Below are 53970 nucleotides of genomic sequence, written 5' to 3' on the forward strand. Positions count from 1 at the left end.
CGGCAGGTTGTCGTCCATGACCAGATCAAAGCCCAGGTAGTCCGATGTCTGGCCCGGCGTGATGTCCGACCTCATTGGCAGCCCGGCAGCATTGACGCGCAGGTGGACCTTGGTCGTGAAACCACCTCTTGAACGGCCAAAACCCTGTCTTGGAGTCCCCCTTTTGCGCCCGCTGCCTGATGATGGGCGCGGATCACGGTGCTGTCGATCATCTGGAGCGCATCCGGCACGATCCGACTTTCGTTCAGCGCTTCGAGGATCTGCTCCCACAACCCCGCCAGGGTCCAGCGCCGGAACTGGCGGTAGACACTGGACCACTTCCCGAACTCTTCTGGGAGGTCGCGCCAAGGAGAGCCGGTCCGCGCGATCCAGAAAATCCCATCAAGAACAAGGCGGTGATTTGCGGGCTTGCGCCCGTTCGGGGCGCGCACGGCCAGAATGAAGCGCTCATGAAACGCCCATTCCTCGTCCGACATCAGGTCTCGTGCCAAGCTGGTCTCCATTGCAGGTACCAGCTTGAATCACGATCAGGCCACCCTGTGAATCCCTTTTGTCAACACCACCTAGGGAAGGAAAGTGGCGAACGGTGATGGGACTTGTGACTTTTCAAATCAATGAAATCACTTCTTGGCTGCAGTGCCGTGGTCGAACGGCATTCTTTGTCGTTACAGCAAGAAAGGCGCCGCAGACCGGCGCTTCTCGTTTCTTACGCCTTGCGCAGCGCGATCACCGCGTTCAGGCCGCCAAAGGCGAAGGCGTTCGAGAGCACCGCCTCGACCCGCGCCTCGCGCGCGGTGTTCGGCACCACGTCCAGCGCGCATTCCGGGTCCGGCTCCTCATAGCCGATGGTCGGCGCGATCACGCCGTCGCGCAGCGCCATGATGCAGGCCAAGAGCTCGACCGCGCCGGTGCCGCCGATCAGGTGGCCGTGCATCGACTTGGTGGATGAGATCATCAGCCGGTCGGCGTGATGGCCGAAGGCATGGGCCACCGCGGCGCATTCGGTCTTGTCATTCGCCGCCGTGCCGGTGCCATGGGCATTGATATAGCCCACTTCCTCGGGGCGCATATGCGCGTCCAGCATGGCATTGGTGATGGTGCGCTCGGCGCCGATGGCCGAGGGCATGACGATGTCCTGCGCGTCCGCCGACATGGAAAAGCCCACCACCTCGGCCAGGATGTCGGCGCCGCGCGCGACCGCGTGCTCCCAGTCCTCGAAGACGAAAACCCCTGCCCCTTCGCCCTGCACCATGCCGTTGCGGGTGGCCGAGAACGGGCGGCAGGCGTCCTTGGACATGACGCGCAGGCCTTCCCAGGCCTTGACGCCGCCGAAGCACAGCATCGCCTCGGACCCGCCGGTCAACATCACCGTCGCCGCGCCCGAGCGCACCATGTTGAAGGCCATGCCCATGGCGTGGTTGGAACTGGCGCAGGCCGTCGCCACGGTGAAGCTGGGGCCCAGAAGCCCGTATTCCAGCGAGACATGCGAACAGGCCGCGTTGTTCATCAGCTTGGGCACGACGAACGGGTGGACGCGGTTCTTGCCCTCTTCATAGACGGTGCGGTAATTCTCGTCCCAGGTGTTCATGCCGCCGGCGGCGGTGCCCAGCACCACGCCCGAGCGCAGGCCCAGTTCGCCCTCGAACACGAGGCCGGATTGCTCGACCGCCTCGCGTGCGGCGAGCAGCGTGAATTGGGTGAACTTGTCGTAGAGGACGATCTGCTGGCGGTTGAAATAGGTCTCCGCCTCCCAGTCGCGAACCTGGCCGCCGATGCGGATCGCCAGCCGCTCGACATCGCGGAATTCCAGCGGGCCGATGCCGCAGCGCCCCTCGCGCATGGCTTCGAAGGTCGCAGGCACGTCGCGCCCCAGCGCGTTGACCGTGCCCATGCCGGTGATCGCCACGCGGCGCATCCCGTTGGCGTGACGGCCCATGATCACGCGGCCCAGCAGGGTGCGCGCCGCCTTGGTCGCGCTTTTCATCTTGCCCTTGACCTTGGCGGTCTTGCGTTCGGCCTTTGGCGGCTTCTCGCCCTTCAGCTTCTTGGCGCTCATGCCTTTTCAGCGACCAGCTTTTCCACCGCCGAGACGATGGCGCCCAGCGTCGAGATGTCGAACTCGGACTTTTCCGGCTCGTTGGCGTTGAAGGGCACCGAGATGTCGAAGGCTTCCTCGATGGCGAAGATCGACTCGACCAGGCCCAGGCTGTCGATGCCGATGTCCTGCGGCGACATGTCGAGCTTCAGCTCCGAAGGGTCCAGCATCGCCTGTTCGGCGACGATGCGGATGATGCGGTCGCGGACTTCTGTCATATCGGTCTCCATTCAGGCCTTGTCGGCGTCGGGGCGCTTGTCCAACAAGTTCTTAACAGTTTCACGAAGCTCTGCCACCTGCGCGTAAAGCCGCGGCAGGCGGCGGATGTTCTTCTGCGCCTCGACATGGGTTTCCATCTTAACCGCCGGGCTGCCCAGCAGCACCCGGCCGGCGGGCGCGTTGGTGAAGATCTTGGTGGCGCCACCGGCGATCACGTCGTCGCCGACGAAGATATTGTCCGAGACGCCGACCTGCCCGCCCAGCACCACCCGGTTGCCGATCCGGGCCGAGCCGGCGACCCCGACCAGGCCGCAAAGCAGGCTGTCCTCGCCCACGACGCAATTGTGGCCGATCTGCACGAGGTTGTCGATCTTGGTGCCCCGGCCGATGCGGGTGGCGCGGATGGTGCCGCGGTCGATGGTCGAATTGGCGCCGACCTCGACATCGTCGCCGATCTCGACTCCGCCCAGCGAATGGATGCGGGTCCAGTGCTGCTGGCGGATCTCGGCGCGCTCGCCCAGGGTGTGGCGGATCTCCTCGACGCCGGATTTCTCGGGCGTGACGAAAGAGAAGCCGTCGCCGCCGATCGAGACGCCGGGGTTCAGGATCACCCGGTCGCCGATGCTGACGCCATGGGCGATGCGCACGCCCGGATGGAGCAGCGCATCCACCCCGATCACCGTATCCGGCCCGATCGAGACATGGGCGGCGATGCGCGCCCCTGCCCCGATGCGCACCCGCGCGCCGATCACCACGAAGGGACCGATGGCGGCGCCCTCGGCGATCTCGGCGCTGGGGTCGATCACGGCGGTCGGATGGATGCCCGGGGCGATGCCCGGGCCGGGATCGAAGGCGCGCGTCAGCCCCGCCATGGCCAGGCGCGGCCGTGCGACCAGGATCGCGGCCTTCAGCCCTAGAGCCTCGGGGTCGCTGCCGTCGGCGAGCAGCGCCATGCCGCCCGGCGCCAGTTTCTCGGCATAGGCGGGCGTGGTCGCCAGGGCGATCTGGCCGGGGCCCGCCTGCCCCGCCTCGGCTGCACCAGTAACGGTCAGACTGCCGTCGCCCCACAGGCGGGCGTCAAGGGCTCGGGCCAGGTCGGCGATGGTGACGGTCATGCGGGCTCCCCTGTCGTTGGGGCAGTATCTATTCACCCGCGGCGGCAGAATCCAGCCCGGCCTTGACCAGCGCGGCGTGAACCAGCGCGTCGCGGCCATAGATGTCGGGGAAACGCCGGATCTGCCCGGTCTCGTCCGGGAAGGCGGTGAAATAGACCAGATGCACCGGCACCGGCGGGCGCAGGTTCAGATAGGTCTCGCGCCCCGAGGCCAGCGCCTTGGAGAACACCGCATCGGGGTCCGCGACCTGCGGCCGCAAGAGCTCATGCGCCAGGTCCACCGGCCGGCCGATGCGGATGCAGCCATGCGAATAGGCCCGACTCGACTGGTTGAACAGGTGCTTGGTCGGGGTGTCGTGCAGGTAGATGTTCCAGGGGTTCGGGAACATGAACTTGACCTGCCCCAAGGCATTGTCGTCGCTGGGCTTCTGTCGCATCCGGTAAGGGAAGGTCTTGGCAGAATACTTGCGGAAGTCGATGCGGTCGCGCGCGATCACTTTGCCGGCGCCGTCCACCACGTCCAGGTGGCTGACCGCGTTGCGATTGGCCTGCAGCCGCGGCAGGTATTCCTTGACGGTGATCGAGCGCGGCACGTTCCAGCGCGGGTTCACGACCAGGTATTTCATCGTCTCGCTGAACTCGGGCGTCTCGAATTCCTGGTTGGCCTTGCCGATGACCACGCGGGTCTCGAAGATCTCGCGGCCGCCGTCATAGATGCGGGCGTTGAACTCGGGCAGGTTTACCCAGACATGGCGGGCGTTCAGGTCGTGGCCGTTCATCCAGCGCATGCGCTCCAGCGCCACCAGGATGGCGTCGGCCTCGGGGCCGGTGCCGCGGTTCAGCCGGGCGACGGTGCGCGGCCCGGCGACGCCGTCAGCCGGCAGGCCCACCACCTGCTGGAACCCGGCGACCGCCTGGGCCAGGGGCGCGTCGAAGGTCACCGGGCTCGCGGTCGGCGCGGCGGCAAAGCCGATGGCAGCCAGCCGTAGCCGTAGCGCGGCGACGGCCGGATCGCTGGTCCCTTCGCGCCACAGCCCCTCGGGCACCGCCGGCATGCCCTGCGGCACGACGAAACGCGCCTGTTTGGCCAAGGCATCGCGCAGCGCCTGATAGCGGGCATCCTGCGAGGGCAGCCCGGCCAGCACCGAGGCCGGGTCGGTCGCGCCGGCATAGGCCCGCAGCAGGTCGCCGGTGCGCGGCCGCGTCACCTCGCGCCGGATGCCGGATTCGACCTTGCGCGGATCCAGGATGCCGCCGGTGATGTCGTGGCTCCAATCGGCGAAGGCCCGGGCGAATTCCAGTTCCTCGTCGATGGAGTCCGGATCGAAGCCGTCCAGCCGGCGCAAGGCCGCCTGGCGATAGCGCGCGGCCGGCAGGCCATGCGATTCCGCCTGCCCCACCGCGTCGATCAGCGCCGCGCGCCGGGCGGCGCCCTCCTGCCCCAGGAAGATCGGCTTCAGCCCGTTGGTGCCATAGAAATCCGCCAGCGCCGGAAAGCGCGCAACCTGCCGCGCCAGCTGCATTTCCTGTTCGGAAAAGGCCAGCCGCGGGGCCGGAAGGGTGGCTACCGGCGCCGTTTCCAGCGCCTGCGCCAGCATCGGGCGCGGCACGACGGCCAGCAGCCCGACAACAACCATGGCGCGAATCAATCTTGCGGTAGACACCTTTTACATTTCCTTTCCCGGTGGCGGAAATCTTCGCATCGGCGGGATTTGCGGTCCAGCGCCGGCAGATTTTTCTTGCACCGGTGATGCGGCCCGAGCACGCCCCCGCAAAATTCTGCTGCCGGGTTCCGAATCGGTTGGGCGATCGGCGGAAACCCGCCGAGAATGGCGGAACTTCGCCGCGCCCGGAATCAAATGCTTCCCTCCGCTCGCGCGGCGGTGACATATTCTTAATCAGTTCCGGCTAAACCGGGACGGGTCGCTCCACCATGGGCGGCGACACAAACGAAGCAGGACAGGCGATCTGACATGACGTTTGAAACCATCTCGCGACGGGGCATTCTTGGTGCCTTCGCAGCGACGACTGTGGCAGCCGCGCCGGTTATGGCCAATGCCTTCGGGCTGCTGCGGGGCGCCGGCGACATCCGCCGCATCCGCATGTATTCCGGGCGCACGGGGGAAAGCATCGACACCGTCTATTGGGTCGATGGCAAATATATCCGCGACGCCCTGAATGAAATCAACGTGTTCATGCGCGACTGGCGCACGGGCCAGGTGATCGGGATCGACCCGCGCACCGTCGATATCGCCGCAGCCTCGCACCGGCTGCTGCAAACCAACGAACCCTACATGATGCTGTCGGGCTATCGCTCGCCCAAGACCAACGCCATGCTGCGTTCGCGGTCCTCGGGCGTGGCCAGGAACTCGCTGCACATGGTGGGCAAGGCTGCCGACCTGCGCCTGAAATCGCGCTCGGTCTCGCAGATGTACAAGGCCGCTTCCGCCTGCCAGGCGGGGGGCGTCGGCAAATATTCGCGCTCGAACTTCGTCCATATGGACTGCGGCCCGGTCCGCCATTGGGGCGCCTGACTCGCGAAAGATCACAATCCGATGATCACGCAAAGACCCGCCCCTTGGGGCGGGTTTTCGTTTGCGCCTAGCGCAGCCGCGGCGGCGCCTTGGGATCGCGGCGCACCGGCTCGGGCGCAGGTTCCGGCGGCGGCGCCAGGATCAGGGCGCCTGCGGGCGGCGCGCCCGCCACGAAGCCGATGTCGACGCCCCCCGGCAGTTCGGGCAGGAAGGCCAGCAACTCGGCCAGCGCCTTGGCGACGGCGGGCTGGTGTTCGGCCGCGACGCCTTCGGGCATCAGCAGATGGCTGAGGCGCCCATCCGGCCACTCGGCCAGCACCAGCGCCAGGCTTTCCACCAACCCGCGCATGTCCGCCAGCCGCTGCGCCAGCGGCCCGGCCAAGGCCGCCGCCACCTCGGGCAGAGGCGCGCCAAGCCGCCGCGCCGCCGACTCGGGCGCCATGCTGGGGCGGGCCTCAAGCGCCTCGACCAGCCAGGCCAGCATCGGCGCATCCAGCATCAGCTGCGAGGCATGGCCGGGGTTGACCAGCAGTCCCTGCCCCTCGGATGCCAGCGCCTGCGCCAGCACCCGGCCCGGCAGGCCGACATAGGCGACCGGCCCGCCGATGAAACCCGCCAGCCGCTCTTCGAGGTCGCAGGCCAGCGCGAAGCGACCCTCGGGCAGGTCGAACATGCGCAGCTCGGCCGCGTCGGCGACGGGTTCCGCCACCAGCGCGGCGAAAAGCGCGCTATCGGCCAGGCGCGACAGGATCAGGGCGCGGGCCGGGGCGGCGGCCTCGTGAAAGGGAACTTGGCAAAGCTCATCCAGCGGGGTCATCGGGCTCTCTCAGCAAATCGGCGACGGCGGCGCGCAACTCGGGCAGAAGCTCGGCCTGAAACCAGGGATTGCGCCGCAGCCAGGCGGTATTGCGCCAGGACGGATGAGGCAAGGGAAAGATGTGCGGCGCATGATCGCGCCAGCACGCCACCGTGGCGGTGACGCCGGCCTTCGCGCCCAGGTGCCAGCGCTGCGCATGGCCACCGACCAGCAGCGTCAGCCGGGGCCGCAGCCGCGCCATGACCCTGTCGCGCCAGGTCAGCGCGCAAAGCGGCGGCGGCGGCAGGTCCGAGCCCTTGGCGTCATAGCCCGGGAAGCAGAAGGCCATCGGCACGATGGCGACGCGGCGCCGGTCGTAGAATTCCTCGGCCGAAACCGCCATCCAGTCGCGCAGCCGGTCGCCCGAGCGGTCGGCAAAGGGCCGCCCCGCTTCATGCACGCGCAGGCCGGGCGCCTGGCCCGCGATCAGGATGCGCGCGCCGGGCCGGAACCAGACCACCGGCCGCGGCGCGTGGCGGGTCGCGGTCGCGGCGAAGCGCGGCGCGCAAAGCCGGCAGGCCGAGATCTCATGCGCAAGCTGGGAGGAGCGGGTCATCCCCGGCAGATATGCGCGCAATGCCCGATAAAAAAGAGTTGGGCCTTCACGATATTTCAAGCATTGATCGGCCAAGGTGGACAGCGCAGGCCCCTGCGCATAATGTCCGCGAAATCCGCCGGGCAGCACGTGCGGCGGGTTCAACATGGTGGCCGCAGCAAAAGCGCGGCTCGGGACGGGCTGATGATCGAATTCGACGATGTCTCCAAGTCGTTCTGGACCGGGACGCAGCGCAAGGTGATCCTCGAACGGGCCTCGTTCCGCATCGAGTTGGGCCGCTCGATGGGTATCCTGGCGCCGAACGGCACCGGCAAGACCACGATCATCAACATGATGTGCGGGTTGGAAAAGCCCGACGAGGGCACGATCCGCACCGATTGCCGGGTCTCGTTCCCGCTGGGCTTCATGGGCGGCATCACCGGCACCATGAGCGCGAATGAAAACGCCCGCTTCATCGCCCGCATCTATGGGCTCGACCCGGATTATGTCGAGGCATTCTGCCGCTGGCTGACAGACATCGACGAATATTTCGACATGCCCGTCGGCACCTACAGCGCCGGCATGCGCTCGCGCTTCACCTTCTCGCTGATGCTGGCGCTGGAATTCGACGTCTACCTGATCGACGAGGGCATGCCGACCACCACCGATGCGGAGTTCAACCGCAAGGCCGGCTCGGTGCTCTATGACCGGCTGAAATCGGCGACGGTGGTGGTGGTCTCGCACCAGGCGCAGACCATCGAGAAATTCTGCAGCTCCGCCGCGGTGCTGCGCAACGGCAAGCTTTATCAGTTCGAAACCCTCGAAGAGGCCAAGCAATATTATGACTACACCGCCTAAGGCCCGCGCCTATCGCATCACCCGCGAGGAATCGGTCCTGGCGGTCAGTCGCGGCTCGAATGCGGTCGAGACGGCGCGCAAGGTGCAGATCTCGGTGCAGAAGCGCGACCCGGCGCAGCGCCCGCAGGCCGCGCCAGAGGAGCTGTTCGCGGCGGCGGCCGGCGACGACGGCTTCGGCGACATGCGCTTTCCCGGCGCCGCGCCGCGGGCGCCGGCCGCATCGGCGCCCACCCCGATGGCCGAGCGCATCGCCGCCGTCCGGGCCGAGAATCTGACCGACCGCCAGCTGCGTATGGCCCGCCGCATCGCCGCCATGCACGAGATCGACGTCGAATCGGACCATGAGGCGGTGGTGATGCTGCGTGATCGCGGCATTGACCCGTTCCACCGCGCCGCCGTCGGCAAGATCCTGTCCGAGGAGGGCGCGCGGGCCCAGGCCGAGGCCGCGCCGAACACCATGCCGGTGCCGACCCGCAAGAACAGCCCCGCCCGCCGCGGTCGCGGCAGCGAGATCGTGCCGCTGCCGCCCGGCCAGACCAACCTGCCCTCGCGCGAGGCCCTGACCGAGGATCGCCGCGCCGCCGAGATCATCCGCATCCAGCAGGACATCGCCCGCCGCCGGCGCCGCAAGCTGATGATGCTGGCGGCACGGCTGATCGCGCTGGTGGGCCTGCCGACCGTGATCGCGGCCTGGTATTACTTCACCGTCGCGACGCCGCTTTACGCCACCATCTCGCAGTTCCAGATCCAGCAGGCCGAGAAATCCAGCTCGGGCAGCCTGGGCGGGCTGTTCAGCGGCACGCAGCTGGCGACCAACACCGACTCGGTATCGGTGCAAAGCTACCTGACCTCGCGCGACGCCATGCTGCGGCTCGACAAGGACCTAGGCTTCAAGCAGGCGTTCCAGAACCCCGCCATCGACCCGGTGCTGCGCCTGGCCCCCGATGCGACCAACGAACAGGCCTACAAGCTGTACCAGAATTCGGTGAAGATCGGCTATGACCCGACCGAGGGCGTGGTCAATATGGAGGTGATCGCGCCGGATCCGAAGCTCAGCCAGGAATTCTCGCTGGCCCTGATCAAATATGCCGAGGGCCAGGTCGACCAGATGACCGCGCGCCTGCGCGAGGACCAGATGAAGGGCTCGGTCGAAAGCTATCAGGACGCCGAGGAAAAGGTGCTGCAAGCCCAGCGGCGGGTGCAGGAACTGCAGCAGAAGCTGGGCGTGCTCGACCCGGTGGCCGAGGGTTCGGTCATCATGGGCCATATCGCCGAGCTCGAGCGCCAGCTGGCCGAGAAGAAGCTGGAACTGGGCCAGCTGCAATCCAACGCCCGCCCGAACCAGAGCCGCGTCGCCGGCGTCCAGGGCGATATCGGCCGGCTTGAGCAGATGCTGGCCGACACCCGCGGCCAGCTGACCGAGGACAGCAATGCGCGCGGCTCGCTGGCCTCGATCTCGGGCGAGATCCGCATCGCCGAATCCGACCTGATGACCCGGCAGGAGCTGCTGGCCGCCGCCGCCGCGCAGATGGAAAATGCGCGGATCGAGGCCAACAAGCAGGTCCGCTATCTCTCGCTCTCGGTCGCACCCGTCCCCCCGGACGAGGCGACCTATCCCAAGGCTTTCCAGAACACGATCGTCGCCTTCCTGATCTTCTCGGGCATCTATCTGATGCTCTCGCTGACGGCCTCGATCCTGCGCGAACAGGTGTCCTCATGAACCATGTCCAGATCGGCAACGTGACCTTCGGCAACGACCTGCCGCTGGCGGTGATCGCCGGCCCCTGCCAGCTGGAAACGCTGGACCACGCCCTGATGATCGCCGAGACCATGGCCGAGGCCTGCCGCCGCGCCGGCGCCGGCTATGTTTTCAAGGCCAGCTACGACAAGGCCAACCGCACCTCGCTGAAGGGGCGACGCGGCATCGGCATTGAAGAGGGCTTGCGCATGCTGGAAGAGGTGCGCGCCCGTATCGGCTGCCCGGTGCTGACCGACGTCCATGACATCGCGCAGGCCCGCATGGCCGGCGCCGTGGTGGACGTGATCCAGATCCCCGCCTTTCTGTCGCGCCAGACCGACCTGCTGCTGGCGGCAGGCGAGACCGGCGCGGTGGTCAATATCAAGAAAGGCCAGTTCCTGGCGCCCTGGGACATGCCGAACGTCGCCGACAAGGTCGCCTCGACCGGCAACCGGCGCATCATGCTGACCGAACGCGGCGTCAGCTTCGGCTACAACACCCTGGTCGCGGACATGCGCAGCCTGCCGATCATGGCCAGCACCGGCTGGCCGGTGATCATGGACGCCACGCATTCCGTGCAGCAGCCCGGCGGCCAGGGCGGCTCCTCGGGCGGGCAGCGCGAATTCGCGCCGGTGATGGCGCGGGCCGCGGTTTCGCTGGGCGTCGCCGGCGTCTTCATCGAGACGCATCAGGATCCAGACAACGCGCCCTCGGACGGGCCGAACATGATCCAGCTGGACCGCATGCCGGACCTGGTTGCCTCGCTGATGCGGTTCGATGCGCTGGCGAAATCCGATCCGGTGATGGGCTGATCAGCCGGCCGCGATGGCCTTGGCGGCGGCATGGGCCGAGGCCCAGGCCCATTGGAAGTTGTAGCCGCCAAGCCAGCCGGTCACGTCCACGACCTCGCCGATGAAATAGAGCCCGGGCACGGCCTTGGCCTGCATGCTGCGGGAATCGAGCCCGCGCGTGTCGACGCCCCCCACCGTGACCTCGGCCGTGCGCCAGCCTTCCGAGCCGACGGGGCGCAGCTGCCAGCGATTGACCCGGTTCGCGAGGCGTTCCAGCGCCGCATTGCCCTGGTCGGCCAGCCGCGCACCGGCCAGGCCAAGCTCGTCGCAGACCGCCTCGGCCAAGCGCGCGGGCAGCCAGCGCGACAGAGCCGTGCCAAGGGCGAGCCGGCCGCCCTGCCCGCGCAGCTCGCGCAACGCCGCCGACAGGTCAAGCTCGGGCGCCAGATCGACCATGATCGGCTCGCCCGGCCGCCAGAAGCTCGAGACCTGCAGGATGGCCGGTCCCGACAGCCCGCGATGGGTAAAGAGCAGCCCGTCGCGAAACCGCGTCCGGCCGCGCCCGCTGCCATGCACGACCTCGGCGGTCAGCGACAGACCTGCCAGCGGCCGGCACAGGTCCAGATCCTGCGCGGCAAAGGTCAGCGGCACCAGCCCGGCCCGAGGCTCGACCAGGTCAAGCCCGAAGCGCGTGGCGATGTCGTAGCCGATACCGGTCGCCCCCATCTTCGGGATCGACTTGCCGCCGCTGGCCACCACCAGCCGCCGCGTCCTGAGCGCGCCCTGCGGCCCGCGCAGCACGAAGCCTTCCGGTTCGGGGTCGACAGCATCGACCCTCGTCTCCAGCCGCAACTCGCAGCCGCGCATGCGATGCAGCAGCAAGTCGACGATCTGCCGCGCGCTGCCGTCGCAGAAAAGCTGCCCCAGCGTCTTCTCGTGCCAGGCGATGCCTGCCCGGTCCACCAGATCGACGAAATCCCGCGCTGTGAACCCCGCCAGCGCCGAGGCGCAGAAGCGCGGATTGCGCGACAGAAAGCGGTCGGGCGCGCTCGCCAGGTTGGTGAAATTGCAGCGCCCACCGCCCGAGATGCGGATCTTTTCGCCCGGTGCCCTGGCGTGATCCAGCACGGCGATGCGTCCCGCGCCGCCCGGCGCCTCGACGAGAATCGAGCCGGCGCAGAAAAGCCCTGCCGCGCCGGCACCCAGAATGACGGTATCGAACTGTTCCATGGCGGGCGCTTACCGGCCTGAACTTTCGTCCACAAGAAAATTCGGAAATGCCTCTTGCACCCCCCTGCCAGCTTGGCTAGATACGCCTCCACAGAGTTGGGGCGTGGCCAAGTGGTAAGGCAACGGTTTTTGGTACCGTGTACCGTAGGTTCGAATCCTACCGCCCCAGCCAAGATTTCCTGAGCGTTGATATTGCGTTAGATTGCGATCGTTGATCGGGATTTTTTTCAGCGCGATCATCAGCCTAGCATGCCGCAAGGTCGCTGACATCGGCTCTGGCTGTGAGGGACAGACCCGCAAGTGAGCTACTCCCCGCTCCTTGGACAGTTTTCGGGGATATTTAAGCTACTGCCTGCGCTTGCTGATCGATTTCGATATTGTTGAAGTAAACCACGGCGGGTGGCCGTCCACCATGGGCGGTGTGGGGCCTCTGGTGGTTGTAGAAGGTGATCCATCGGCCAATGGCAGCCTTGGCCTGTGACCCCGTTTCCCAGGCATGCAGGTAGACGCATTCGTATTTCAGGGACCGCCACAGGCGCTCGATGAAGACATTGTCGATGCACCGCCCCTTGCCGTCCATCGAGATGCGGGTGCCGACGCGCTTTAGCCGATCTGTCCAGGCTGTTGTGTGACACCAATACTTGCAGGGAAATGCGAAGAGACCCGAAGTGGTGCGAAGACCCGCGAAGGCCCAGCAAAATAAGGCTGTGAGAGGCCCGAGGAGCCATCGTGAAGGGGCGTGCGCGATGTCATGCACAGGGCCTTAAAACGGGCTTGAACGGGCTGTGAGACCCGGTGGCCTTGGTGTGGTTGCAGAGCCCAAAAGGCCGGCTTTTGCTGGTGTTTTCCCGTTGTCGAAGCGGTTGAGCGCGCATCGTCGAGTTTTCCGAACCTACAACTGAGCCCGTAAGTTTCGGTCCGCAGTTGTAGGTTGAGAAAAAGCTAAGAAAATCCGGGGGAAAATCGACAACGGGACGCCATTCCACCGATGACGAACATACAAACGATTTTCAGCTAGACCGGCCCCTCGACCGGCCGCAACGCGCCATCGGGCTGCGGCCTCTGCAGCGCGGTCACCATCTCCACGGGCGCCGACATCCACAGCTCCCACTCTGCAGGCTCGGTCAGGATCACCGGCATGGAATCGGGATTGGTCGCCTTGACCTCGGCCGAGGGCGCGCACGTCAGGAATGCATAGAGATCGTCCTCGGTCTCGCCGTCCCGGACCTTGCGGACCGAGCGCCAGCCGCGCGTCTCGATGCCCGCGAAATACATCGGCAGGTCAGGATCAACCGGCGCGAACCACTGGTTGCCACGACCAGGGCCTCGCGTCTCGGCAAAGGAAGTGACCGGAACCAGGCACCGGCACCGCGGTCCGAGCCAGTTCTGCCAATGCGGCGAGCGCAGGTTGCGGACGTTGTACACGCCGGGATCTCGCTGGGTCTTCAAGGCTGCAGGCGGCGACGGCATGCCCCAGCGCGCATAGACCAATTCCAGGCCGCCGGCGGTGTCGTGGCGGACGATCGGGCCAGGGCTGTTGGGATAGACCTCGCCCGGCTCCATGTTGCCGACGGCACTCGTGAACTTCTGCCCTTTGAAGGTCTGCCGCACCTCGTCGGCCGCCCGGCGCTGGTTATACAGATGGCACACTTGGTCGTCCCTCCCGCTGCCTGGCGCCGTGATCAGATTGGGCGAGGTATAGCTCGGATGCCCGACGCCGTCAGCCAGTTGCAGGTCGGGGAACCGAGCGCAGAAGTCCTGAAGCGGCCCCGGCGCCCGAAAATATAGCGCCACGCTATCGACCGAGGCCTGAGAGCCACCGCTATGCCAAGCGTAATCGCTGCGCCCGACATGCTGGTCGAGCCATTGATGCATCGGCGCCATCGCCTTGCCGAATCCGTTCGCGGGGATCCTGAAGAAGGCGCGGATCGGAAAGGCGCGGTCGTCGATCTGCTTCTGCGGCGTACTGCGGCGGACCATCAGGCACCCAAAAAGTTCGAGATCAACAGCTCGGCCCGGCCGCCCGCCGGGTCGTTGCGCTTGCCGCTGATGCTGTAGGAGGTCCGGACTTCGGCCAAGTCGAAGGCCGCGAAGGTCTCGCGCACCTCGGGCAAGTCGTTCAGCGACAGGATGAACCGGCCGCGAATCCCCGCCAGCAGTTGGGCCATGCGCTGGAAGTCGGCGCGCTCGAACATCGCCTTGCCGTAATCGTCCTCGCAGCCAAAATAGGGCGGGTCGAGATAGAACAGCGTCTCGGCGCCGTCATAGCGCGGGATGAAGTCGGCCCAGTCCAGGCATTCGATGGTCACCCCCGCGAGACGGCTGTGCAGATCCTCCAGCATCGGTTCCACGGTGGACAGGTTGAACCGCCCCGGCCGCGCTCGATCGACGCCGAAGTTTCGGCCCGAAACCTTGCCGCCGAAGGCGGTGCGCTGGAGGTAAAGGAAGCGCGCCGCCCGCTCCAGATCGGTCAGCGTCTCGGGATCGACCCGCACCAAGCGCTCGAACTCGGCTCGGGTGGTCAGCTGGAAGCGCAATGTGTCGAGAAACTGCGGGTAGTGGCGCTGGAGGATCCGGAACAGGTTGGCGATGTCCCTGCCGCGGTCATTGATCACCTCGGCCCGCGGCTTGGTCGAGCGGCGCAGGAAGATGCCGCCCATCCCCACGAAGGGCTCGGCATAGGTGACGCAGGGCGTGGCGTCGATGATGGCGCAGATGCGCTTGGCGAGGTTGCGCTTGCCGCCCAGCCAAGGGGCGACAGGGGCAGTGGGGGTAATGGTGGTGAGCATGGCGGTCCCTGTGGTTCGCATTTTTTGGAACATACAGAGAACATTCCGGGCGGTCTATTCCGATACAGACCGATACTCGTAGAGATGGATACGCCGTGGCACGAACTTTCCGCCAAAGAAGCGCTCACCTTCGACCCGAGCGGTGGCGACCACCCGGTGATGGTCTGCCAAATCCTCCAGGTTGATGGCAGGGGACAGAATAAGAGGAAGCCGCTTGGGGTGGACTGCCCCCACCGAGTGGTCCGGGTTGATTGTTAGTGCATCGTCGGCCGCTGGTCTATTGGGATGACGGCTTCCGGTGCGGGTGGGCGGTATCCCAGGGAGCTGTGCGGCCTGACAGTGTTGTAGTGGCTGCGCCATCGCTCGATGAGGATCTGGGCCTCCCTGAGCGAATAGAAGACTTCTGCATCCAGGAGTTCGTCGCGGAATCGAGCGTTGAAGCTCTCGCAATACCCGTTCTCCCAGGGTGAACCCGGCTCGATGAACGCGGTCTTGGCACCAACTGCGCCGATCCAGCCCTGCACCTTCTTGGCAATGAATTCCGCGCCATTGTCGGACCTTATGAACGCAGGCGGGCCACGCAAGATGAACAGATCCGTCAGGGCGTCGATTACGTCGGTGGAATTGAGCCTGCGGTTTACACGGATCACCAGCGCCTCCTTCGTGAATTCGTCGATGATATTGAGCGTCCGAAACAGCCGTCCGTCATGTGTCCGGTCCTGAACGAAATCATAGGACCAGACGTGGTTCGGGTGCTCCGGCCGGAGACGGACGCAGGACCCGTCGTTCAACCAGAGCCGACCCTTCTTTGCCTGCTTTTGCGGGACCTTCAGCCCTTCACGCCGCCATATCCGTTCCACGCGTTTATGATTTACATGCCAACCGGCGTTGTTCAGCAATCCGGTGATCATCCGATAGCCATATCGCCCGTAGGTGCGAGCGAGCGTGATGATGTCTTCCGTCAGCCGTTCTTCGTCCGGGGCGCCGCAAGGAACCTTGCGTTGCGTCGAGCGGTGCTGCCCGAGGATGCGGCAGGCGCGGCGCTCGGATATGCCGAGCGCCTGCCGCACATGGTCAATGCACTGGCGACGGCGCGAAGGGCTTAGAAGTTTCCCCGTGCAGCCTCGCTCAGGATCATCTTGTCCAAGGTCAGATCTGACACCGCGCGCCGCAACCGCTGGTTCTCCGCCTCAAGCTCCTTGAGACGCTTCAGCTGATCCCGGTTCATGCCGCCATACTGCTTGCGCCAGCGATAATACGTCGGCTCGGTCACGCCGATCTGCCGCACCGCGTCGGAAATTGCCATTCCCTGTCCATGAAGCACTTCAATCTGTCGAAGCTTCAGAACGATGTCTTCCGGTTTGTCTCGCTTGCCTGCCATCTGATGGTCCTCCTGAACAGGATATTTCTATCCCAGTGGGTGGACCACTTCAGTGGGGGCACTCCAACAGCCCGTTCTGGGACGAGTGGATGCCGCCGAACGGCTGGGGCTGCAAATGCTGGGTGCGCCAGGTGACCAAGGCGGAGGCGGCACGGCGCGGGATTTCCGAGGAACCCGACGTGCCGCAGACCGTGGTCGAGAACACGCGCACCGGCGAGGTGCGGATCGTCCCGCAGGGCATCGACCCAGGCTGGCAGCGCAACCCTGGCCAGATGCGCATGCAGGGCATGGAGGCCATGCTGGCGGAAAAGCTCGATCAGCTGCCCGAGGCCGCGCGCCAAGCGGCATTGCGCGACATCGCCACCAGCTGGCGGGTGCAGCGCATCATGGATGGTGCGCCCGGTCGCGCGCCGGTCGGCCAGTTGCCGACCCGGATCGCGGCCGAGGCCGGGCTGACCGACCGGATGATCTGGGTGAACCACGACACGTTCCGGCATGTAGTTAGGGATCACGATCCCGCAGATGCCGCGTTCCGCAAGGCGCTGATGGCGCTGATTGCCAATGTCGATGGTGCCACGCTGGCCGCGTTGGAGGATCGCGGCGATGGTTTGAAGACCCTGCGGGTGCTGATCCCGTTCGACAGGTTCTTCCATGTGGCAGAGAGCGCAAAGCCCGCGAAAGCCCAACGTCAAACCGCGCTGATCCTGTGGTTTGACGATGCGATGCGTGTTCGGGCGATCATGCCCTCGACCGAGGCGCGATTCCGCAAAGACGCTGCACGAGCCAATAATACGGTCATCGACCTGGGGGAATCGTGACCCGGAGGGGCGGCCATCCCTCGCGGCTCAAGGCCGGTAATCCATGGCTCGGGTCACACCTTATATATGCGCCCGCTTAACCTGCGTTTCAAGCCCGGCTTAAACCCCTCGACAGGCGCCGATCTCTCTGGATAGGGTTGTGTCAGGGCCACCCCCGACAATCCCCGAAACATTTCAGAGGCTATCCGGCAACCGGCAATTGCGATGGTGCCGGCATGTCGAAACGCTCCATCCTCCAATCCATGCCGCTGGCGCTCTGCTCCGAAGAAGGGGCCGTGCCCGATTGGGTCCAGCTGACCCCGCAGGGTCCGTATCTGTCGTCTCGCGACGGCCGCGAATGGCAGCTCCCCGACCCCGACGCGGTGGTGCGCGCCTATGCCGACAGCCTGGCTGCCGGCATCGAGGCGCCGGTCGATTTCGAACATGCGACCCACGTCAAGGGCGAACGCGGCGAGCGGGCCGATGCCGTCGGCTGGGTCAAGGAGCTGGCCAACCGCGACGGCGCGCTCTGGGGCCGCATCGACTGGACCGAGACCGGCCGCGCAGCGGTCGCCTCGCGCGGATACCGCTATGTCAGCCCCGGCTTCTTCTTCTCGGCCGCGACCCGCGCCGTCGCCCGGTTGGCTTCGGTCGGCCTCACCAACCTGCCGAACTTCGCTCTTCCCGCCCTGAACCGTGAACATCCTGAAACGGAGAACGACCCTATGGACCCTGCTGTCCTGGAGGCCCTCGGCCTCAAACCCACCGCCACCCCCGCCGATGCGGTGCTGGCGATCAACGGGCTGAAGTCGGCCGAGCAGCTGGCACTGAACCGCGCCGCGACCCCCGATCCCGAGAAGTTCGTGCCGAAGGCCGATCACCAGCTGGCGCTGAACCGCATCGCGGATTTTGAGGCCGGTGAGAAGACCCGCGCCGAAAAGGCTGCGACGGACGCCGTCGATGCAGCCATCGCTGCCGGCAAGATCGCGCCCGCCAGCCGCGACTACCACCTGGCGACCTGCCGCGCCGAGGGCGGGCTGGAGCGGTTCCAGGCGTTCGTCGCCGCGCAGCCGGTGATCGCGGCGCCCTCGAACCTCGACAAGAAACCGGGCACCCAGCCGGGCGCGCTCGGCGCCGACGAGCTGGCCGTTTGCCGCCAGTTCGGCATGTCCCCGGAAGAATTCGCGGCCGCACGTGCGGCCGAAGGCAAGGAGTAAGCCCGCATGGCCATTGTCAGCCCCGCCATCCTCACCGCCCTGAACACGGGCGTGAAGAAGAACTTCCAGGACGGTTACAAGGAATTCCGCGCCAAGTCCTTCTGGGACAAGGTCGCCACCCTGATCCCGTCCACCACCTCCTCGAACACCTATGGCTGGCTGGGCGACTTCCCGCAGCTGCGCGAATGGGTCGGCGATCGCGTCATCCGCGACATGAAGGCCAGCGGCTATTCGATCGAGAACAAGCTCTACGAGGCCACGCTGGGCGTGCAGCGCACCCAGATCGAGGATGACCAGTACGGCCATTTCGCCCCGGTCGCCTCGTCCATGGGTCAGGAGGCCGCGCAGCATCCCGACCGCCTGGTGCAGGCGGTGATCAATTCGGCCGGAACCTCGCTTTGCTTCGACGGCCAGTATTTCTTCGACACCGATCACCCGGTCTATGCCAACGTCGACGGCACCGGCGCCGCGACCTCGGTGTCGAACGTCGAGGCCGGGACCGATCCTGCCTGGTATCTGCTGGACTGCTCGAAGGTGCTGAAGCCCTTCATCTTCCAGGAGCGCACCAAGCCCGAGCTGGAGATGCGCTTCGACCCCAGCACCTCGGAAGCGGCCTTCATCCGCGACCAGTACCAGTGGGGCATCCGCTATCGCTGCAATGCCGGCTACGGCTTCTGGCAGCTGGCGCGCAAGTCGCAGGCGGCGCTGGACGCCACCAGCTTCGAGGCGGGCCGCACCTCCATGCGCACGCTGAAAGGCGATGGCGGCCGGCCGCTCGGCATCGTGCCGAACATCCTGCTGGTGCCGCCGTCGCTGGAAAGCGCGGCCGACCGGGTGGTGAACGTCAAGACGCTGCCGAACGGCGGCGACAACCCGAACTATGGCAAGGCCACCGTCGTGGTCATGGACTGGGTGGCCTGATCATGAAGCTCCTTGTTCGCACCACCGCGCCCTCGGGCACCTTTCATCGCGCCGGCCGCGCCTGGACCAAGGAGGGCACCGTCCTCGACCGGGACGACCTGACCCGCGAAACCTGGGAGATCCTGCGCGCCGAGCCGCTGATCCATATCGGCCCGGCGCCAGACGATGCCGAGGTCGCGGCGTCCGAGGCGGCCTCTCTGACCCTCGCGGTTCGTCGCGCCATCGCCGGTCTCGACAACGAGGGCTTCGGCCAGGACGGCACGCCGCTCCTGGACGCGGTCCGCAAGGCGATGCCCGAGGGCAGCCCCGCGATCACCAAGAAGCTCGTTTCGGACATCTGGGCCGAGCTGAAGGCGGAAACCGCCGGGCAGTAACGGCCGGGACAAGGTCGAAGCCCCGCAAAGGGGCCTGCGCGGGGGCGGCGATGTTGCCCCCGTTTCCATGGAAGGATGAGCCCCATGCCTTACGCCAGCCAAGCCGACATCGTCGATCTCTATGGGGCCAATGCCCTGGTCGTCGCCGACCGCGACGGCGACGGCGTGCCGGATGCCGATGCGGTGACCCGGGCGCTCAACCTGTCCTCGGGCGAGATGGATACCTACATCGGCCGTCGCTACAGTCTGCCGCTGCCGGCGCTGACGGTCTCCTCGGCCGCGCACCTGACCCAGCTCTGCGTCGACATCGCTGTCTATCGCCTGGCGCTGTCCCAGGACGTGGCCACAACCGAGCATCGGGTCCGATATGATGACGCGCTGTCGGTGCTGACCAAGATCGCCGACGGCCGCGCGGCGCTTTCCCTGGCACCGCCCACCCCGGGCGACGAAGGCGAGCCCGAGGTCACCGGCCCGCAGCCCATCGTTGCCGGCGGTCCCGAGCGGCTGTTTTCCCGCGAGAAGATGAGGGATCTGTGATGACCGGCGTTGCCGTCGAAACCGATGTCAGGATCCCGCTCAGCGCGCTGACGCGGCTGACCGACGACGAGCTGGCGCTGATCGCCTATGAGATCGGCACCCTGATCGAGGATCAGACCAAGCTGCGCGTCGCCGACGAAAAGACCGCGCCCGACGGCAGCGCCTGGCCGGCATGGTCCGAGGCCTATGCCGAAACCTGCAAGCCGCATCACAGCCTGCTGGTCGACCAGGGCAACCCGGGCCTGTTGGAGAGCATCCAGAACTACACCACCGGGATGCAGGCCGTGGTCGGCACCAATCTGGTCTATGGCGCGATCCACCAGTTCGGCTCCGAGGACGGCACCCTGCCGGCACGCGAATATCTCGGCCTCTCGGCCGACAACCGCACCGCGATCGAAGACCTGGTCGTCGGCCGCATTGAGGAGCTGCTGCAATGAGCCGGCTCGTCACCCCGCCGGATCTGCTCGGCACGCTGCCCGCGACCGTGGCCGGCGTCATCCATGCCACCCTGCCGGGCCTGCGCGAATGCCGGGGCATCGCCGGCCGGCTGAATGTCGAGCAGATCAAGCAGCTGGGGATCAAGACCCCGGCGGTGCTGGTCAGCCGGCTGCGCGCGCGCCAGGACAAGACCTATGCCGGCCCGCATCGCACCTTCCGGCTGCAGCTCGCGGCCTTCATCCTGTGCAAGGACGAGCTGGGCCTGCAGCGCGACCTGGCGGCGGCGAACATCGCCCAGGTGCTCCTGAACCTGATCCCGGATCAGCAATGGGGTCTCGACGATGACCTGATGCCGGCCGAAGCCGTCACCGAAGAGCCGCTGGTCTCGATCGACGCCAACAAGCAGGGCCTCGCCCTGACCGCGGTGCTCTGGGAGCAGGTCGCGGCGCTGTCGCCATTCCCGGCCTCCGAGCCGATCACGCCCGAGGTCTACCTGGGCCAGATGCCGCAGATCGGCGCGGCCCACGAGGACGATTACCAGCTGATCGGGGGTGCGCCATGACGCTTTCCGCCGCCGAGGCCGACCGCCGGATCGCCAATGTGCTGACGGTGGGCACCGTGGTCTCGATCGACAATGGCAGCGGGCGCGCCCGCGTCCGCATCGGCGAGTTGGAGACGCCGCCGATTCCGGTGATGCAGCTGCGCTCCGGTACTATCCGCATGCATTGGATGCCGAGCCCGGGCGAACAGGTGACCATCGCCGCGCCCTCGGGCGACATGGCGCGGGCCTTCGTGATGGGCGCGCTGCCGATCGACGGCAACATGGTCGCGCCCGACGCCGGCAGCCCGACCATGGATCTGGGCGGAGGCACCCTGCGCATCATCGGCAATCTTTACATCGAGGGCGATGTCGAGGTCACGGGCGACGTGGTCGCTTCGGGGGTCTCGCTCGTCCACCACACCCATGGCGGCGTCCAGCGCGGCGGTGCCGATACCGAGGAGCCCAACTGATGGTTAAAGCCCCCCTTAAACAGACCTATCGCGCCCGCGCGGATGGCTGGATCGCCGGCCAGCGCGTCGAGAAGGACGCACTGCTGGAGCTGACGCCGGATCAGGCCAAGTACGAGCCGGTCGACCTGGAGCCGACCCCGGCCGAGAAGACCGCCACGAAGCGCCGCGCCGAGGCCGAGCCGTCGTGATCGGAACCTCGCGTCTCACCGGCCGGCCGATCGACCAGGACGAACACCTGACCCAGTCGATCACCGACATCCTGACCACGCCCAAGGGCAGTCGGGTGATGCGGCGCGACTATGGATCCCGGCTGCCCAAGCTGATCGACGCGCCGATGAACGGCGAAACCATCGTCGATGTCTTCGCGGCGACGGCCGAGGCGCTGGACCGCTGGGAGCCGCGCCTGCGGCTGCGCCGGGTCGAGATCACCGGCACCGCGGCCGGCGTCATGGCCCTGCGGCTGACCGGCGATGTCCTGACCGGGCCGGTCACCGTCAACACCGAGGTGACGCTGTGAGCATCCGCCAAGACATCGACCTGTCGGCGCTGCCGCTGCCCGATGCGATCGAGCAACTGGACTACGAGGCCATCCTGTCGGAGATGCGCGCGCTCCTGGTCGCGCTCGCGCCGGATCTGGCCGATGCCCTGAAGCTCGAAAGCGACCCGCTCTCGAAACTGACCGAGGTCGGGGCTCTGCGCGAGGTGATCGTGCGGGCGCGGGCCAATGACAGCGTGCGCGCGGTCATCCTGGCGCTGGCCACGGGCTCGACCCTCGACCAGTTGGTCGCGCTCCTCGGCGTCGCGCGCCAGACCGTGATCGATGCCGACCCCGAGGCAGTGCCACCCGTCGAAGCGGTCTATGAGGATGACGCCAGCCTGCGCCGGCGCGCCCAGCTGAGCTGGGAGGGCATGACGACGGCCGGCACCGTGGGCGCCTATACGTTCCATGCGCTCTCGGCCGACGGCCGGGTGCGCGATGTCGCCGTCACCAGCCCGGAGCCGGGCGTGGTCCTGGTGACGGTCCTGTCGCATGAGGATGACGGCACCCCCTCGGCCGAGCTTCTGGATGCGGTGGCAGAGGTGCTTGAGGAGATGCGGCCGCTCTGCGACGACGTGCAGGTGGCGGCGCCCGGTTTCGTGGATTTCTCGGTCTCGGCCGTGCTGCATCTGACCAGCGGTCCCGGCGCCGAGATCGTCCAGGCCACCGCGCTCGCCGCCGTGGCCGACTATGTCCAGGACGCGCTGGCGGTCGGCCGGATCGTGCGCCAGGGCGCGCTGCTGGCCCGGCTCTACCAGACCGGCGTCGAGTCGGTGACGCTGACCGCGCCCCTGGGCGACATCGATCCGGGCCGCATCGGCGTGGCGCGTGCCGTGTCGATCGACATCAGCACGGAGGTGCTGGCGTGACCGACCTCTTGCCCGCGAACAGCACCGCGGCCGAGCGCGCGATCAGCGACGCCATGGCCCGTGCCTGGGCCATCGCCACGCCTGCGGACCTGATGTGGGATCCGGCGCGGATCCCGGCCGAATACCTGCCGTGGCTCGCCTGGGCCGCGTCGGTGGATCACTGGGATCCCGATTGGACCGAGGCCGAGAAGCGTACGGCCATCGCCGGATCGGCCGCGTGGCACCGGATCAAGGGCACGCGCGGCTCGGTCCTGACCGTGCTGGCCCAGCTGGGGCATGAGGAAGCGGTGCTGATCGAAGACCGCGACCTGCCGCGCCTCGGCGACGATGGGCTGGCGCTCGGCGGCGCCTGGGTGCTTGGCCCGTCCGGTCCCTCCTGGGCTGATTACTGGGTCGAGGTCCAGAGCCGGATCCGGCGTGGCGAGGCGGACGAGATCAAGGCCCGGCTGGACGGAGTCGTGCCGGCGCGGTGCCGGCTGCGCGTCATCAGCCTGACGGCCCAGCAATACCTGCTGGGCGATGATCATTGGCTGATCGGCGACGATGTCGCGATCGGCAACATCTACATCTACGAGGTCTGAAAATGGTCGATGAAGCCACTGTCCCGCGCTTTGATGAAACCGGCGATGAATACCCGGCTACCGTGCCGATGCTGCAAAACGGCATGCGACCCACCGGCGGCGCGGTCAATCCGGCGACGGATGAAGGGCTGCTGAACTGGCCGCTGCGCGAGATCGTCAAGAGGATCGGCTGGCTCAAGCGCCGCTATGACGCCATGGCGGCCAAGGCCGACACGACCGTCACCGTCGGCCCTGGCGGCCAATATGCCACCCTGAACGCGGCGCTGGCGGCGCTGTCGGAAAAGCGCCCGGTCTACAAGCAGGGTGGCATCTCGACCGAGGTGCGCCTGCTGTCCGGCTATGTCATGGCCGAGCAGGTGCTGCTGGTCGGGGCCAACCTCGGCTGGATCGCCATCACGGCGGTCGAGGCGGAGGTCATGATCGACCGTTCGGCGCTGATCCGCAACTTCGGCGGCACCTATCCCGCGTTCGGGGTGGGCTCCGGTGGCACGCTGCCGCTGATCCGTACGCTCTTCACCATGAACGGCACCGGCGATGGCACCAACCGCGCCGGGCTGCACGCGGTCTCGACCGGGTCCGCCGCCCTCGGCGCGGGCGCCGGCTTCAAGAACTGCGGCGGGGACGCGATCAGGGTCGAGACCTCGGGCCAGGTCTCGGCCAATGAAACGATCCTGACCGGCGCCGGGGGTTGCGGCGTGTCGGCGGCCGGTGGGACGCGGGTCGCGGTGCAGGGTGCCAACCTGTCGAACGCCGTCGATACGGCCATCTACGCCACCCACGGCGCGGTGGTGCATGCGGCCCTGGCGATCTGCACCGGCGCCAACCTGCGCGGCATCCGCGCCACGCGCGCGGCGACCATCAACGCCGTGCTGGCCGATGCCCGGCGCAATGGCCCGAGCGGCGCCGATACCAATACCGATTTTGTCGTGGGCGAAGGCGGGACCATCGTCGCAAACGGCGCAACGGGCGGTACCAACGTCACCACCAACACCGTGGCCGCCACCGGCATCATCTACAAATAAGGGGCCGTCATGACCTCGCCCATCATCGTGGACCCCAAGAAGCTCGCGGCCTCGGGTATGCCGGTGTGGTTCCAGGCGCTGATTGTTCAGCTGGTCAGGCTGGCCAACCGGCCGGCGGTCAAGGGTGCGCCTGGTCGTGGTATCCGCACGGTCGCGGTCGATCCCGGCACCGGTGCGATCACCCTGACGCTGACCGATGGCGCGACCCAGGCGACGCCGGCCCTGAAGGGCGATCCCGGCCGCGGCGTGTCCCTGGTCGAGGTCGACCCGGTGACCGGCGCCTTTACCCTGACCCTGACCGACGGCAGCCAAACCAGCTCGCCGGCCCTGAAGGGCGCCGACGGCGATGTCACCGCGGCGCAGCTCACCACAGCCCTGCGCTCGGTGGAGATCGGCGGTGTGGTCGATCGGGGCGATACCGCGATCCTGGCGACGATCAGCGGCCAGCCGGTGGCAGGCTTCGATGCCGAGGGCCGGCTAATCGCGGTGGCCGCGCCGGCGCTGATCGACGGCATGTTCGCCGGTGCCACGCCAGCGCAGGCCGACGCGCTGACCCGGGCCTCGGCCTATGTGCAGAGCCTGATCCTCGACACCGTCCTGGAGCGCGGCGACGTGGCCGAGCTGGCCCGGCTCAATGACCGCGCCGTGCTGACCATCCTGCCCAGCGGGCACGTGGATCTGCGCCTGTCCGCAGATGCGGTGGCGGATGTGCGCGCTCGGCTCGACCTCGACCAGCTGGTCGCGCTGTCGGCGCCGCTCTCGGCCGACCTCGCGGGCGACTACGATGCCTGGGACGTTTGGCAGCGCGGCGAGCTGACCTATTTCACGGGCAATCTGTGGGGTTCGACCCCGCGCGGCTATGTCCGTCGAGGCAATGGCCTGCCTTGGGCCGTAGCGCCGTCCATCATGCCGCTGCGCCTGGTCACGGGCGACCACGTCGCCAACGCGCTGCCCTCGGCCGCGCCCGACCGCTGGGCGCATATCGCCACGCTGGGCGACGGCGCCGACCAGGACGGCTTGGACGGCGCTGTCCCGAGCGGCCCCACAGCAGATCTGACCCGGGCCGGTGCCGGCTTTGCCGCCCTCTCCGCCGACCGCGGTCTCGCCGCGCGCACTGGGGCGCTCGCCCGCTATGGCGTCCGCTCCGAGGCGGTCGAGGGCGCGACGCTGGCGGATTTGGCAGCCGGGCAGCCGCTCGCCAATCTGGTCCGCGCCCGCGCAGAGTTTGCTCGCCTTGGGCAGCTCTACGGCGGTCAGGTCGCGACCGAGAGCGTCACCATCCTGCACAGCGGTGGGGCGGCCAGCGTGACCGCCTATCGCGACGCCCTGGTCGCCTTGGCCGGGACGCTGGTCGAGGAGACCGGCGCTGCCCAGGTCAATGTGATCCCGCCGGGCGGCACTTGGGCCAGCGGTGACGATCCAGCGATCCTCGGCGCGGTCGAGGCCCTGCGCACCCGGGGCGCCATTCCGCTGGTGCTGGTCTCGCCCGTGCATTGGTGCGGGATCCGCACCGGCACGCTGGCCACGCCCGATGGCACGTCCATGACCATGCTGGCCGAGCTCGATGCGCTGGCGACCGCTGCCGGCACCGGCTGGCACGGACCGGTGCCGTATCAGGTCAGCCGCGACCAGCAGGACGGGATCTTCGTCTGGGTTGATTGCGAGGTGATGGATGGGGTCGACTTGGTCGCGCCGACCTATGGCGTGACCTATTCGGCCTCGGCCATCAACAACATGACCGTCGTCGCCGATCCGATCACCGGCCGCATGACGCGCCTGCAAATCCGTCTGGCGACCGGCGTGCCGGGCGTGCTCTCCATCGCTTATGGCGCCACGGGTGCGGACGAGACCCGCTTCGCCAATCGTTGCGACATGCGCGACAGCTGGGGCGCGGCCAGCGTCACCGGCCAGACCTTGCGCCGCTACACCCATCCAGCCCGCTTCGAGGTAGCCTGATGCCCGCGATCAATTACACCGCAACCAGCGCGCCCGCCGTCAACCTGGGCCTGCGCAACTGGACAGACCGGGCGCGCCAGCTCGGCAGCCTGGTCGGCTGGTGGACGCTGCACAGCGGCCGCTGGACCGAGGAGGCCGTCGCCGGCGTCCAGCGGATCACCGGCTGCGCCGCGCGCGTCGGCGAACAGCCCCTGACCAAGACCAGCGCCAGCCTCGGCCCGCGCCCGGCGACGATCGGCGGGCTTAGCTGCGCTGATTTTACGACCGGCGAGTTGAACGGGCTGCACCTGGATCAAGTCGTGCAGCGCGACAATGTCGGCGTCGTCGCCATCCTTGGCCTGGGCTCGGTGGCTCCGGTCCAGAACCGCGACTTGATCGGGCTATACGGCAACGGCGACGCGATCCGGGTCTGGCGCACCGGCGCCGGCAACTGGAACTGGCGCGTGGGCTCGACCGAGGCAGCCGGCGGAACATTCGCCTGGGCCGAGGGACCGCTGATGGTCATCGCGCAACGTATCGGCACGGCAGTCGCCCTGCGCCTGCGCTCACGCACCGCCACCGGCGCGGTGCTGACCGGCGCTATGACCACGGCCAGCGTGCCGACGGCGGTCAAAGTCATCCTCGGCCAGGACGAGATCTCGGATGGCCATGTCAACGCGGCGCCGAATGCAAGCCGCGCCTGGTCGGAATACTGGTACGAGGCCGCGATCCATGCCGGCCCGGTGCTGACCGATCCCGACGTGCTCGCCTTCTGGGACGACTATTTCACCACCGTTTACGGAGCGGCCTGATGCCTGTCACCACTCGCAAGATCGTCAAATACCTCCTGGACGACATGCCGCGCTATGACCACCTGCGCACGGCTTTCGGGGTCGAATTGCAGACGCCCAACCTGGACGCCCTGACCGCGCGCGGCTTCGTCAGGTTCGGCCGGACGATGTGTCATGTCCCTGTCTGCGGTCCGTCGCGCGGCGCCATGATGACCGGCTGGCCGGCACCGAAGTCGCAGTATTTGAGCCTTCAGCAGCAGGAGTGGCACCAGTCCATCCCGGTCCGCGACAACATAGCGTCGGTGCTCAAGCGGTCCGGTTTTCAGGTCGGTTCGGCCGGGAAATACATGCACGGATACTATGGCGAGGGCCCGAACCAGGCCGTGCAGATGTTCCATGAACAATTGGGCACGGTCGGCTCGCCCGGGAACCTGCTGACCGGGCCATGGGCAACGAACTATTACCCCGACGCGCCCTATGGCTGCATCGGCGTCACGGGGATGGATCAGCATTTCTACGACAACCAGGTCAAGGACTGGATGGTCTCGCGCATCAGCCAGCACGCCAGCGGTGCCTATGCGGTCGACAAGTCCTGGGCGCTGCTCTGCGGCTCGATGCACCCGCATACGCGCTACGAATGCCCGGCCCAGTTCTACGAGATGTATGACCCGGACCTGATCATCCAGCCGCACGACATGCTGCCCGAGGTCTGGAAATACGTCAGCGAGTTCGGCGAGCGGTTCCAATCGAACAGCATCATGAAGGACCGGGGCGACAAGTGGAAATACAGCGTCTGGGGCTGGCTGGCCTCGATGTCGCATGTCGATGCAATGGTTGGCGAGATCGTCGCGGCGATCGAGGCCCGGCCGGATGCCGATGAGATCATGGTGATCATCACCAGCGACAACGGGTTTCACCTGGGCGAGGGCGACCAATGGAACAAGATGACCGCCTTCACCCAGGCGACCGGCGTGCCGATGTGGATCAAGCCGCCGGGGGCCGCCGCCGTCACCGATGTCGGGATTACAGTCGGGCATCTGGACCTTTACCCGACCATGCTCGACTACCTCGGCCTGCCGGCGCAGCCGCGCTTGGAAGGGCAATCGCTGCGCCCGCTGATCGAGGGCACCGCCGGCTATGAGAACCGCGGCGCCATGAGCTTCGTCTATGGCGCGGTCGGCTATGAGCGCTGGCCCTATCACTTCATCGACTGGCCGAACGATGAATCGGAGCTCTACGATCTGAGCATCGATCCCTGGGGCGTGAACAACCTGGCGGGCGACAATGCGCTGACGCAGGAGATGGCGTCGCGATGCGTGATCGAAAGCGCGCGCTATGGGCTGATCCCGACAAGCGGCGCGCTGCCCACGGTGAAGGACGCCGTCAGCTATGTGCTGCAAAACGGGACCACCACGGCGGGCGGCACCGGCCGCGATGTCTATTTCGCCTATGCCGATCCCGCTTCCCCTTCCGAGGTTGTCGATCCGCATGGCACGGACAAGCTGGTGCTGACCGGTTGGGATGCCAGCCTCGACCAGGTCGTGACCTACACGCTGCCGGTCGGGATCGAGGATCTGACCATCGGCGTCACCCGCTCGACCTATAACCCGGTGATCCACGGAAACGATGGCGACAATCTCATTTTCTCGCCGGGCAAACAGCTGACGGTCTACGCCCTGGGCGGCAACGACACGATCCGGGGGCCGGGCAATATCGAGGTCCACGGCGGTGCCGGCGACGACTACATGGAGGCGGCCGACAGCCGCGACAAGCTCTATGGCGACGACGGCGACGATACGCTCGCCGGCGCGGCCGGGGCGCACCGTGACGGCGGCGCCGGCAATGACCTGCTGTCTTGGCAGCTGCTGGCGGGCATCGGCATCGGCGGCGCCGGTAACGACACGATCCTCGGCGGCTCGGGCGATGACATCATCGACGGCGGCTCGGGTGACGACAGCCTGTCCGGCGGCGCCGGAAACGATCTGATCCATGGCGGACCGGGGGCCGACACAATCGACGGCAGCCAAGGCAATGACACGATCCACGCTGGCGCCGGCGACAGCGTGACCGGCGGCCCCGGCGCCGACCGTTATGTGATCGCGCGCGGCGGCACGGTCCAGATCGGCGACTGGGAGGTGGGCGAGATCATCGACATCTCGGCCTGGGGCAACCCGGCGCCGGCCGTCATGCAGCTGGCGGTCAATGCGGTGCTGGTCTCGGCCGGGCCGATGGGGGTCATGATCCGGTCGGCCGCGGCGATCACCACCGTCCAGGTCCAGGCCGCGCTGGTGACGGCATGAGCGACCGCGAGGATCTGCCGCAGCCCGGCGCCACCGAGGCGCAGGCCCTCGGCTGCAACTGCATGCTGCGCGATGGCGAGGGCGGCTTCGTCGATCCGCGGTGGCCGCAGTGGATCACCGTGCAATGCCCGCTGCATGGCGCGGGCGGCACGGATGGCCCTAGGAAACCTTGAGACCAGCTTGCTCGGCCGTCCTGCGAACGGCCGGCACCAGTATCATCCGCCGATCCCCCGATGCGGCCGCCTCATCGATCACGCGCTGCGCTCCTTCCTTGTCGCCCATGCGGATCAACAGGTTCACCAGCATTCCGAAAAACCGCTTGGACGGGGCAATCGCCAGGCTCTTGCGCAGTTCGACCAATGCTGCCTGCCGATCCGTCGCGATCAAGCTGCGACCTCGTTCGCCGTGATAAATGGCGGTGCCCTCGGCCGGCGGGTCGAATGAGATGATCTCGTCTCGCTCGATGATGCTCAAGACGATAGGTTTCAGGAGCCGGGCTTGGGACAGTGTGACCAAAACGGTATGTCCCGCATACGGAACCTCTACCGCTCGGAAATTGGGATAGGCCGGCGCCACCAAGTCCCTGATCAGATGGGCGTCGTTCTTGATCTTCGGGTCGAAGATCACCACGGGTTGGTGCTCGGAGAGCGGGCCGTCCTTGATGTCGCCATGCGTCACGGGCAGATCGCTGTAAGCACGCAGCTTCAGCGGTCTCCAGGCGGGCAGCATCGGTGCCGCGGCGATCATGCGGGCGTTGACCGACCCGCCGTAATAGATCGCGGCATAGGCTCCCAGGCTGGAGCCATATGTCACCACGTCGCGGCCCGCGCAGAATTCGGTTGTGGCAGATCGAAATGCCTCGATCGACAGACCTTGGAACTGAGTGCCGTGGCGCTGGGCCACATAGATGGTGTCCCAACCACGCTCCAGGCAAAACGGCGTCCCAAAACCTTCGTCGGCAAGGTCCGACGGCTGACCTCCAAAGGTGATCACGATACGCTGGCTTGGTCTCTCGCAGGCACGATGCAGCGTGATTCGGTAGTCGGCGTGATCTGTCAGCACAGTTTTCGAGGTCACCGAGTCGCTCCGTTTCTATTGGGCGGACAATGCTGATCTCTACCTCCGGGTGCAAGGTTACCTCCCTTCTTGAAACGCGACCTTTGACAGCCGGGCGGGTCATCTGGCATGTTCATCGGACCTGCCACGACCCGGCGACCGCAGCCCCTGAATGTTTTCAGGGGCTATTTCATTGCCCGTTCAAGCGACATTCACCCGACCTGATTTTCGGAGATGTCGCCCTATGCCCAGCTTCCTGCACGGGATCGAAACCGTCGAGATCGATGACGGCATTCGCCCTATCGAGACCGTCAAGTCCTCGGTCATCGGCTTCGTCGGCACCGCGCCCGATGCCCTCGCCGCCGACTTCCCACTGAACACGCCCGTGCTGGTGACGGGGCCGCGCATGGCCGCCACGCTCGGCGCCACCGGCACGCTGCTGGACGCCTACAACGCGGCCTACGCCCAAGGGGTCAATACGGTGATCGTGGTGCGCGTGACCGCGGGGGCGACACCGGCCGAGACCCTCTCAGCCGCCGCCGGCGTCGCCGCGAACGCGACCGGGGTCTGGGCGCTGCTCAACGCCGCCAACGTCCTCGGCCTGACGCCGCGCATCCTGGCGGCGCCTGGCTTCACCAGCTCTGCCGCCGCCGATCCGGCCAACCCGGTGACGCAGGCGCTGATCTCGGTCGCGAACCGGCTGCGCGCCGTCGCCATCGCCGATGGTCCGAACACCACCGAGGCCGACGCGATAACCGACCGGGGCAAGTACGGCTCCAACCGGCTCTATATCGTCGATCCGGCCGTGCGGGTCTGGGACGCCACAACCAGCGCCTATGTGACCCGCCCGGCCTCGGGCTTCGTTGCCGGTGCCCTCTCGGCCGTGGATGCCGCTAAGGGCTTCTGGTGGTCGCCGTCGAACCAGGTGCTCCAAGGCGTTGCCGCCACCGCGCGGCCGATTGGCTGGGCGATTTCGGATCCCGACACCGAGGCCAACCGCCTGAACGAGGAAGAGATCGCCACCATCATCCGCAAGGACGGTTTCCGGCTTTGGGGCAACCGCAGCGCCGGCGAGGCGACCGACACGCAATGGGCCTTCCTGCCGGTGCGCCGCACCGCCGACATGATCTATGAGAGCATCGAAGGCGCGCTCTTGTGGGCCATGGACCGGCCGTTCTCGGCCCAGCTGCTGCTCGACATCAAGGACAGCGTGCAGTCCTACCTGGACGAGTTGACCAACCGCCGCGCGATCCTGGGCGGCGCGGTCTGGATCGACCCCGAGCTCAACACCGAGGCGACGCTGAAGGCGGGCAAGCTCTACCTCAATTTCGACATCGAGCCGCCGGCGCCGCTGGAGCACCTGACGCTGCAAGCGCACCGCAACGGCGATTACTACGAAGAGCTCGTGCTCTCCGTCACCGGCAACCAGCAGTAAGGAGGCACCCATGGCGCTGCCGCGCGTGATCAAGAACTTCAACGCCTTCTGGGACGGCATCAGCTATTTCGGGCTGGCCGAGTCGGCCAAGCTGCCGGCTGTCAAGATCCAGACCGAGGCGCATCGCGGCTCGGGCATGGACGGGCCGGTCGGCATCGACGTGGGCCAGGAGGGCATGAGCTCGGAGATCACCTTCACGGAATGGTCTCCGGTGATCCTGGGCAAGCTCGGCAAGCAGGAACGCTTCGTGTTCCGCCCGGCCATGTCCAGCGCCACCGATTTCGATGCGAGCCCGATCATCGCCACCATGTCGGGGCTGATCACCACCAGCGAGCCCGAGGATCTGAAGCCGGGCACCGTGTCGAAGCTGAAGATGATCATGGACGTGCGCGCCTACCGGCTGGAGCTGGACGGCACCACGGTCTTCGACATCGACCTGGTCAACGGCAAGCGCGTCATCGGCGCCACCGACCAGCTCGCCGAGCTGCGCCGCGCCATGGGCATCTGAAAAAGGAGATCGCAATGTTCGGACCCAAGAAACTCGTCCAGCCGCTGGGCGACATCACGCATGTCTCGCTGCGCAAGCCCGATACGGGCAGTCTGCGCGGCCTGAAGCTGACCGACATCCTGCAAATGGATGTCGCGGCCCTTTCCAAGCTGCTGCCCCGGATCAGCGAGCCGGCCCTTCTGCCGGATCAGGTGGCAAGCCTGGACCCGGCCGATCTGCTGACCCTGGGCTCGGGCGTGATCGGTTTTTTCGTGACGGAGGATCAGATCGCGGAAGCCGAGCAGACGCTCCAGTAGAGCTGCCCGACGACATCGAGGAGGCCATGGCCGATCTGGCCGTGGTCTTTCACTGGCCGCCGGACGCGCTGTCCGGGATGAGCCTGGAAGAGCTCGGCCGCTGGTGGGCCAAGGCCCGGGCGCGCGCCGCACCTGCCGAGGACGCCGATGGCTGACCTGAATGTCCAACTGATCCTGCGCCTGGTCGATCGCGCGACGGCACCCGCGCGGGCCGCCATTCGCGCGATCGAGCGTATTGGTGGCGAGGGTCTGATGCGCCAGGCCCGGCAGGTCGAGGCCGGGGCGCGCATGATGGGGCGCGGCCTCGCCGACGTGCGCTCGGCGGCGCTGACAGGAACGGCCGTGGTGGTCGGCTATGCCGGCGCCGTGGCCGGGCTTGCCGGCAGCTTCCTCGGTCCAGCGGCCGAGATGGAGCGTTTCACCGTCCAGCTCCGCAACCTCGAAGGCGGGGCCGAGGGCGCCGACCGGGCGATGCGCTGGATCATGGACTTCGCGACCCGCACGCCCCTGGAGCTGAACCAGACCGTCTCGGCCTATGCCCGGTTGCGCGCCTTCGGCATCGATCCGACCAATGGATCCTTGCAGGCGCTGGTCGATACCATGGCCGCCTCGGGTCAAGGCGCCGAGCAGCTGGACGGGCTGGTGCTGGCGCTGGGTCAGGCCTGGACCAAGGGCAAGCTTCAGGGCGAGGAAGCCTTGCAGCTGCTGGAACGCGGTGTGCCGGTCTGGGATCTGCTGGGCCAGAAGCTCGGCAAGAACGCCGCCCAGCTGCAAGAGATGGCCTCGAAGGGCCAGCTCGGCCGCAAGGAACTGACGCTGCTGATCGAGGCCATGGGCGAGCGCAACAAGGGCGCATCGGATGCCATGGCGCAGACCTGGGACGGCATCCTCTCGAAGATGTCGGATTTCTGGTACCAGTTCCGGGTCATGGTGATGAACTCGGGCGTCTTCGATTACCTGAAGACCCGGCTCAACGAGATCTTCAGCTATTTCGACGCCATGGCGCAGGACGGCCGCTTGCAGGCCATCGCCGACATGGTGGCGCGGCACATGCTGACCGCGCTCGACGGGATCTGGCGGTTTGCCCTCGGCGTGCGCGACGCCTGGCAGCGGCTCTATCCGATTTTGGCCGCCGTGGCCGAGCAGCTGGGCGGTTGGGACCGTCTGGGCTGGCTCGCCGCCGCCCTCATCATGCGCGGCACGCTTTTCCAGTTGATCGGCGGCTTCGGGCGGCTCGGTTTCGGTGCCGGCCAAGCGGCGCTCGGCATCCTGTCGATGTTGAGCCCTCTGAACATCGTGCGCACCGCCGCGCTGGCCTGGATGGCGACCGGCATCGGGGCAGCCGTCGCCGGCATTGCCTTGGCGGGCGTCTGGATCTGGCGTAACTGGTCGGGGCTCGCCGTGTTCTTCAGCGAGCTGTGGTCGGCCTTCCGCGATGCGTTGGGGCCGGCCGCGCCGATGCTCGACGGCATCATCGAGCGCCTGTCGCGCCTGAGGGCATGGGTGTTGCGGATCACCGGCCCGATCGACGAAAGCGGCGAGGAATGGCGGCGCTGGGGCCGGCTGGCCGGCACGGCCATAGGCCAGACCGTGCGGGCGATCAGCGACTGGGTGTCAGAGCATCCAGGGCTGGCCCGCGCGCTCGGCTATACCATCGCCGCCCTTGGTGCGATCCGGCTGCTGCTGACCCCGGTCACGGGTGTCTGGCGCGTCTTCTCGGCCGTGGCCGGCGGGCTCGGGACGGTGCTGGGGCTGGCGGCGAGGGCGCTGATGGGTCTCGGCCGCGCGGCGCTGGTCACCGGGCGGATGATGCTCGCCAATCCGATCCTGGCGGTGATCGCCGCCATCGCTGGCGCCGCCTATCTGATCTATCAGAACTGGGACACGGTCGGGCCGTGGTTCCGCCAGCTCTGGGACAGCATCACGGCGATCTTCTCGGGCTTCATGGAATTCGTCACCGGCATCTTCACCGGCGATCTCGGCCGCGCCTTCGACGGGCTCAAGCAGATCGGCGACGGGCTGCTCGCCTATTACCGCACGCTCTGGGATGGCGTCGTCGGCGTGTTCACCTGGGCTTGGGAAAACGGCATCGCGCCGGTTCTGGACGCTCTCGGCCTGCTCGATCCGGTCATCGCGGCCTGGGAGTCCTTCAAGGTTGCCATCGGCGTGGTGCTGGACTGGATCAGCGAGAAGTTTTCCGCGCTGATGACGGTGATCCAGCCGGTGCTGGATGGTCTCAAATGGGTGCAGGACAAGGGCGCCGCCGTTTTCAATTCCATGAACGGCAGCCGCGATGGGCCGATCAGCAGCGGCTATAATGGCGTTGCCAGCAACAACGGCAGCCCCATCCTGCCGCCCGGCGCGGTGCCCGGTGTCACGGTTCCCGCCCGCGCCCTGGGCGGGCCGGTGCGCGCGGGCCAGATCTATCGCTGGCAAGAGGAGGGCGCCGAGCTCTTCGTGCCGCGGACCGATGGTCAGGTCATCTCGAACCGCCAGCTGCGCGCCATGCAGGCCATGGCCGAGGCGCCGCGCAGCCTGCGCATCGTGCAAGCGGACCCGAGGTCGGTTGCAGCCGGCAGCTCGGCCGGGCGCTCGATGCGGCTCGATCTGGGCGGCATCTCCATCAACGCCGCCCCGGGCATGGACGCGCAGGCCGTCGCCCGCGCGGTCCGTCGCGAGATCGAGGCACTAGCCCGCGAGCGCGGCTTTGCCCTGCATGATGGAGGCGACTATGCCTGAGATCGGCCTCAGCCTGGTGATGATGGCGCTTGGCGCCTTCCGCTTCGGCGTCAACCGCGCCAATTATCAGCAATTCACTCGCGCCGCCTCCTGGCGTTGGGAAGCGCAGGACCGCGTCGGCCGCCGGCCGGCCCTGCAATTCCTCGGCCAGGGCACCGATGAAATCACCCTTGAAGGGGTGATTTACCCGCATTTCAAGGGCGGCTTGCGGCAGGTCGAGCTGATGCGCCTGGTGGCCGACCAGGGCGAGCCTCTGATCCTGGTCGATGGGCTCGGCTGGGTCTGGGATCGCTGGGTCATCGCCGCCGTCGAAGAGCGAAAGAGCCTGTTCTTGGCGGACGGTGCCGCGCGCAAGATCGAGTTCACCATGCAGCTCATGGCCTATGGGAGCGACGCGGCATGAGCAGCCTTTATCGTACCATCGACGGCGACATGCTGGACGCGATCTGCAAGGCGCAGCTCGGCTCGGAAAGCCACATCATCGCCGTGCTGGAGGCCAATCCCGGGCTCGCGGCGCTCGGGCCGGTCTATCCGGCCGGGGTGCTGATCACGCTGCCCGATGTCAGCGCGCCGGTGGCCGCAGGGCTGATCCGGCTCTGGGGCGCGACATGAAGCCCGCGTTCCGAATCGTCGTCGATGGCGCCGACCGCAGCGCAGTGATCGGCGACCGGCTGATCAGCCTCCTGGTCACCGACGAGGACGGCCGCAAGGCCGACCGGGTCGAGATCGAGCTCGACAACCGCGACAGCCGCATCGCCTTCCCCGAAATCGAGGCGCGGCTGGAGGTCTCACTGGGCTTTGCCGGCCGGCAGTTGGCGCCGATGGGGATCTATGCCGTCGATGGCGTCTCCGGGCGCGGTCCGGTGCGGACACTGTCGATCACCGCGACCGCCGCCGACCTGAAGGGCGAGATCCGCGCGCCGCGCACCCGATCCTGGATCGACCGCTCGCTGCCACTGATCGTCTCGGCCATCGCCGGCGAGGCCGGGCTGAAGCCGCTGGTCGGCGAGAGCCTGCGCGGCATCCGCTGGCCGTTCCTGGCGCAGACGGCCGAGAGCAACCTGCATTTCCTGACCCGCATCGCGGCCGAGCTCGACGCAACCTGCAAGCCGGCCGGCGGCGCGCTGATCGTACAGCGCCGGGGCGAAGGCCAGACCGCTGCCGGCGACAGGCTGGAGCCGGTCACGATCCGACCGCTGCGGCTCTCGGACTGGAGCTGGTCCTTGGAAGGGCCGCACCGTCTACCGGTCGGCCGAGGCGGAATGGACCGAGACCGGCACCGGCGTCACGCACAAGGTCAAGGCCGGCTCGGGCACGCCGCTGAAGAAGATCCGCCATCCCTTTGCCACCGAGGCCGAGGCCACCCGCGCCGCCGAATCCGCGCTGCAAGGTGCCGGCCGCGCGGCGATGGAGATCACCTGCACGCTTTCGGGCTTCGAGCCCCGGCTGCTGGGCGGCGGCACTGTCACCCTGGCGGGGCTGGAGCCCGCGCTGAACGGCGAATGGCACCTGAAATCGGTCAGCCACCGGCTCGACGGCGGCGGGCTGGTGACCGAGTTCCAGGGCGAAAAGGGCCGGGAATGACCCCGGCCGACATTTGAAAGAAGAGCGACATGCCGCAATACCGCATCACCGGGGTCTGGTCAGACCCCATCGCGCTGCAAGCGCGCGACATCGTGCAGAATCAGAGCGAGTTCCTGATCGAGCTCTGCCCGCAGGATCCTGAAGTGGACCCGACCCGCCTGCGCCTGCCCGAGATCACCGGCAGCATCCAGGTCGATGCCGCCCTGACCGTGCGCGCCCGCTGCCTGAACGGCACCGGGACGCTCGCCGTGGTGCGGGGGTTCTGATGCTGCTCGACCTGCGCGGCTTCTGGCCGGTGCGTCGCCTCGGGGCGCTGAAGGGTGGCAGCGCGCCCGCCGCTCGGGTGGTGCTGGGCGAGGACGAGAGCCTCGGCATCTCGGCGCATTCCTTCCTCTACCAGGCCATGGCAGCAGCGCCGGACGGGGGCAATTTGCCGGGCTATTGGTCGGGGCCGATCTTCACCCATTACGCCGGCTTCAGCTCGGCCGCAGAGCGGTGGGCGGCCAACGGCCCCGACCGTGCCGGCGCCTATTCCGGCGCGCTGATCATCACCGAGATCGGCGACCTCTCGACCGGCCTGGCCGAGCCGAACTCAGCAGAAGGCGCCATGAGCTATCAGGCGTTCTTCAACTTCGCGGTCACGGCGCGCACCAAGGGCTGCAAGCTGATGCTGATCTACCCGCCGCATTCGCCCGAAGGCGCCGACCTCGATCTGGAGACGCTGCGCAAGCTCTGGCGGCTGGTGCTGTGGCTGCGCGCCCGGCCCGAGACCGAGGGGCTGGGTGTCTTCCTTCTGCCGGCACCGCTGCTGGTGCGCGCGGCAATCGACATGATGGCGCCTGCCTCGATCTATGCCGACGGGCTGCATTTGCGCGGTTCGGTCTATCCGGCGCCGGGCAACCGGACCAATGACGCGCTGGCGCAGATGATCCGCATGGCGCTGACCGGCGCACGGGTCGAGGACGATCCGGCATGGGACGCGGAGATGCTTGCGTTGGTCGAGATCGCATGGCAGCTCGTCCGAGACCATGCCTGCACCGGCCTCGGCGGGCCGGGTCAGATCGACCCCTGGCCCATCACAGGCGACCCGCTGCCCGCCCCGGTCATGCCCGAGTGAACGGGGCGTTTAAGGGAGGTGTTTCGCAAAAATCGTCTGCTGCAAATCTTGGTGTCACAACGTGCAAAAATTCGTGTCACGCTACACAGGCGAAGGACGTGAACTGGCTGCCCTGGTCAGTGTTCATGATCCCCGGCGCGCCGAAGCGGTGGATGGCCTCCTTCAGCGCCTCAACGCAGAAGTCGGCCTCCAGCGTGTTCGAGATGCGCCAGGCCAGAACCTTGCGTGTGAACCAGTCCATGATGGCCACCAGATACAGGAAGCCGCGCCGCATCGGCAGGTAGGTGATATCGGCGCACCAGACCTGGCCGGGACGATCCACCCGCAGCCCGCCCAGCAGGTAGGGCCAGGTCTTGTGGCCCTTCCTCGGCTTGCTGGTGTTGGGCTTCTGATAGATCGGCATCAGGCGCATAAGTCGCATGAGCCGCCGAATGCGCTTCTGGTTCACGCCATGGCCTTCGTTCTGCAGGTGCCAGGTCATCTGGCGAACCCCATAGAACGGCGTGTCGAGGAACTGCCGGTCGATCAGCCGCATCAGGCCGAGGTTCTGATCCGTCTCTCCAGCCGGCTCGTGGTAGAACGACGAGCGCGAGATCGACAGCAGGCGGCACTGCGCCCCGATGGACAGCGCCGGGTGGTTCCGTTCGATCATCCCACGCCTCACTTTCCGGTCCACGGCTTGAGCTTTCGTGACAAAAAATCGTTGGCGACAGCCAGCTCCCCGATCTTGGCATGCAGTGATCGGACCGTCTCTTCATCCACCTCCGTCGAGGGCTTCTTGCCGCCGCGCTCGAAGATATCCGCAGCTCCGTCGAGCAGCGCCTTCTTCCATTGATGGATCATCGTCGGATGCACGCCGTATTCGCCCGCCAGCTCTGACACAGTGCGCTCGCCCTTAACGGCCTCGAGCGCCACGCGCGCCTTGAAGCCCGCGTCATGGTTTCTGCGTTTCCGCATTCCTGATCTCCTCGTTCTTGGAGACCAGCAAACGTCAGATCGTAGCTTCCGTCACTGTCCGATTTCCGGGGAGCAGCTCACCGGTCGGTATAGGTCTTGTTGTCGGAGGCGAAGGCATGAACGGCCTTCATCTCGCTGAACTGCGCGCTCCATTTTGAGTTGAGCTTGCAGAGTTGTGCCAACTGGGCCTTAGGCAACGCCGCTCCGGCCTCCGCCGTCAGCTTCTGAAGTTCGACAGTGCAAAGTGTGCGCACGTTCCGTTCGGAACGCCCATTCGCCAGAAGGCCACGCGCGACACCAGCAAGTTTGCCAGCAATGCGAGCCTGAACATCCTCGGTCAGGCCGCAGTTGGCGTCCCAAGCGCGGGTGATCCTCACCCGCCGCTGCCCGCGATCATTGCGGGCGCTCGGAAGCAACTCGGCCGTGTTCGTTTCGGCAGCATTGACCCAATCGCGCAACGTTCGTTCCGCCACAGGCTGCCACCTTCCGCCGATCTGGTGTGCTGGTTGCGCAGCAACATCGCGAAACGCCTGCGCCCGCTCGGTCGAGCGGCGCTTCATGGCGAGGATCGGCGAAATGATGCGCTGCCGGTCCAAAGCGACGCTGACCTGCCGGTCGCCCGCTCGGCCTTTAAGGCTCTGTTCAGAGGGCATTGAAAGGGCTGTTTCAGCCCGCTCATCCAGCCCGAGTTTGGCAAGAACTTCCGGTGGGCAGAGGTCGAGCCGAAGCCCCCACGCTGCGCCACCTTTTCCGCCCCGCTGACCCGAAATCCGTTCAACCGGAAGCTTGATCCCGTTCCAGTAGCCTCGCTGTAGAGCGGCTTGCGCACCTCGAAGAGAAAGGTCCGAAAAACCGGAAAGCTCATGGGCAGACAGCCGGGTCAACGTGTGCCCTCAACCGTTCTTAGAAACGCGATCCCGAGAGACGTTGCCCGCGCTCCAGTCCGCTGCCCGGACAATGAGAAGATGACGGCTTGCCGAGTGTAACCAGTTTCGCGGCTGCCGCGCCTTTTGACCGTTCCGAAGACGGTGATGATCGATGCAACCTCCCTGAAGATGCACCGCTCGGCGACCAGCCTGCGGTCGGAAAAGGGGGACCCGGCGATCAAAGGAGCCGTCTGATCGCGCAAAGGGCGGCATGAACACCAGGCTGCATGCCGTGACCGATGCCGAAGGCCGCCCGATCCGCGTTCTCGGGGGCCATGATCCCCCGGATCATGGCCTTATCCCTCGCATGACCGCAGGCCAGGTTAGTGACTACACGGGGGCCGCCGCCCTGCTGGGCAGCCCTGCCAAAGGCGGACTGGGTGCTGGCCGACCGGGGCCATGATGCCGACTGGTTCATAAATGCGTTGAAAGACAAGGGGATAAGGCCCTGCATCCCGGGCAGGAAATCTCGTGGCAAGCACGACAAGCACGACAAGCGACGCTACAAACGCCGAAACCGCATCGAGATCATGTTTGGCAGGCTGAAGGATTGGCGCCGGGTCGCCACCCGCTACGACAGATGCCCGAAGGTCTTCCTGTCTGCCGTCGCTCTCGCCGCCACCGTCATGTTCTGGCTATGACACGTGAACGAGATGCCGTAACGGGGCCTGCGTCGCGACCCGCCCGTTACCGTTGCAAGATTGAGGGCAAGCTGGCGCCATTCCCGTATCGGATCTACATGGAGGACTGCGGGATGAAGCTGTTTGTCGGGCTGGATGTGTCGCTGGAGAAGACCGCGATCTGCGTGATCAGCGAGCATGGGAAGATCGTGAAGGAGGCGCAGGTGGCCAGCGAGCCCAAAGCGCTGTCGTGCTGGATCTGCGACCAGGACGGCGCAATTGCCGCCGTCGGGCTTGAGGCTGGCCCCTTGTCGCAGTGGCTGCATCGCGGGTTGTCAGATGCGGGACTACCTGTCGTTCTAATGGAAACCAGACAGGTAAAAGGCGCCCTGAAGGCCATGCCGATCAAGACGGACCGGCGGGATGCAGAGGGTATTGCACGTCTGATTCATCTTGGTTGGTTCCGACCCGTTCATTGCAAATCGGTGTCTGCACAGGAGGTTAGAGCGGTGCTCAGCGCTCGTAAGGCTGTGCAACAAGGGTTTATCACGCTGGAAATGTCACTGCGCGGGCTGCTGCGGAACTTCGGGCTCAAGGTTGGCACCATATCCCGCGGCAGGTTCGAACAGCGTATCCGCGAACTGGCGGCGGGCAACCCGATGCTGGAAGCGGCAACCGAACCCATGCTTCGCGCGCGCGCGGCGCTGCGGCGAGAGCTGGCGGGTCTTGAACGCAATGTCCGTCAACTCTCCCAGGAAGATCCGGTCTGTCGTCGGCTGATGTCGATGCCCGGGATCGGCGCCGTCGTGGCGTTGACCTATCGATCCGCTGTCGATGATCCCGCCCGCTTCACATCCTCGAAGAAGGTCGGACCATGGGTCGGCCTGACGCCGTCTCGCAACCAGTCGGGCGAGCGCGACATCTCGGGCGGGATCACCAAGGCAGGCGACGTCAACCTTCGACGCGCGCTGTGCCAGGCCGCAACCGTCATGATGCATCGTGGACGGGCGAGCTGGCTGCGAACCTGGGCGGCAAAACTTGCGCGCCGTCGGGGTGCCAAGCGCGCGATGGTTGCGCTGGCCCGCCGCATCGCCGTGATCCTGCACCGGATGTGGAAGGATGACACCGACTTCCGTTTTGACATTCCCGTGCTTCATGCCGGCTGAAGACACAGATTCCAGACTGCTGCCCGCCTGATCGCGGGCCTTCGAGGTCCCCACGGGACGCGGTTCCGGTGATGCCGTGCTCAGGACTGATGCCGATCGTATCGAGCACGCCAATGAGATGGGCACATCGGAATTGCATTGAACCAGCATCATGTTGGCAGCCACAGCGCTGACCACGGACCGAAGCATGCACCCGGGTCGATCTCAGGCGAAGGCTGCCGAACAGGGAAGCAGATCACTTTCTCAAAGAACAAGACCGCGCGCTCCGGCGGCACATCCCGTATGCGCAAAACCGCTTGACTGGGACGACCCCGTTACCGAAGTCCTGACCCTGGTTCGATCCCGCCATGAAGTGGGAGGCCGCGCCGACCGGCAGGCGCGGGCGACAATGTGACTATAGCGCTGCCGCGATCCAGACCTGCCGACGATGCAAGTGCTGTTTGGGATGGCACTCAGGCAGATCGAGCCATGTTGCGCCACGGGTTCGAGCAACCATGGCGAGGCGGCTTCGTCGAGAGCCTGTTGCGGCCGGCCTGGACTGGGACGTGCCGGACTTCAGCACGCTGTCGCGGCGCCAGAAAACCTTGAAGGTCAACATCCCCTCGCGGTTCAGACGGCCCATTGCACCTGCTGGTCGACAGCACCGGGATCAAGGTCGAGGGTGAAGGCGAGTGGACTGAGGAGGGTCAGCAAACAGTCCGGGGGACTGTTTGCCCGACGAAGGCGCAAGCATGGTGGCACGAAGCGGCGCATCTGGCGCAAGATCCACATTGGCATCGACGAAAAATCCCTGGAAATCCGTGCGGCCAAGTTCACCACCAGCGACATGGGCGATGCACCCATGCTGCCCGAGTTGCTGGACCAGATCCCGCCCGATCAGGAGATCGCCAGCGTCACCGCCGACGGTGCCTTCGACACGCGCAAGTGCCACGATGCCATCGCCGCCCGTGGCGCCGCGGCAATCATCCCACCCCGCAAGAACGCCAAACCGTGGACACCCGATACCGCCGGGGCCATCGCCCGCAACGACATCCTGCGACCATCAAGGCGTGTCGGGCGAACGATCTGGCGACGATGGAGCGGCTATCACCGCCGAGGCCGCGCCGAGACCAAGATGCACTGCGTCAAACTCTTGCGGCAGCGCCTGTCCGCCAGGGACTTCGACCGTCAGGTCGCCGAGTTCCAGCTCCGTGTCGCCGTGCGCAATGGCTTCACCGCGCTCGGCATCCCCGTCACGGAAGTCGTGGGACGAGGCTGTCTCGGGAAAGGGCTACTCCGACCCTCAGCCGATTTGGGCAACAGAGTCCTACTTTGCGTAAGTTCGGCGCATGAGGATTTGGCGACCCCGGGACGACTCGAACGCCCAACCTAGTGATTAGAAGTCACTTGCTCTATCCAGTTGAGCTACGGGGCCGTGATTCCTCTGATAGCGGTTCGGAGGACGGTTCGCAACCTGCGACCACCTTCCTTACCGGTTGTATTCGCGTCCATATTTGGCCCAGAGTCGGACCTGGAAGGCGCCTGCTCGATCCAGCCAAGCCACGGGGCCGTGTCGCTTGCGCGACCGCGCCGCACCCGGCAGTCATGGCAAAGGACGGCGGCTGAATCAACCGCTCAATCGGCGCCGGACAGATCCAGCGTCATGAAGACGCTGTTCGGATCCGGGACATAGTCGCCGAAGGGCCCGCATTCGACGAAACCCGCCCGGGCGTAAAGCCCCCGCGCCGCGACGAAGGTCGGCTGCACGCCGGTCTCCAGGCTCAGCCTGGCCAACCCATCGGCGCGGGCATGGTCGATCAGCGCCGCCAGCATGCGGCGGGAATGGCCGCGACCGCGCGCCTCGGACAGGACATGCATCGACTTGATCTCGCCCAGGCCCGGCGCGATGCGCTTGACCGCGCCCATGGCCAGCGGCCGGCCGGCCTCGCGCAGGACGAAAAAGCCGATCTCGGGCCGCTCCAGCGCGGCGCGCGGCAGCATGTGGATCGACTCGGGCGGCGTGTCGGCATGCATGTCCTCGGTGTGGCGCTGGAACAGCAGCGCCAGATCCGGCGCCAGCGGGCTTTCGCGCCCGATCACCACATCCCCGTCAATTGCCGCCATGAACGCCCCCGAAGCCTTGCCGCATCAGGCATAGCAGCGCGCGGGCGAATTGCGAAGCCCCGGTCACGCGCGGCCCTCGCGCCGCAAGGCCGCAGGGGAAACCGCGCAACTTGCGGGAATGTCAGTGGACTTGACCGGAAGGGCCGCCTAGGCTGGATGCCATGGACGCCGCGATCAGGGAAAAGACCTCGACCTGCCCGGAACTGCCGAAGCCTCGCAGCTTCTGGCAGCGCATTGCCGATCGGCTGGCGGCGATCGTCGGTGCGCGCCGGCCCGCAACCCCGCCCGAGAAATCCGTGGCCTTCACCATCGCGGTCATCGCCCTGGGGGCCAAGCTCGCCAAGGCCGACGGCGCCGTCGCCCGCTCGGAGGTTGCGGCCTTTCGCCGGGTCTTCATCATCCCGCGCGCCGAGGAAAAGAACGCCGCCCGCGTCTTCGACCTGGCGCGGCAGGACGTCGCCGGCTTCGACGCCTGGGCGCGACGTATCGCCGCCATGTTCCCGCCGGGCGATCCGGTTCTGGCCGACGTGATCGAGGGGCTGTTCATCATCGCCGTCGCCGACACCGACCTGCACGAGGCCGAGATCCTGTTCATCGACGAGGTGGCGCGCATCTTCGGCCTGCCGCCCGAGCAGCTGGCCACGATCCGCGCCCGCCACGACCGCCGCCAGGGCTGCCCCTCCTGCGAGGTGCTGGGCGTGGCGCCCGACACGCCGCTGTCCGAGGCGCGGCGGCGCTGGCGCGACCTGGTGCGCGAGAACCACCCCGACCGCGCCATCGCCCGCGGCCTGCCGCCCGAGGCGATCCGCCTGGCCGAGGCCCGTACCCGCGCCATCAACGAGGCCTGGGACACCTTCCGCACCATGCATGCGCCGCGCCCGGCCTGAGGCGGGAACCGGCGGCCATCGGTGCGGGTTTTGCCTGCAAACAGCCCCGGGGACCGGACCATGCGCGCTTTTTCCCACCTGATCCTTGTCGCGGCGCTTGCCGCGGCCCCGGCGTTTGCGCAGGTCTATGAGCCGCCCAAGGCCGACGAGCCCGCGCCGGAGGACTCGCTGGAAAGCGGCATCGAGAATTTTCTGAACAACCTTCTGGGCCAGGCGCAGCCGCATCTGGACCGGCTGGGGCGCGATCTGGGCGATACGCTGGGTTCGGTCGGGCCGGTGTTCAAGGACATTGGCGCGCTGATGGACGACGTGAGCAACTACCAGGCGCCCGAGCGGCTGGAGAATGGCGATATCCTGATCCGTCGCCGCGCCGATGCGCCGCCGCCGCCCCCGGTCGGCGACGCGCTGCGCGAGATGCTGCGCCCGGCGCCCGAGGACGATCCGCGCCTGAACCCGCCGATGGCGGACCCGGATGCGCCGCGTCCCCTGCCCGACCCGGACCCGGAAAGCGAGATCGCGCTCTAGGGCTGGCGCTTGCGGCGGACGTAAAGCTCCAGCCGGTGGCGGACGATCTCATAGCCCATCTCGGCGGCGATCTCGGCCTGCAGCCGCTCGATGCGCTCGTTCAGGAACTCGATAACCTCGCCGGTCTCGACGTCGATCATGTGGTCGTGGTGCTGGCCGTCGGCGGTTTCGAACCGTGCCGGCTCGCCCTCGAATTCCAGCTTCTGGATCACGCCCTGCGCCTCCAGCGCCGAAAGCGTGCGATAGACGGTTGCCAGCGAGACCCCGGCCCCCGCCTCGGTCGCGCGGCGGTGCAGCTGGGTCGCGTCGGGATGATCGGCGGCATCGGCCAGCACGCGCAGAAGCGCCGCCCGCTGGCGGGTGATGCGCACGCCGGCGCGGCGCAGCGCCTCTTCGAAGGCCAAGGCTCGGGCTTCCGTCTCCATGTCCTTTCATCACCCGAAGCTGCGCCGACTGCAACCGGCATGATCGGCATCAGACCGTGCGGCCGCCGTCCACGTCGAGGATGACGCCGGTGATGAAATCCGACTCGTCCGAGGCCAGATACAGCGCGGCATTGGCGATGTCGCGCGGCTGCGACAGCCGGCCCAGCGGGATGGTCGCCAGGAAACGCGCGCGGTTTTCGGGCGTGTCCGGGCAGCCCATGAAGCGCTCCAGCATCCCGGTCTCGCCCATGACCGGGGCGATGGCGTTGACGCGGATGCCGTCCGGCGCCAATTCCACCGCCAGGCTGCGGGTCAGCGTGTTCACCGCGCCCTTCGAGGAATTGTACCAGGTCAGCCCGGGCCTCGGCCGGCTGCCCGCCGTCGAGCCGACATTGATCATCACGCCCGCGCGCTGCTCGCGCCACCAGGGCACGACGGCGTGGCACATGTGAAAGATCGACAGCACGTTCACGTCATAGATGCGCCGGAACGCGGTCTCGTCGGTCGCGAGCAAGGGACCGTTCGGCACGGTCCAGCCGGCGTTGTTCACCACGATCTCGAGCCCGCCGAACGCCGCCCGCGTCCGCGCCACGGCATCCGCGACCTGCGCGCCCTGGGTCACGTCGCAGGCCAGCGCCAGGCCGCCGATTTCCCCGGCGACGGCCTCGGCCGCGCCGGCATCGATGTCCAGCACCGCGACCCGCGCGCCCTCGCGCGCGAAGGCCCGCGCGATGCCCCGCCCGAAGCCCGAGCCCGCCCCCGTCACCAATGCCGTCTTGCCTTGCAGCCGCATGTCTCCCCCTATGCGTAGCGATGGACGATGGTTTTCAGCCGCGAGAATTCGTAAAGCGCGGCAAAGCCCTTTTCCCGGCCATGGCCGGATTTGCGCAGGCCGCCGAAGGGCAGCTCGATGCCGCCGCCGGCGCCATAGGCGTTGATGAAGACCTGGCCGCAGCGCATGGCATGGGCCACCCGCGCCTGCCGGTCGCCGTCCCGGGTCCAGATCCCCGCCACCAGCCCGTATTCCGTACCATTGGCAATGGCGATGGCCTCGGCTTCGGTGTCGAAGGGAATGGCGGCCAGGATCGGGCCGAAGATCTCCTCCTGCGCCAGCGGGCTGCGCGGATCGACCGGACCGAAGAGCGCCGGCGCGACGTAGAAGCCGCCCGCCGGCGCATCCGCCGCCACGCGGCCGCGCGCGATCAGGGGCGCTGCGGCCTCGGCGATATAGCTCTCGACCCGCACCTTTTGCCGGGCCGAGATCAGCGGTCCCAGAGCCGCGCCTTCGGCCGGGCTTGCCTCGACGGCGCGGAAGCGCTCGGCCAGCATGGCGGTCAGCCGGTCCCAGATGCCGCGCTGGATCAGCACGCGCGATCCGGCCGAGCAGGTCTGGCCGCCGTTCTGCACGATGGCATTGGTAATGATCGGTGCCGCGGCATCCAGATCGGCGTCCTCGAAGACGATCTGCGGCGACTTGCCGCCCAGCTCCAGCGTGCAGGGGATGTGGTTCCTGGCCGCCGCGATCTGGATGGCCTGCCCCACCTCGGGCGAGCCGGTGAAGCTGATGAAATCGACGCCGGGATGCTCTGCCAGCGCCTTGCCCGCCACCTCGCCCCGGCCGGTGACGATATTGATCGCGCCGGGCGGAAAGCCCGCCTGCCCGGCCAGTTCGCCGATGCGCAGGATGGTCATGCAGGCATCCTCGGCCGGTTTCGTCACCGTGGCATTGCCCATGGCCAGCGCCGCCCCGACCGAACGGCCAAAGATCTGCACCGGATAGTTCCAGGGGATGATATGGCCGGTCACGCCATGCGGCTCGCGCCGCGCGGTGGCGTCATGGCCGTTCAGGAAGGGGATGACCTCGCCATGCAGCTTGTCGGCCGCGCCGCCGTAATATTCGAAATAGCGCGCCAGCGCCGCCATGTCGGCGCGGGACTGGGCGATGGGCTTGCCGTTGTCGCGGGTTTCCAGCGCGGCGAGCGGCTCGGCCTCGGCCTCGATCAGCAGCGCGAGGCGCAGCATCAGCCGGCCGCGCTCGGCCGCGGTCAACCGGCCCCAATCGCCCGCCAGCGCCGCGCGGGCGGCATCGACGGCGGCATCGATGTCCTCGGGGCCGGAATCGGCGATGGCGGCGAAGGGCTGGCCGTCGATGGGCGAGATCATCGGCAGCGCGCGCCCCGATGCCGCCGCCCGGCCGCGCCCGCCGACCAGGTTCAGTGCCCGCGGCAAGGTCAGGGGATGCTGCATCGTTGCCTCCTCTCGGCGGGATTCGTCCTGCGACAGCCTGACCGGGCGCGGGACGGGACGCAAGGCTGGCAAAACCGGGCCGGGACGCTAAGCTGGCCGCGCAACCGCAAGAGGACCCCATGACCCGCACCGCCATCAGCGCCCATCCCGACGATCCGCATTACGTCAGCCGCATGGGCTGGCTGCGGGCCTCGGTCCTGGGGGCGAATGACGGCATCGTCTCGGTCGGGGCGCTGATCGTGGGCGTGGCCGCCGCCGATCCGGGGCGCGAGGCGATCCTGATCGCGGGGCTTGCCGGGCTGGTGGCCGGCGCCATGTCCATGGCCATGGGCGAATATGTCTCGGTCAGCTCACAGTCCGATACCGAGCGCGCCGACATCGCCCGCGAGACCGCCGCCCTGCGCGAGATGCCCGAGGAGGAGCTGCACGAGCTGGCGGCGATCTATGAATCGCGCGGCATGACCCCCGGCACCGCCTTGCAGGCGGCGCGCGAGGTGACCGAGCATGACGCGCTGGCCGCCCATGTCCGCGACGAGCTGGGGCTCAGCGAGGCGTCGAGCGCCAATCCTTTGCAGGCGGCGGCGGCCTCGGCCGCGACCTTCAGCACGGCGGCGGCGGTGCCGCTGCTGGCGGCGATCCTGGCGCCGGGGGGTGCCGTCATCGCCGCGGTGCTGGTTTCGGTGGTGCTGGCGCTGGCGGTGCTGGGCGCGCTTGGCGCCTGGGCCGGCGGCGCACCGCCCGGCCGCGCGGTGCTGCGGGTGGTGCTGGGCGGCGTGTTCGCGCTGGCGGTGACCGCCGGCATCGGCAAGCTGTTCGGAATCGCGGTCTAGCCCGCCGCATAGCCCCGGCTCGCAGCCAGCAGGTCGCGGGCATAATCGCTGCGCGCGGCGCCCTGGCGCAACGCGGCGGCGGTCATCTCCTCGACGATCTCGCCGCCGCGCATCACCGCCAGCCGGTCGCACATATGCGCCACCACGGCCAGGTCGTGGCTGACCATGACATAGGTCAGCCCGCGGTCCCGGCGCAGGTCGGCGAGCAGGTTCAGGATCTCGGCCTGCACGCTGACGTCAAGCGCCGAGGTCGGCTCGTCCAGCAGCAGAAGCTGCGGTTCCGCCGCCAGCGCGCGGGCGATGGCGACGCGCTGGCGCTGGCCGCCCGACAGCTGGTGCGGATAGCGGAAGCGGAAGCCGCGCCCCAGGCCGACGCTGTCCAGAAGCGTGGCGATGCGCTGGTCGATGCGGTCCATGCCTTGCAGATGCAGCGTCTCGGACAGCACCCGGTCCACCGAATGGCGCGGGTGCAGGCTGGCATAGGGGTCCTGGAACACCATCTGCACCGTCTTGTGAAAGGCGCGCGAGCGGTGGCGGCCGGTCACCGGCTGACCGGCGACCTCGATCCGGCCCGACCAGGTATCGATTAGGCCGGTGACGGCGCGCAGGATGGTCGACTTGCCCGAGCCGGATTCGCCGACGAGGCCGAAGCTTTCGCCCCGCGCCACCACGAAGCTGGCGCCGCGCACGGCATCGACGCGCTCGGGCGGGTGGCCGAACCAGACGTCCAGATCCTTGATTGTCAGCATCGCTTGCCCTGTTGCGGTCGGGTATTTTCGGAGCAAAGAAGCATCACAGCCCTCCGGGCAGCGGCGTGGCGATGTCCGCGTCGCGCCAGCTGTCCTGGCGTTGCAGGGTCGAGAGGCGTTCGACCGGCTGGTCGAGGCGCGGCAGGCTGTTCAGCAGCCCCTGGGTATAGGGGTGGCGGGCGGCGTGCAGGTCGTGTGCGGGCAGTTCCTCGACCACGCGGCCGGCATACATGATCAGCACCCGGTCGCAGAATTGCCCGACCAGGTTCAGGTCGTGGCTGATGAAGATCAGCCCCATGCCGCGGTCGCGCACCAGCTTGTCCATGATGCGCAGGACCTCGTTGCGGACCGAGACGTCCAGCGCCGAGGTCGGCTCGTCCGCGATCAGGATCTCGGGGTCCGGGGCCAGCATCATGGCGATCATCGCCCTTTGGCCCATGCCGCCCGAGATTTCATGCGGATAGGCATCGAACACCCGCTCGGGGTCGCGGATCTGCACGGCGCGCAGCATGTCCAGCGCCTTGTCGCGCGCCGCCTGCCCGCCCTGGCCGGAGTGCAGGCGATAGCTTTCCATGATCTGCCGGCCGATGGTCATCACCGGGTTCAGGCTGAACTTGGGGTCCTGCATGACCATGCTGATGCGGGCGCCGCGCAGCTTGCGCATGCGGCGCTCGGGCAGGTTCAGGATGCTTTCGCCGTCAAGCTCCAGCCGCTCGGCCGTGACCTTGCCCGGCGGGCGCACGAGGCCCAGGATGGCGCGGCCGGTCATCGACTTGCCCGAGCCGGATTCGCCCACCACCCCCAGCCTTTCGCGCCCGAGGTCGAAGCTGACCCCGCGCACCGCCTGGAAGCTGCCGCTGCGGGTCGGGAAGCTGACGCGCAGGTCGCGGACGGACAGCAGCGGGGTCATTCGGCGCCTCCCTTCGGATCCAGCACGTCGCGCAAGCCGTCGCCCAACAGGTTGAAGGCCAGGCTGACGATGAAGATCGCCAGACCCGGCATGGCCGCGACCCACCAGAAGTCGAGGATATAGGTCCGCCCGTCCGAGATCATCGCGCCCCATTCCGGCATCGGCGGCTGTGCGCCAAGCCCGAGGAAGCCGAGCCCGGCGGCCGAGAGAATGATTCCCGCCATGTCCAGCGCCACCCGCACGATCAGCGAACTGACGCAGAGCGGCCAGATATGCCCGATCAGCAGCCGCAGCGGCCCGGCGCCCTGCAGCCGGGCGGCGGCGATGTAATCGGCGTTGCGGATGGTCAGCGTCTCGGCCCGCGCCAGCCGCGCATAGGGCGGCCAGGAGGTCACGGCCAGCGCCAGCACCGCATTGCCGATGCCGGGGCCAAGGGCGGCGACGAAGGCCAGCGCCAGGATCAGCTTGGGGAAGGCCAGGAAGATGTCGGTGGTCCGCATCAGCACCTGGTCGACCCAGCCGCCGGCGAAACCCGCCACCGTGCCGACGAAAAGCCCGATCACCGGCGCGACCAGCGCCACGGTGCCGACGATGAACAGCGTGATGCGCGAACCGTGGATCAGCCGCGACAGGATGTCCCGCCCCAGCGCATCCGTGCCCAGCCAATGCGCGGCCGAGGGCGGCTGCAGCCGGTCGGCCAGGTTCTGGGCAAAGGGGTTCTGCGGCGAAAGCCAGGGCGCGAAACCCGCGACGAACAGAAGCGCCAGCAGGATCACCAGCCCCAGCATGGCCAGCTTGTTCGCCCGGAACGTCAGCCAGCCTTGGTAGAGCGCGCCCATCCGGGCCTGGCGCCGGGTCTGCGGCGCGTCCGACAGCAGCCATGCGCGCGTCGTCTCGGTCATTTCGCCCTCGGGTCAAGGGTGCGGTAAAGCACGTCGGAGAGGATGTTCAGCGCCACGAAGCAGGTGCCGATCAGCACCGTGCCGCCCAAGACCGCGTTCATGTCGGCGGCCAGCAGCGCCTTGGTGATGTATTGGCCGAGCCCCGGCCAGGAGAACACGATTTCGGTCAGCACCGAGCCCTCCAGCAGCGAACCGAAGCTGAGCGCGATCACCGTGATCAGCGGCACCAGGATATTGCGGAAGGCATGCGCCCAGACCACCCGCCGTTCGGACAGGCCCTTGACCCTGGCGGTGGTTATGTATTCGGCCGAGAGCTGCTCCAGCATGAAGCTGCGGGTCATGCGGCTGACATAGGCCAGGCTGAAATAGCCCAGAAGGCTCGCCGGCAGGATGATATGGCTGAAGGCGTCGCGAAACGCGCCCCAGTCGCCGGCGAGCAGGCTGTCGACCAGGATCATCCCCGTCATCTCGGGCACCATGCCGTCATAGACGATGCCCTGCCGGCCGGGGCCCCCGACCCAGCCAAGGATGCCGTAGAACAGCAGAAGCCCCATCAGCCCCAGCCAGAAGATCGGCATGGAATAGCCGACCAGCGCCACCACGCGGGCGATCTGGTCGATCCAGCCGCCGCGCCGCGCCGCCGCGACCACGCCCAGCGGCACGCCCACGCAGACGCCGATCAGCGTGCCAAGCGCCGCCAGTTCGAAGGTGGCGGGAAACACCCGGCGCAAGTCCTGCGCCACCGGATGGCCGGTCGAGATCGAGCGCCCGAAATCGCCGCGCAGCACCTCGCCCATATAGACCAGGAACTGCTGCCACAGCGGCTTGTCGAGCCCCATGGCAAGCCGCGCGGCCTCATACTGCGCCTGGGTCGCGCGCTCGCCCACCACCTTCAGCACCGGGTCGATCGGCATGACCCGGCCGATGATGAAGGTGACGAGCAGCAGGCCCAGCAGCGTCAGCGCCAGCGACAGCAAGAGCCCGCCAAGGCTGCGCATCCTGCGCCCCAGGCGCGCGCCGCGCCGGGATGAGGGCGGGCTTGCCCCCGGCCCCGGCGCGGCGCTGAGGTCGGTATTCGTCACGCCCTATTCCTTCGTGACCTTGCGATACATCGCGGAACTGACCGAGCCGCCGGCGGTCCAGCCATGGATGTTCTTCTGCATGCCGTCGCGCTCGATGCGCTGGAACATGGGGATGATCGGGGCGATCTCGCGATATTGCTGCTGGAGGTCCAGATACATCTGCCGGCGCTTGTCGGTATTGCCTTCCAGCGTGGCGGCGACGGTGGCCTTGTTCATCTCGTCCGGCACCGCCCAGGCGTTGCGCCAGGCCAGTTGCGACAGCTTGGCATCGTCGGCGTTGTTGGGGTTATAGGCAAAGGTCGAGGCATTGGTGTTCGGGTCGGCATAATCCGGCCCCCATTCGCCGACATAGATCGGCACCTGCCGCGCGCGATAGGCATCGAGCGACTGCGCGCCGGTGACCTGCTGGATCTCCAGCGTCAGCCCGACCTGCGCCATCGAGGCCTGCAGCGTCTGCATGACGTTGCTGTATTCGGCCATGTCGCGCACCGTGGTCTTGATCGTGCCCGAGGTGACGCCGGCATCGGTCAGGATCTTTTTCGCCTTCTCGATGTCATAGGTCCACGGGTTCTCGTCCGAGGCGCCCAGATAGCCCTCCGGCAGGAAGTTCTGGTGGATCTTGAACTGGCCCTTCAGGAAGCTGTCCTCGATGCCCTTGTAATCCACCAGATAGCGCATGGCCTGCACCACGGCGGGGTTGGACAGGATCGGGTCCTTCTGGTTCAGCCCCATATACAGGATGCGGCCGCGCGGCTCGTTGCCGATCACCAGCTTGTCGCTCGTGGACAGCGCCTCGATATCGGTCGGGGTCAGGTTGCGGGCCACGTCCACGTCGCCCTGTTCCAGCAGCAGCCGCTGGGCGCTGCTTTCCTGGACATGGCGCACGATCACCCGCTTCATCGCCGGCGCGCCCTGCCAGTAATCGGCATTGCCGACCAGTTGCACCGCCTCGTTGGGTTTCCAGGCGCCCAGGTTGAACGGCCCCGAACCCGCGCTGTTGGTCGAGAGCCAGGCATTGCCCAGATCCTCGCCCTCGGCATGGGACAGCACGGTTTCCTTGTCGACGACCGAGGCGACCTCGGAGGCCAGGCTGTTGAGCACGTAGCTTTGCGCATAGGGCTGATCCAGCTTCAGCACCAGCTTGTTGCCGTCGAAACTGATCTGCTGGTCGACATTCTCGGCGGTAAAGCCGAACTGGTTCAGGATGAAGGCCGGCGACAGGTTCAGCTTGACGGCGCGTTGCAGCGACCAGGCGGCATCCTCGGCCCGGACCGGATTGCCCGACTGGAACTTGACGCCGTCGCGCAGGGTCAGGGTCACGGTCTTGCCGTCCTCGCTGACCTCCCAGCTTTCGGCGAGGCTGGGCTTGAAGCCTGCCTCCAGGTCGGTCGGATCGAAATCGACCAGCCGGTCGTAGAGGTTCTTGATGACATCC

At 67.2% G+C, this 53970-nt stretch carries 58 protein-coding genes, 2 tRNA genes and 4 pseudogenes (1 of these 64 cut by a window edge); 38 read left to right on the forward strand and 26 right to left on the reverse strand.

The features are described 5' to 3' along the window. From ASV56_RS02100 to ASV56_RS02120, 5 genes and pseudogenes are all read right to left on the reverse strand, one after another. Positions 1-503: pseudogene (locus ASV56_RS02100) on the reverse strand (IS5 family transposase); the annotation flags it as partial. Between the two features lie 203 nt (positions 504-706). Beyond that, a complete protein-coding gene (locus ASV56_RS02105; protein ID WP_062562196.1) occupies positions 707-1915 on the reverse strand; it encodes a beta-ketoacyl-[acyl-carrier-protein] synthase family protein in 1209 nt (402 codons plus the stop codon). A 137-nt stretch (positions 1916-2052) separates the two neighbouring features. Next, positions 2053-2313 carry an acyl carrier protein gene (locus ASV56_RS02110; protein WP_062562197.1) on the reverse strand — a complete coding sequence of 87 codons (261 nt, stop codon included), beginning with the start codon at positions 2311-2313 and terminating at the stop codon, positions 2053-2055. Positions 2314-2325: 12 nt separating this feature from the next. After that, positions 2326-3429 carry a UDP-3-O-(3-hydroxymyristoyl)glucosamine N-acyltransferase gene (locus tag ASV56_RS02115; RefSeq protein WP_062560596.1) on the reverse strand — a complete coding sequence of 368 codons (1104 nt, stop codon included), beginning with the start codon at positions 3427-3429 and terminating at the stop codon, positions 2326-2328. A gap of 28 nt (positions 3430-3457) precedes the next feature. Continuing rightward, on the reverse strand, positions 3458-5065 hold the full coding sequence (locus ASV56_RS02120; RefSeq protein ID WP_062560597.1) for a L,D-transpeptidase family protein: 1608 nt from the start codon (positions 5063-5065) through the stop codon (positions 3458-3460). A 336-nt stretch (positions 5066-5401) separates the two neighbouring features. Here ASV56_RS02120 and ASV56_RS02125 point away from each other — a divergent pair, with 336 nt between their 5' ends. Then, positions 5402-5962, forward strand: coding sequence for a YcbK family protein (locus ASV56_RS02125; protein ID WP_026155082.1), 561 nt, complete (start codon positions 5402-5404; stop codon positions 5960-5962). Between the two features lie 67 nt (positions 5963-6029). On the opposite strand, the gene ASV56_RS02130 is transcribed toward ASV56_RS02125, so the two are convergent. Together ASV56_RS02130 and ASV56_RS02135 are read right to left on the reverse strand one after the other, a co-directional pair. Further along, positions 6030-6779: an SseB family protein gene (locus ASV56_RS02130; protein WP_062560598.1), complete on the reverse strand. Its 750-nt coding sequence runs from the start codon at positions 6777-6779 to the stop codon at positions 6030-6032. Then, positions 6763-7374, reverse strand: coding sequence for a uracil-DNA glycosylase family protein (locus ASV56_RS02135; RefSeq protein WP_062562198.1), 612 nt, complete (start codon positions 7372-7374; stop codon positions 6763-6765). Before ASV56_RS02135 ends, ASV56_RS02130 begins: the two co-directional genes overlap by 17 nt. A gap of 183 nt (positions 7375-7557) precedes the next feature. On the opposite strand from ASV56_RS02135, the gene ASV56_RS02140 reads away from it, so the two are divergent. From ASV56_RS02140 to kdsA, 3 genes are read left to right on the forward strand one after another with little or no spacing between them, the layout of a single operon-like run. Next, positions 7558-8211, forward strand: a complete 654-nt coding sequence (locus tag ASV56_RS02140; RefSeq protein WP_062560599.1) for an ABC transporter ATP-binding protein — start codon at positions 7558-7560, stop codon at positions 8209-8211. Then, entirely contained in the window at positions 8195-9931 is a 1737-nt protein-coding gene (locus ASV56_RS02145; RefSeq protein WP_062560600.1) for a KpsE/RkpR family capsule polysaccharide export protein, read from the forward strand. Before ASV56_RS02140 ends, ASV56_RS02145 begins: the two co-directional genes overlap by 17 nt. After that, on the forward strand, positions 9928-10761 hold the full coding sequence (gene kdsA / locus ASV56_RS02150; protein WP_062560601.1) for a 3-deoxy-8-phosphooctulonate synthase: 834 nt from the start codon (positions 9928-9930) through the stop codon (positions 10759-10761). The genes ASV56_RS02145 and kdsA overlap by 4 nt, the downstream gene beginning before the upstream one ends. Here the strand turns inward: kdsA and ASV56_RS02155 are convergent, their stop codons facing one another. Beyond that, the gene (locus tag ASV56_RS02155; RefSeq protein WP_062560602.1) at positions 10762-11970 is read right to left on the reverse strand and encodes a BaiN/RdsA family NAD(P)/FAD-dependent oxidoreductase; all 1209 of its coding nucleotides are present in this window, start codon (positions 11968-11970) and stop codon (positions 10762-10764) included. 97 nt (positions 11971-12067) lie between these two features. On the opposite strand from ASV56_RS02155, the gene ASV56_RS02160 reads away from it, so the two are divergent. Next, a tRNA-Gln gene (locus ASV56_RS02160) sits at positions 12068-12142 on the forward strand. Between the two features lie 168 nt (positions 12143-12310). Here ASV56_RS02160 and ASV56_RS02165 read toward each other — a convergent pair. From ASV56_RS02165 to ASV56_RS02180, 4 genes and pseudogenes are all read right to left on the reverse strand, one after another. Then, a pseudogene (locus ASV56_RS02165) lies at positions 12311-12589 on the reverse strand (transposase); the annotation flags it as partial. 395 nt (positions 12590-12984) lie between these two features. After that, positions 12985-13950, reverse strand: a complete 966-nt coding sequence (locus ASV56_RS02170) for an SOS response-associated peptidase family protein (protein WP_216635367.1) — start codon at positions 13948-13950, stop codon at positions 12985-12987. Beyond that, on the reverse strand, positions 13950-14759 hold the full coding sequence (locus tag ASV56_RS02175) for a DNA adenine methylase (RefSeq protein ID WP_082724704.1): 810 nt from the start codon (positions 14757-14759) through the stop codon (positions 13950-13952). The genes ASV56_RS02170 and ASV56_RS02175 overlap by 1 nt, the downstream gene beginning before the upstream one ends. 254 nt (positions 14760-15013) lie before the next feature. After that, positions 15014-16140, reverse strand: a protein-coding gene (locus ASV56_RS02180) for an IS3 family transposase (RefSeq protein WP_156429045.1) whose coding sequence is annotated in 2 segments (ribosomal slippage) — positions 15014-15876 and positions 15876-16140 — 1128 coding nt in all. Because the reading frame shifts where the segments join, the coding sequence is not laid out codon by codon here. Between the two features lie 35 nt (positions 16141-16175). Here ASV56_RS02180 and ASV56_RS02190 point away from each other — a divergent pair. From ASV56_RS02190 to ASV56_RS23365, 17 genes are all read left to right on the forward strand, one after another. Beyond that, positions 16176-16958, forward strand: a complete 783-nt coding sequence (locus tag ASV56_RS02190; protein ID WP_156429046.1) for a hypothetical protein — start codon at positions 16176-16178, stop codon at positions 16956-16958. Positions 16959-17173: 215 nt separating this feature from the next. Then, positions 17174-18154 (forward strand): phage protease, encoded by a 981-nt coding sequence (locus ASV56_RS02195; RefSeq protein ID WP_062560606.1) that lies wholly within the window; start codon positions 17174-17176, stop codon positions 18152-18154. A gap of 6 nt (positions 18155-18160) precedes the next feature. Next, entirely contained in the window at positions 18161-19075 is a 915-nt protein-coding gene (locus ASV56_RS02200) for a Mu-like prophage major head subunit gpT family protein (protein WP_062560607.1), read from the forward strand. A gap of 2 nt (positions 19076-19077) precedes the next feature. Then, the gene (locus ASV56_RS02205; protein WP_062560608.1) at positions 19078-19449 is read left to right on the forward strand and encodes a hypothetical protein; all 372 of its coding nucleotides are present in this window, start codon (positions 19078-19080) and stop codon (positions 19447-19449) included. Between the two features lie 84 nt (positions 19450-19533). Next, positions 19534-19986 carry a gp436 family protein gene (locus ASV56_RS02210; protein ID WP_062560609.1) on the forward strand — a complete coding sequence of 151 codons (453 nt, stop codon included), beginning with the start codon at positions 19534-19536 and terminating at the stop codon, positions 19984-19986. Next, the gene (locus tag ASV56_RS02215) at positions 19986-20423 is read left to right on the forward strand and encodes a phage virion morphogenesis protein (RefSeq protein ID WP_062560610.1); all 438 of its coding nucleotides are present in this window, start codon (positions 19986-19988) and stop codon (positions 20421-20423) included. The genes ASV56_RS02210 and ASV56_RS02215 overlap by 1 nt, the downstream gene beginning before the upstream one ends. Then, positions 20420-20986 carry a hypothetical protein gene (locus tag ASV56_RS02220; protein WP_062560611.1) on the forward strand — a complete coding sequence of 189 codons (567 nt, stop codon included), beginning with the start codon at positions 20420-20422 and terminating at the stop codon, positions 20984-20986. The genes ASV56_RS02215 and ASV56_RS02220 overlap by 4 nt, the downstream gene beginning before the upstream one ends. Then, positions 20983-21435, forward strand: a complete 453-nt coding sequence (locus tag ASV56_RS02225) for a phage baseplate assembly protein V (protein WP_062560612.1) — start codon at positions 20983-20985, stop codon at positions 21433-21435. Before ASV56_RS02220 ends, ASV56_RS02225 begins: the two co-directional genes overlap by 4 nt. Beyond that, complete coding sequence (locus ASV56_RS02230) at positions 21435-21623, forward strand: hypothetical protein (protein WP_062560613.1); 189 nt, start codon at positions 21435-21437, stop codon at positions 21621-21623. The genes ASV56_RS02225 and ASV56_RS02230 overlap by 1 nt, the downstream gene beginning before the upstream one ends. Continuing rightward, positions 21620-21952, forward strand: coding sequence for a GPW/gp25 family protein (locus ASV56_RS02235; protein WP_062560614.1), 333 nt, complete (start codon positions 21620-21622; stop codon positions 21950-21952). The genes ASV56_RS02230 and ASV56_RS02235 overlap by 4 nt, the downstream gene beginning before the upstream one ends. Then, positions 21949-22842, forward strand: coding sequence for a baseplate assembly protein (locus ASV56_RS02240; RefSeq protein WP_082724706.1), 894 nt, complete (start codon positions 21949-21951; stop codon positions 22840-22842). Before ASV56_RS02235 ends, ASV56_RS02240 begins: the two co-directional genes overlap by 4 nt. Further along, positions 22839-23423, forward strand: a complete 585-nt coding sequence (locus tag ASV56_RS02245; protein WP_062560615.1) for a phage tail protein I — start codon at positions 22839-22841, stop codon at positions 23421-23423. The genes ASV56_RS02240 and ASV56_RS02245 overlap by 4 nt, the downstream gene beginning before the upstream one ends. 2 nt (positions 23424-23425) lie before the next feature. Continuing rightward, entirely contained in the window at positions 23426-24445 is a 1020-nt protein-coding gene (locus tag ASV56_RS02250) for a hypothetical protein (protein WP_062560616.1), read from the forward strand. A 9-nt stretch (positions 24446-24454) separates the two neighbouring features. Beyond that, positions 24455-26401 (forward strand): hypothetical protein, encoded by a 1947-nt coding sequence (locus ASV56_RS02255; RefSeq protein ID WP_062560617.1) that lies wholly within the window; start codon positions 24455-24457, stop codon positions 26399-26401. Further along, positions 26401-27192 carry a hypothetical protein gene (locus tag ASV56_RS02260; protein ID WP_062560618.1) on the forward strand — a complete coding sequence of 264 codons (792 nt, stop codon included), beginning with the start codon at positions 26401-26403 and terminating at the stop codon, positions 27190-27192. The genes ASV56_RS02255 and ASV56_RS02260 overlap by 1 nt, the downstream gene beginning before the upstream one ends. Continuing rightward, positions 27192-29471, forward strand: coding sequence for a sulfatase-like hydrolase/transferase (locus ASV56_RS02265; RefSeq protein WP_062560619.1), 2280 nt, complete (start codon positions 27192-27194; stop codon positions 29469-29471). The genes ASV56_RS02260 and ASV56_RS02265 overlap by 1 nt, the downstream gene beginning before the upstream one ends. Continuing rightward, entirely contained in the window at positions 29468-29644 is a 177-nt protein-coding gene (locus ASV56_RS23365) for a hypothetical protein (RefSeq protein ID WP_156429047.1), read from the forward strand. Before ASV56_RS02265 ends, ASV56_RS23365 begins: the two co-directional genes overlap by 4 nt. On the opposite strand, the gene ASV56_RS02270 is transcribed toward ASV56_RS23365, so the two are convergent. Beyond that, positions 29631-30548, reverse strand: coding sequence for a hypothetical protein (locus ASV56_RS02270; RefSeq protein WP_156429048.1), 918 nt, complete (start codon positions 30546-30548; stop codon positions 29631-29633). The two genes, ASV56_RS23365 and ASV56_RS02270, sit on opposite strands and share 14 nt — an antisense overlap. A 223-nt stretch (positions 30549-30771) precedes the next feature. Here ASV56_RS02270 and ASV56_RS02275 point away from each other — a divergent pair, with 223 nt between their 5' ends. Genes ASV56_RS02275 through ASV56_RS02320 form a run of 10 tightly spaced genes read left to right on the forward strand, consistent with a single transcriptional unit; the run spans position 30772 to position 38206 of the window. Continuing rightward, positions 30772-31962, forward strand: coding sequence for a phage tail sheath subtilisin-like domain-containing protein (locus ASV56_RS02275; RefSeq protein ID WP_062560621.1), 1191 nt, complete (start codon positions 30772-30774; stop codon positions 31960-31962). A 10-nt stretch (positions 31963-31972) separates the two neighbouring features. Then, positions 31973-32470, forward strand: coding sequence for a phage major tail tube protein (locus tag ASV56_RS02280; RefSeq protein WP_062560622.1), 498 nt, complete (start codon positions 31973-31975; stop codon positions 32468-32470). Between the two features lie 14 nt (positions 32471-32484). Next, positions 32485-32766 carry a phage tail assembly protein gene (locus tag ASV56_RS02285; RefSeq protein ID WP_062560623.1) on the forward strand — a complete coding sequence of 94 codons (282 nt, stop codon included), beginning with the start codon at positions 32485-32487 and terminating at the stop codon, positions 32764-32766. A 26-nt stretch (positions 32767-32792) separates the two neighbouring features. Continuing rightward, a complete protein-coding gene (locus tag ASV56_RS02290; RefSeq protein WP_062560624.1) occupies positions 32793-32921 on the forward strand; it encodes a GpE family phage tail protein in 129 nt (42 codons plus the stop codon). Further along, positions 32914-35505: a tape measure protein gene (locus ASV56_RS02295; protein ID WP_062560625.1), complete on the forward strand. Its 2592-nt coding sequence runs from the start codon at positions 32914-32916 to the stop codon at positions 35503-35505. The genes ASV56_RS02290 and ASV56_RS02295 overlap by 8 nt, the downstream gene beginning before the upstream one ends. Beyond that, the gene (locus tag ASV56_RS02300; protein WP_062560626.1) at positions 35498-35908 is read left to right on the forward strand and encodes a phage tail protein; all 411 of its coding nucleotides are present in this window, start codon (positions 35498-35500) and stop codon (positions 35906-35908) included. Before ASV56_RS02295 ends, ASV56_RS02300 begins: the two co-directional genes overlap by 8 nt. Further along, complete coding sequence (locus tag ASV56_RS02305; RefSeq protein ID WP_062560627.1) at positions 35905-36117, forward strand: tail protein X; 213 nt, start codon at positions 35905-35907, stop codon at positions 36115-36117. The genes ASV56_RS02300 and ASV56_RS02305 overlap by 4 nt, the downstream gene beginning before the upstream one ends. Continuing rightward, positions 36114-37106 carry a hypothetical protein gene (locus ASV56_RS02310; protein WP_253879830.1) on the forward strand — a complete coding sequence of 331 codons (993 nt, stop codon included), beginning with the start codon at positions 36114-36116 and terminating at the stop codon, positions 37104-37106. Before ASV56_RS02305 ends, ASV56_RS02310 begins: the two co-directional genes overlap by 4 nt. A gap of 12 nt (positions 37107-37118) precedes the next feature. Then, the gene (locus ASV56_RS02315; protein WP_062560628.1) at positions 37119-37355 is read left to right on the forward strand and encodes a hypothetical protein; all 237 of its coding nucleotides are present in this window, start codon (positions 37119-37121) and stop codon (positions 37353-37355) included. After that, the gene (locus ASV56_RS02320; RefSeq protein WP_062560629.1) at positions 37355-38206 is read left to right on the forward strand and encodes a hypothetical protein; all 852 of its coding nucleotides are present in this window, start codon (positions 37355-37357) and stop codon (positions 38204-38206) included. Before ASV56_RS02315 ends, ASV56_RS02320 begins: the two co-directional genes overlap by 1 nt. 76 nt (positions 38207-38282) lie before the next feature. Here ASV56_RS02320 and ASV56_RS02325 read toward each other — a convergent pair whose 3' ends face one another. The 3 genes from ASV56_RS02325 to ASV56_RS02335 all read right to left on the reverse strand — a co-directional run bounded on the left by ASV56_RS02325 (position 38283) and on the right by ASV56_RS02335 (position 40047). After that, positions 38283-38858, reverse strand: coding sequence for an IS3 family transposase (locus tag ASV56_RS02325; protein ID WP_082724707.1), 576 nt, complete (start codon positions 38856-38858; stop codon positions 38283-38285). 8 nt (positions 38859-38866) lie between these two features. Beyond that, the gene (locus ASV56_RS02330; RefSeq protein ID WP_062560391.1) at positions 38867-39163 is read right to left on the reverse strand and encodes a transposase; all 297 of its coding nucleotides are present in this window, start codon (positions 39161-39163) and stop codon (positions 38867-38869) included. Positions 39164-39240: 77 nt separating this feature from the next. Beyond that, positions 39241-40047, reverse strand: a complete 807-nt coding sequence (locus ASV56_RS02335; protein ID WP_156429049.1) for a hypothetical protein — start codon at positions 40045-40047, stop codon at positions 39241-39243. Positions 40048-40185: 138 nt separating this feature from the next. Between ASV56_RS02335 and ASV56_RS22440 the strand changes: the two are divergent. The 3 genes and pseudogenes from ASV56_RS22440 to ASV56_RS22445 form a co-directional block, all read left to right on the forward strand. Next, positions 40186-40730, forward strand: a pseudogene (locus tag ASV56_RS22440) (IS5 family transposase); the annotation flags it as partial. 113 nt (positions 40731-40843) lie between these two features. Further along, entirely contained in the window at positions 40844-41875 is a 1032-nt protein-coding gene (locus tag ASV56_RS02345) for an IS110 family RNA-guided transposase (protein ID WP_062560594.1), read from the forward strand. Between the two features lie 332 nt (positions 41876-42207). After that, positions 42208-43124, forward strand: a pseudogene (locus ASV56_RS22445) (IS5 family transposase); the annotation flags it as partial. A gap of 88 nt (positions 43125-43212) precedes the next feature. Here the strand turns inward: ASV56_RS22445 and ASV56_RS02355 are convergent. Both ASV56_RS02355 and ASV56_RS02360 read right to left on the reverse strand, forming a co-directional pair. Beyond that, a tRNA-Arg gene (locus ASV56_RS02355) sits at positions 43213-43289 on the reverse strand. A 200-nt stretch (positions 43290-43489) separates the two neighbouring features. Then, entirely contained in the window at positions 43490-43978 is a 489-nt protein-coding gene (locus ASV56_RS02360) for a GNAT family N-acetyltransferase (protein ID WP_062560631.1), read from the reverse strand. 161 nt (positions 43979-44139) lie between these two features. On the opposite strand from ASV56_RS02360, the gene ASV56_RS02365 reads away from it, so the two are divergent. Then, positions 44140-44865 carry a molecular chaperone DjiA gene (locus ASV56_RS02365; RefSeq protein ID WP_062560632.1) on the forward strand — a complete coding sequence of 242 codons (726 nt, stop codon included), beginning with the start codon at positions 44140-44142 and terminating at the stop codon, positions 44863-44865. 60 nt (positions 44866-44925) lie between these two features. Continuing rightward, entirely contained in the window at positions 44926-45390 is a 465-nt protein-coding gene (locus tag ASV56_RS02370; RefSeq protein WP_062560633.1) for a hypothetical protein, read from the forward strand. Here ASV56_RS02370 and ASV56_RS02375 read toward each other — a convergent pair. The 3 genes from ASV56_RS02375 to ASV56_RS02385 are packed head-to-tail and all read right to left on the reverse strand — an operon-like array spanning position 45387 to position 48062. Further along, positions 45387-45815, reverse strand: a complete 429-nt coding sequence (locus tag ASV56_RS02375; protein ID WP_017997932.1) for a Fur family transcriptional regulator — start codon at positions 45813-45815, stop codon at positions 45387-45389. The two genes, ASV56_RS02370 and ASV56_RS02375, sit on opposite strands and share 4 nt — an antisense overlap. Positions 45816-45864: 49 nt before the next feature. After that, a complete protein-coding gene (locus ASV56_RS02380; protein WP_062560634.1) occupies positions 45865-46608 on the reverse strand; it encodes an SDR family oxidoreductase in 744 nt (247 codons plus the stop codon). An 8-nt stretch (positions 46609-46616) separates the two neighbouring features. Beyond that, positions 46617-48062, reverse strand: coding sequence for an aldehyde dehydrogenase family protein (locus ASV56_RS02385; protein WP_062560635.1), 1446 nt, complete (start codon positions 48060-48062; stop codon positions 46617-46619). A gap of 119 nt (positions 48063-48181) precedes the next feature. Between ASV56_RS02385 and ASV56_RS02390 the strand changes: the two genes are divergently transcribed. Beyond that, positions 48182-48892: a VIT1/CCC1 transporter family protein gene (locus ASV56_RS02390; protein WP_062560636.1), complete on the forward strand. Its 711-nt coding sequence runs from the start codon at positions 48182-48184 to the stop codon at positions 48890-48892. Here ASV56_RS02390 and ASV56_RS02395 read toward each other — a convergent pair. The 5 genes from ASV56_RS02395 to ASV56_RS02415 all read right to left on the reverse strand — a co-directional run. Continuing rightward, positions 48889-49641, reverse strand: coding sequence for an ABC transporter ATP-binding protein (locus ASV56_RS02395; protein WP_062560637.1), 753 nt, complete (start codon positions 49639-49641; stop codon positions 48889-48891). The genes ASV56_RS02390 and ASV56_RS02395 overlap by 4 nt on opposite strands. A 43-nt stretch (positions 49642-49684) precedes the next feature. Continuing rightward, positions 49685-50551 carry an ABC transporter ATP-binding protein gene (locus tag ASV56_RS02400; protein ID WP_062560638.1) on the reverse strand — a complete coding sequence of 289 codons (867 nt, stop codon included), beginning with the start codon at positions 50549-50551 and terminating at the stop codon, positions 49685-49687. Then, entirely contained in the window at positions 50548-51453 is a 906-nt protein-coding gene (gene nikC, locus ASV56_RS02405; protein WP_062560639.1) for a nickel transporter permease, read from the reverse strand. The genes ASV56_RS02400 and nikC overlap by 4 nt, the downstream gene beginning before the upstream one ends. Next, positions 51450-52451, reverse strand: a complete 1002-nt coding sequence (locus tag ASV56_RS02410) for an ABC transporter permease (protein ID WP_062560640.1) — start codon at positions 52449-52451, stop codon at positions 51450-51452. The genes nikC and ASV56_RS02410 overlap by 4 nt, the downstream gene beginning before the upstream one ends. An 87-nt stretch (positions 52452-52538) precedes the next feature. Next, positions 52539-53970: the 3' portion of an ABC transporter substrate-binding protein gene (locus ASV56_RS02415; RefSeq protein ID WP_062560641.1), read on the reverse strand. The gene runs 179 nt beyond the window's last position; only the last 1432 of its 1611 coding nucleotides appear in the window; its start codon lies off the right edge, out of view; its stop codon occupies positions 52539-52541.

The sequence above is a fragment of the Paracoccus aminovorans genome (assembly GCF_001546115.1).
Classification (GTDB): Bacteria; Pseudomonadota; Alphaproteobacteria; order Rhodobacterales; family Rhodobacteraceae; genus Paracoccus; species Paracoccus aminovorans_B.

Excerpts from the sequence above, each read along its gene's own strand:
- ASV56_RS02105 (WP_062562196.1), bottom strand. The coding sequence starts at position 1,915 with ATGCGCCGCGTGGCGATCACCGGCATGGGCACGGTCAACGCGCTGGGG.
- ASV56_RS02110 (WP_062562197.1), bottom strand. The coding sequence starts at position 2,313 with ATGACAGAAGTCCGCGACCGCATCATCCGCATCGTCGCCGAACAGGCG.
- ASV56_RS02115 (WP_062560596.1), bottom strand. The coding sequence starts at position 3,429 with ATGACCGTCACCATCGCCGACCTGGCCCGAGCCCTTGACGCCCGCCTG.
- ASV56_RS02120 (WP_062560597.1), bottom strand. The coding sequence starts at position 5,065 with ATGGTTGTTGTCGGGCTGCTGGCCGTCGTGCCGCGCCCGATGCTGGCG.
- ASV56_RS02125 (WP_026155082.1), top strand. The coding sequence starts at position 5,402 with ATGACGTTTGAAACCATCTCGCGACGGGGCATTCTTGGTGCCTTCGCA.
- ASV56_RS02130 (WP_062560598.1), bottom strand. The coding sequence starts at position 6,779 with ATGACCCCGCTGGATGAGCTTTGCCAAGTTCCCTTTCACGAGGCCGCC.
- ASV56_RS02135 (WP_062562198.1), bottom strand. The coding sequence starts at position 7,374 with ATGACCCGCTCCTCCCAGCTTGCGCATGAGATCTCGGCCTGCCGGCTT.
- ASV56_RS02140 (WP_062560599.1), top strand. The coding sequence starts at position 7,558 with ATGATCGAATTCGACGATGTCTCCAAGTCGTTCTGGACCGGGACGCAG.
- ASV56_RS02145 (WP_062560600.1), top strand. The coding sequence starts at position 8,195 with ATGACTACACCGCCTAAGGCCCGCGCCTATCGCATCACCCGCGAGGAA.
- kdsA (WP_062560601.1), top strand. The coding sequence starts at position 9,928 with ATGAACCATGTCCAGATCGGCAACGTGACCTTCGGCAACGACCTGCCG.
- ASV56_RS02155 (WP_062560602.1), bottom strand. The coding sequence starts at position 11,970 with ATGGAACAGTTCGATACCGTCATTCTGGGTGCCGGCGCGGCAGGGCTT.
- ASV56_RS02170 (WP_216635367.1), bottom strand. The coding sequence starts at position 13,950 with ATGGTCCGCCGCAGTACGCCGCAGAAGCAGATCGACGACCGCGCCTTT.
- ASV56_RS02175 (WP_082724704.1), bottom strand. The coding sequence starts at position 14,759 with ATGCTCACCACCATTACCCCCACTGCCCCTGTCGCCCCTTGGCTGGGC.
- ASV56_RS02195 (WP_062560606.1), top strand. The coding sequence starts at position 17,174 with ATGTCGAAACGCTCCATCCTCCAATCCATGCCGCTGGCGCTCTGCTCC.
- ASV56_RS02200 (WP_062560607.1), top strand. The coding sequence starts at position 18,161 with ATGGCCATTGTCAGCCCCGCCATCCTCACCGCCCTGAACACGGGCGTG.
- ASV56_RS02205 (WP_062560608.1), top strand. The coding sequence starts at position 19,078 with ATGAAGCTCCTTGTTCGCACCACCGCGCCCTCGGGCACCTTTCATCGC.
- ASV56_RS02210 (WP_062560609.1), top strand. The coding sequence starts at position 19,534 with ATGCCTTACGCCAGCCAAGCCGACATCGTCGATCTCTATGGGGCCAAT.
- ASV56_RS02215 (WP_062560610.1), top strand. The coding sequence starts at position 19,986 with ATGACCGGCGTTGCCGTCGAAACCGATGTCAGGATCCCGCTCAGCGCG.
- ASV56_RS02220 (WP_062560611.1), top strand. The coding sequence starts at position 20,420 with ATGAGCCGGCTCGTCACCCCGCCGGATCTGCTCGGCACGCTGCCCGCG.
- ASV56_RS02225 (WP_062560612.1), top strand. The coding sequence starts at position 20,983 with ATGACGCTTTCCGCCGCCGAGGCCGACCGCCGGATCGCCAATGTGCTG.
- ASV56_RS02230 (WP_062560613.1), top strand. The coding sequence starts at position 21,435 with ATGGTTAAAGCCCCCCTTAAACAGACCTATCGCGCCCGCGCGGATGGC.
- ASV56_RS02250 (WP_062560616.1), top strand. The coding sequence starts at position 23,426 with ATGGTCGATGAAGCCACTGTCCCGCGCTTTGATGAAACCGGCGATGAA.
- ASV56_RS02255 (WP_062560617.1), top strand. The coding sequence starts at position 24,455 with ATGACCTCGCCCATCATCGTGGACCCCAAGAAGCTCGCGGCCTCGGGT.
- ASV56_RS02260 (WP_062560618.1), top strand. The coding sequence starts at position 26,401 with ATGCCCGCGATCAATTACACCGCAACCAGCGCGCCCGCCGTCAACCTG.
- ASV56_RS02265 (WP_062560619.1), top strand. The coding sequence starts at position 27,192 with ATGCCTGTCACCACTCGCAAGATCGTCAAATACCTCCTGGACGACATG.
- ASV56_RS23365 (WP_156429047.1), top strand. The coding sequence starts at position 29,468 with ATGAGCGACCGCGAGGATCTGCCGCAGCCCGGCGCCACCGAGGCGCAG.
- ASV56_RS02275 (WP_062560621.1), top strand. The coding sequence starts at position 30,772 with ATGCCCAGCTTCCTGCACGGGATCGAAACCGTCGAGATCGATGACGGC.
- ASV56_RS02280 (WP_062560622.1), top strand. The coding sequence starts at position 31,973 with ATGGCGCTGCCGCGCGTGATCAAGAACTTCAACGCCTTCTGGGACGGC.
- ASV56_RS02285 (WP_062560623.1), top strand. The coding sequence starts at position 32,485 with ATGTTCGGACCCAAGAAACTCGTCCAGCCGCTGGGCGACATCACGCAT.
- ASV56_RS02290 (WP_062560624.1), top strand. The coding sequence starts at position 32,793 with ATGGCCGATCTGGCCGTGGTCTTTCACTGGCCGCCGGACGCGCTGTCC.
- ASV56_RS02295 (WP_062560625.1), top strand. The coding sequence starts at position 32,914 with ATGGCTGACCTGAATGTCCAACTGATCCTGCGCCTGGTCGATCGCGCG.
- ASV56_RS02300 (WP_062560626.1), top strand. The coding sequence starts at position 35,498 with ATGCCTGAGATCGGCCTCAGCCTGGTGATGATGGCGCTTGGCGCCTTC.
- ASV56_RS02305 (WP_062560627.1), top strand. The coding sequence starts at position 35,905 with ATGAGCAGCCTTTATCGTACCATCGACGGCGACATGCTGGACGCGATC.
- ASV56_RS02310 (WP_253879830.1), top strand. The coding sequence starts at position 36,114 with ATGAAGCCCGCGTTCCGAATCGTCGTCGATGGCGCCGACCGCAGCGCA.
- ASV56_RS02315 (WP_062560628.1), top strand. The coding sequence starts at position 37,119 with ATGCCGCAATACCGCATCACCGGGGTCTGGTCAGACCCCATCGCGCTG.
- ASV56_RS02320 (WP_062560629.1), top strand. The coding sequence starts at position 37,355 with ATGCTGCTCGACCTGCGCGGCTTCTGGCCGGTGCGTCGCCTCGGGGCG.
- ASV56_RS02325 (WP_082724707.1), bottom strand. The coding sequence starts at position 38,858 with ATGATCGAACGGAACCACCCGGCGCTGTCCATCGGGGCGCAGTGCCGC.
- ASV56_RS02330 (WP_062560391.1), bottom strand. The coding sequence starts at position 39,163 with ATGCGGAAACGCAGAAACCATGACGCGGGCTTCAAGGCGCGCGTGGCG.
- ASV56_RS02345 (WP_062560594.1), top strand. The coding sequence starts at position 40,844 with ATGAAGCTGTTTGTCGGGCTGGATGTGTCGCTGGAGAAGACCGCGATC.
- ASV56_RS02360 (WP_062560631.1), bottom strand. The coding sequence starts at position 43,978 with ATGGCGGCAATTGACGGGGATGTGGTGATCGGGCGCGAAAGCCCGCTG.
- ASV56_RS02365 (WP_062560632.1), top strand. The coding sequence starts at position 44,140 with ATGGACGCCGCGATCAGGGAAAAGACCTCGACCTGCCCGGAACTGCCG.
- ASV56_RS02370 (WP_062560633.1), top strand. The coding sequence starts at position 44,926 with ATGCGCGCTTTTTCCCACCTGATCCTTGTCGCGGCGCTTGCCGCGGCC.
- ASV56_RS02375 (WP_017997932.1), bottom strand. The coding sequence starts at position 45,815 with ATGGAGACGGAAGCCCGAGCCTTGGCCTTCGAAGAGGCGCTGCGCCGC.
- ASV56_RS02380 (WP_062560634.1), bottom strand. The coding sequence starts at position 46,608 with ATGCGGCTGCAAGGCAAGACGGCATTGGTGACGGGGGCGGGCTCGGGC.
- ASV56_RS02385 (WP_062560635.1), bottom strand. The coding sequence starts at position 48,062 with ATGCAGCATCCCCTGACCTTGCCGCGGGCACTGAACCTGGTCGGCGGG.
- ASV56_RS02390 (WP_062560636.1), top strand. The coding sequence starts at position 48,182 with ATGACCCGCACCGCCATCAGCGCCCATCCCGACGATCCGCATTACGTC.
- ASV56_RS02395 (WP_062560637.1), bottom strand. The coding sequence starts at position 49,641 with ATGCTGACAATCAAGGATCTGGACGTCTGGTTCGGCCACCCGCCCGAG.
- ASV56_RS02400 (WP_062560638.1), bottom strand. The coding sequence starts at position 50,551 with ATGACCCCGCTGCTGTCCGTCCGCGACCTGCGCGTCAGCTTCCCGACC.
- nikC (WP_062560639.1), bottom strand. The coding sequence starts at position 51,453 with ATGACCGAGACGACGCGCGCATGGCTGCTGTCGGACGCGCCGCAGACC.
- ASV56_RS02410 (WP_062560640.1), bottom strand. The coding sequence starts at position 52,451 with ATGCGCAGCCTTGGCGGGCTCTTGCTGTCGCTGGCGCTGACGCTGCTG.